Annotated in this window: 49 protein-coding genes and 1 riboswitch (2 of these 50 only partly in view); of the genes, 25 read left to right on the forward strand and 24 right to left on the reverse strand. The window is 68.3% G+C overall.

The genetic code is table 11. The features are described from left to right. On the reverse strand, positions 1 to 526 hold the 5' portion of the coding sequence (gene murJ, locus AB0I69_RS08040; RefSeq protein WP_363094719.1) for a murein biosynthesis integral membrane protein MurJ. Its footprint begins 1,727 nt before the window's first position; only the first 526 of its 2,253 coding nucleotides appear in the window; it begins with the start codon at positions 524 to 526; its stop codon lies off the left edge, out of view. Positions 527 to 572: 46 nt separating this feature from the next. After that, positions 573 to 2,975 carry a DUF6049 family protein gene (locus tag AB0I69_RS08045; RefSeq protein ID WP_363094720.1) on the reverse strand — a complete coding sequence of 801 codons (2,403 nt, stop codon included), beginning with the start codon at positions 2,973 to 2,975 and terminating at the stop codon, positions 573 to 575. Between the two features lie 258 nt (positions 2,976 to 3,233). Here AB0I69_RS08045 and AB0I69_RS08050 point away from each other — a divergent pair, with 258 nt between their 5' ends. After that, positions 3,234 to 4,700, forward strand: coding sequence for a CCA tRNA nucleotidyltransferase (locus tag AB0I69_RS08050; protein WP_363094721.1), 1,467 nt, complete (start codon positions 3,234 to 3,236; stop codon positions 4,698 to 4,700). Positions 4,701 to 4,794: 94 nt separating this feature from the next. On the opposite strand, the gene AB0I69_RS08055 is transcribed toward AB0I69_RS08050, so the two are convergent. The 4 genes from AB0I69_RS08055 to AB0I69_RS08070 form a co-directional block, all read right to left on the reverse strand. Continuing rightward, a complete protein-coding gene (locus AB0I69_RS08055) occupies positions 4,795 to 5,358 on the reverse strand; it encodes a hypothetical protein (protein WP_363094722.1) in 564 nt (187 codons plus the stop codon). A gap of 117 nt (positions 5,359 to 5,475) precedes the next feature. Continuing rightward, positions 5,476 to 6,753, reverse strand: coding sequence for an MFS transporter (locus AB0I69_RS08060; RefSeq protein ID WP_363094723.1), 1,278 nt, complete (start codon positions 6,751 to 6,753; stop codon positions 5,476 to 5,478). Between the two features lie 77 nt (positions 6,754 to 6,830). After that, entirely contained in the window at positions 6,831 to 7,913 is a 1,083-nt protein-coding gene (locus AB0I69_RS08065; RefSeq protein WP_200713261.1) for an inositol-3-phosphate synthase, read from the reverse strand. Between the two features lie 44 nt (positions 7,914 to 7,957). Beyond that, on the reverse strand, positions 7,958 to 8,644 hold the full coding sequence (locus tag AB0I69_RS08070) for a PadR family transcriptional regulator (protein WP_363094724.1): 687 nt from the start codon (positions 8,642 to 8,644) through the stop codon (positions 7,958 to 7,960). A 744-nt stretch (positions 8,645 to 9,388) separates the two neighbouring features. On the opposite strand from AB0I69_RS08070, the gene AB0I69_RS08075 reads away from it, so the two are divergent. Together AB0I69_RS08075 and AB0I69_RS08080 are read left to right on the forward strand one after the other, a co-directional pair. Next, a complete protein-coding gene (locus AB0I69_RS08075) occupies positions 9,389 to 11,632 on the forward strand; it encodes a transglycosylase domain-containing protein (RefSeq protein WP_363094725.1) in 2,244 nt (747 codons plus the stop codon). A 136-nt stretch (positions 11,633 to 11,768) separates the two neighbouring features. Next, the gene (locus AB0I69_RS08080; RefSeq protein ID WP_363094726.1) at positions 11,769 to 13,268 is read left to right on the forward strand and encodes a glycosyltransferase 87 family protein; all 1,500 of its coding nucleotides are present in this window, start codon (positions 11,769 to 11,771) and stop codon (positions 13,266 to 13,268) included. A gap of 81 nt (positions 13,269 to 13,349) precedes the next feature. On the opposite strand, the gene AB0I69_RS08085 is transcribed toward AB0I69_RS08080, so the two are convergent. From AB0I69_RS08085 to AB0I69_RS08095, 3 genes are all read right to left on the reverse strand, one after another. After that, the gene (locus AB0I69_RS08085) at positions 13,350 to 14,381 is read right to left on the reverse strand and encodes an alanine racemase (protein ID WP_019055132.1); all 1,032 of its coding nucleotides are present in this window, start codon (positions 14,379 to 14,381) and stop codon (positions 13,350 to 13,352) included. Between the two features lie 83 nt (positions 14,382 to 14,464). Further along, the gene (locus AB0I69_RS08090; protein ID WP_363094727.1) at positions 14,465 to 15,586 is read right to left on the reverse strand and encodes a peptidoglycan bridge formation glycyltransferase FemA/FemB family protein; all 1,122 of its coding nucleotides are present in this window, start codon (positions 15,584 to 15,586) and stop codon (positions 14,465 to 14,467) included. A 179-nt stretch (positions 15,587 to 15,765) separates the two neighbouring features. Next, positions 15,766 to 16,080 (reverse strand): hypothetical protein, encoded by a 315-nt coding sequence (locus AB0I69_RS08095; RefSeq protein WP_363094728.1) that lies wholly within the window; start codon positions 16,078 to 16,080, stop codon positions 15,766 to 15,768. 276 nt (positions 16,081 to 16,356) lie between these two features. Between AB0I69_RS08095 and rpsF the strand changes: the two genes are divergently transcribed. The 4 genes from rpsF to rplI all read left to right on the forward strand — a co-directional run bounded on the left by rpsF (position 16,357) and on the right by rplI (position 18,092). Beyond that, positions 16,357 to 16,647, forward strand: a complete 291-nt coding sequence (gene rpsF, locus AB0I69_RS08100) for a 30S ribosomal protein S6 (protein ID WP_006604399.1) — start codon at positions 16,357 to 16,359, stop codon at positions 16,645 to 16,647. Between the two features lie 77 nt (positions 16,648 to 16,724). Continuing rightward, complete coding sequence (locus tag AB0I69_RS08105) at positions 16,725 to 17,333, forward strand: single-stranded DNA-binding protein (protein ID WP_266859286.1); 609 nt, start codon at positions 16,725 to 16,727, stop codon at positions 17,331 to 17,333. A 57-nt stretch (positions 17,334 to 17,390) separates the two neighbouring features. Next, positions 17,391 to 17,627, forward strand: coding sequence for a 30S ribosomal protein S18 (rpsR, locus tag AB0I69_RS08110; protein ID WP_006381652.1), 237 nt, complete (start codon positions 17,391 to 17,393; stop codon positions 17,625 to 17,627). An 18-nt stretch (positions 17,628 to 17,645) separates the two neighbouring features. After that, positions 17,646 to 18,092: a 50S ribosomal protein L9 gene (gene rplI / locus AB0I69_RS08115; RefSeq protein WP_363094729.1), complete on the forward strand. Its 447-nt coding sequence runs from the start codon at positions 17,646 to 17,648 to the stop codon at positions 18,090 to 18,092. Positions 18,093 to 18,259: 167 nt separating this feature from the next. Here the strand turns inward: rplI and AB0I69_RS08120 are convergent, their stop codons facing one another. Then, entirely contained in the window at positions 18,260 to 19,597 is a 1,338-nt protein-coding gene (locus AB0I69_RS08120) for an MATE family efflux transporter (RefSeq protein WP_363094730.1), read from the reverse strand. A gap of 459 nt (positions 19,598 to 20,056) precedes the next feature. On the opposite strand from AB0I69_RS08120, the gene dnaB reads away from it, so the two are divergent. After that, positions 20,057 to 21,535: a replicative DNA helicase gene (gene dnaB / locus AB0I69_RS08125; RefSeq protein ID WP_363094731.1), complete on the forward strand. Its 1,479-nt coding sequence runs from the start codon at positions 20,057 to 20,059 to the stop codon at positions 21,533 to 21,535. A gap of 94 nt (positions 21,536 to 21,629) precedes the next feature. Continuing rightward, positions 21,630 to 23,015, forward strand: coding sequence for a serine hydrolase domain-containing protein (locus AB0I69_RS08130; protein WP_363094732.1), 1,386 nt, complete (start codon positions 21,630 to 21,632; stop codon positions 23,013 to 23,015). 78 nt (positions 23,016 to 23,093) lie between these two features. On the opposite strand, the gene AB0I69_RS08135 is transcribed toward AB0I69_RS08130, so the two are convergent. Further along, positions 23,094 to 23,546: a GNAT family N-acetyltransferase gene (locus AB0I69_RS08135; RefSeq protein ID WP_363094733.1), complete on the reverse strand. Its 453-nt coding sequence runs from the start codon at positions 23,544 to 23,546 to the stop codon at positions 23,094 to 23,096. Positions 23,547 to 23,585: 39 nt separating this feature from the next. Then, positions 23,586 to 24,044, reverse strand: coding sequence for a MarR family transcriptional regulator (locus tag AB0I69_RS08140; RefSeq protein ID WP_363094734.1), 459 nt, complete (start codon positions 24,042 to 24,044; stop codon positions 23,586 to 23,588). A gap of 141 nt (positions 24,045 to 24,185) precedes the next feature. On the opposite strand from AB0I69_RS08140, the gene AB0I69_RS08145 reads away from it, so the two are divergent. Together AB0I69_RS08145 and AB0I69_RS08150 are read left to right on the forward strand one after the other, a co-directional pair. Continuing rightward, positions 24,186 to 25,394: an MFS transporter gene (locus AB0I69_RS08145; protein ID WP_363094735.1), complete on the forward strand. Its 1,209-nt coding sequence runs from the start codon at positions 24,186 to 24,188 to the stop codon at positions 25,392 to 25,394. Between the two features lie 113 nt (positions 25,395 to 25,507). Further along, the gene (locus AB0I69_RS08150; RefSeq protein ID WP_363094736.1) at positions 25,508 to 25,930 is read left to right on the forward strand and encodes a heme-binding protein; all 423 of its coding nucleotides are present in this window, start codon (positions 25,508 to 25,510) and stop codon (positions 25,928 to 25,930) included. Between the two features lie 70 nt (positions 25,931 to 26,000). On the opposite strand, the gene AB0I69_RS08155 is transcribed toward AB0I69_RS08150, so the two are convergent. After that, positions 26,001 to 26,867 (reverse strand): GNAT family N-acetyltransferase, encoded by an 867-nt coding sequence (locus AB0I69_RS08155; RefSeq protein WP_363094737.1) that lies wholly within the window; start codon positions 26,865 to 26,867, stop codon positions 26,001 to 26,003. Between the two features lie 194 nt (positions 26,868 to 27,061). Between AB0I69_RS08155 and AB0I69_RS08160 the strand changes: the two genes are divergently transcribed. Further along, positions 27,062 to 27,697: an HAD-IB family phosphatase gene (locus AB0I69_RS08160; protein WP_363095031.1), complete on the forward strand. Its 636-nt coding sequence runs from the start codon at positions 27,062 to 27,064 to the stop codon at positions 27,695 to 27,697. Positions 27,698 to 27,982: 285 nt separating this feature from the next. After that, complete coding sequence (locus AB0I69_RS08165) at positions 27,983 to 29,587, forward strand: globin domain-containing protein (protein WP_363094738.1); 1,605 nt, start codon at positions 27,983 to 27,985, stop codon at positions 29,585 to 29,587. Between the two features lie 16 nt (positions 29,588 to 29,603). On the opposite strand, the gene AB0I69_RS08170 is transcribed toward AB0I69_RS08165, so the two are convergent. The 5 genes from AB0I69_RS08170 to AB0I69_RS08190 form a co-directional block, all read right to left on the reverse strand. After that, positions 29,604 to 30,086, reverse strand: a complete 483-nt coding sequence (locus tag AB0I69_RS08170; protein WP_363094739.1) for an NUDIX hydrolase — start codon at positions 30,084 to 30,086, stop codon at positions 29,604 to 29,606. A 111-nt stretch (positions 30,087 to 30,197) separates the two neighbouring features. Further along, entirely contained in the window at positions 30,198 to 31,103 is a 906-nt protein-coding gene (locus tag AB0I69_RS08175; protein WP_363094740.1) for a LysR family transcriptional regulator, read from the reverse strand. A 228-nt stretch (positions 31,104 to 31,331) separates the two neighbouring features. After that, complete coding sequence (locus tag AB0I69_RS08180; RefSeq protein WP_363094741.1) at positions 31,332 to 32,489, reverse strand: cystathionine gamma-lyase; 1,158 nt, start codon at positions 32,487 to 32,489, stop codon at positions 31,332 to 31,334. Continuing rightward, positions 32,486 to 32,977, reverse strand: a complete 492-nt coding sequence (locus tag AB0I69_RS08185) for a low molecular weight protein-tyrosine-phosphatase (RefSeq protein WP_363094742.1) — start codon at positions 32,975 to 32,977, stop codon at positions 32,486 to 32,488. Before AB0I69_RS08185 ends, AB0I69_RS08180 begins: the two co-directional genes overlap by 4 nt. Before the next feature lie 7 nt (positions 32,978 to 32,984). Then, on the reverse strand, positions 32,985 to 33,362 hold the full coding sequence (locus AB0I69_RS08190; RefSeq protein WP_363094743.1) for a phage holin family protein: 378 nt from the start codon (positions 33,360 to 33,362) through the stop codon (positions 32,985 to 32,987). 48 nt (positions 33,363 to 33,410) lie between these two features. On the opposite strand from AB0I69_RS08190, the gene AB0I69_RS08195 reads away from it, so the two are divergent. The 4 genes from AB0I69_RS08195 (at position 33,411) to AB0I69_RS08210 (ending at position 35,758) form a co-directional block, all read left to right on the forward strand. Further along, complete coding sequence (locus tag AB0I69_RS08195; RefSeq protein ID WP_363094744.1) at positions 33,411 to 33,728, forward strand: cupin domain-containing protein; 318 nt, start codon at positions 33,411 to 33,413, stop codon at positions 33,726 to 33,728. 177 nt (positions 33,729 to 33,905) lie between these two features. Further along, positions 33,906 to 34,118: a DUF5326 family protein gene (locus AB0I69_RS08200; RefSeq protein ID WP_019055111.1), complete on the forward strand. Its 213-nt coding sequence runs from the start codon at positions 33,906 to 33,908 to the stop codon at positions 34,116 to 34,118. 332 nt (positions 34,119 to 34,450) lie between these two features. Further along, positions 34,451 to 35,221 carry an IclR family transcriptional regulator C-terminal domain-containing protein gene (locus tag AB0I69_RS08205; protein WP_363095033.1) on the forward strand — a complete coding sequence of 257 codons (771 nt, stop codon included), beginning with the start codon at positions 34,451 to 34,453 and terminating at the stop codon, positions 35,219 to 35,221. Positions 35,222 to 35,320: 99 nt separating this feature from the next. Continuing rightward, complete coding sequence (locus tag AB0I69_RS08210; protein ID WP_363094745.1) at positions 35,321 to 35,758, forward strand: SsgA family sporulation/cell division regulator; 438 nt, start codon at positions 35,321 to 35,323, stop codon at positions 35,756 to 35,758. 155 nt (positions 35,759 to 35,913) lie between these two features. Here the strand turns inward: AB0I69_RS08210 and AB0I69_RS08215 are convergent, their stop codons facing one another. Next, positions 35,914 to 37,386 (reverse strand): YibE/F family protein, encoded by a 1,473-nt coding sequence (locus tag AB0I69_RS08215; RefSeq protein WP_363094746.1) that lies wholly within the window; start codon positions 37,384 to 37,386, stop codon positions 35,914 to 35,916. A 71-nt stretch (positions 37,387 to 37,457) separates the two neighbouring features. After that, a riboswitch (TPP riboswitch) is annotated at positions 37,458 to 37,647 on the forward strand. Between AB0I69_RS08215 and thiC the strand changes: the two genes are divergently transcribed. Continuing rightward, positions 37,640 to 39,424, forward strand: a complete 1,785-nt coding sequence (gene thiC / locus AB0I69_RS08220) for a phosphomethylpyrimidine synthase ThiC (RefSeq protein WP_363094747.1) — start codon at positions 37,640 to 37,642, stop codon at positions 39,422 to 39,424. Its footprint overlaps the riboswitch before it by 8 nt. 28 nt (positions 39,425 to 39,452) lie before the next feature. Here the strand turns inward: thiC and AB0I69_RS08225 are convergent, their stop codons facing one another. Beyond that, positions 39,453 to 40,700: a serine hydrolase domain-containing protein gene (locus tag AB0I69_RS08225; RefSeq protein WP_363094748.1), complete on the reverse strand. Its 1,248-nt coding sequence runs from the start codon at positions 40,698 to 40,700 to the stop codon at positions 39,453 to 39,455. A 198-nt stretch (positions 40,701 to 40,898) separates the two neighbouring features. On the opposite strand from AB0I69_RS08225, the gene AB0I69_RS08230 reads away from it, so the two are divergent. Continuing rightward, on the forward strand, positions 40,899 to 41,891 hold the full coding sequence (locus tag AB0I69_RS08230; protein WP_363094749.1) for a hypothetical protein: 993 nt from the start codon (positions 40,899 to 40,901) through the stop codon (positions 41,889 to 41,891). A gap of 39 nt (positions 41,892 to 41,930) precedes the next feature. Here AB0I69_RS08230 and AB0I69_RS08235 read toward each other — a convergent pair whose 3' ends face one another. Beyond that, entirely contained in the window at positions 41,931 to 42,869 is a 939-nt protein-coding gene (locus tag AB0I69_RS08235; protein ID WP_363094750.1) for an NADP-dependent oxidoreductase, read from the reverse strand. Between the two features lie 123 nt (positions 42,870 to 42,992). Between AB0I69_RS08235 and AB0I69_RS08240 the strand changes: the two genes are divergently transcribed. Beyond that, positions 42,993 to 43,397, forward strand: coding sequence for a helix-turn-helix domain-containing protein (locus AB0I69_RS08240; protein WP_363094751.1), 405 nt, complete (start codon positions 42,993 to 42,995; stop codon positions 43,395 to 43,397). A 56-nt stretch (positions 43,398 to 43,453) separates the two neighbouring features. Here the strand turns inward: AB0I69_RS08240 and AB0I69_RS08245 are convergent, their stop codons facing one another. The 3 genes from AB0I69_RS08245 to AB0I69_RS08255 form a co-directional block, all read right to left on the reverse strand. After that, complete coding sequence (locus AB0I69_RS08245; protein ID WP_363094752.1) at positions 43,454 to 44,314, reverse strand: hypothetical protein; 861 nt, start codon at positions 44,312 to 44,314, stop codon at positions 43,454 to 43,456. A 192-nt stretch (positions 44,315 to 44,506) separates the two neighbouring features. Beyond that, a complete protein-coding gene (locus tag AB0I69_RS08250; RefSeq protein ID WP_363094753.1) occupies positions 44,507 to 45,610 on the reverse strand; it encodes a metallophosphoesterase in 1,104 nt (367 codons plus the stop codon). 815 nt (positions 45,611 to 46,425) lie between these two features. Next, positions 46,426 to 47,538, reverse strand: a complete 1,113-nt coding sequence (locus tag AB0I69_RS08255; protein WP_363094754.1) for a LacI family DNA-binding transcriptional regulator — start codon at positions 47,536 to 47,538, stop codon at positions 46,426 to 46,428. A gap of 473 nt (positions 47,539 to 48,011) precedes the next feature. On the opposite strand from AB0I69_RS08255, the gene hisC reads away from it, so the two are divergent. From hisC to AB0I69_RS08280, 5 genes are all read left to right on the forward strand, one after another. Then, complete coding sequence (gene hisC / locus AB0I69_RS08260) at positions 48,012 to 49,091, forward strand: histidinol-phosphate transaminase (RefSeq protein ID WP_363094755.1); 1,080 nt, start codon at positions 48,012 to 48,014, stop codon at positions 49,089 to 49,091. A 276-nt stretch (positions 49,092 to 49,367) separates the two neighbouring features. Next, positions 49,368 to 50,876, forward strand: a complete 1,509-nt coding sequence (locus AB0I69_RS08265) for a cytochrome ubiquinol oxidase subunit I (protein WP_363094756.1) — start codon at positions 49,368 to 49,370, stop codon at positions 50,874 to 50,876. A gap of 20 nt (positions 50,877 to 50,896) precedes the next feature. Continuing rightward, complete coding sequence (cydB, locus tag AB0I69_RS08270; RefSeq protein WP_363094757.1) at positions 50,897 to 51,901, forward strand: cytochrome d ubiquinol oxidase subunit II; 1,005 nt, start codon at positions 50,897 to 50,899, stop codon at positions 51,899 to 51,901. A gap of 96 nt (positions 51,902 to 51,997) precedes the next feature. Further along, a complete protein-coding gene (gene cydD, locus AB0I69_RS08275) occupies positions 51,998 to 55,495 on the forward strand; it encodes a thiol reductant ABC exporter subunit CydD (protein WP_363094758.1) in 3,498 nt (1,165 codons plus the stop codon). Between the two features lie 61 nt (positions 55,496 to 55,556). Continuing rightward, a protein-coding gene (locus AB0I69_RS08280) for a GAF domain-containing protein (RefSeq protein WP_363094759.1) crosses the window boundary here: on the forward strand, positions 55,557 to 56,842 show its 5' portion. 400 nt of this gene lie beyond the right edge of the window; 1,286 of the gene's 1,686 nt are visible here — the first part of the coding sequence; the start codon lies at positions 55,557 to 55,559; its stop codon lies off the right edge, out of view.

The raw sequence follows: 56,842 nt of genomic DNA on the forward strand, positions 1-56,842 counted from the left end.
CCGAGGGCGGTGCCGGGGACGGGCCGGGTACCGCCGGGTACTCCATCGGCGGGCGTCCGCCGCCCTGGCCCTGGTCGCGGAAGAGGTGAGCGAAGGCGTCCGGCTCGTGGTGCTCCTCGCCGGCCCCTGTCACCAGGTCGTCCACGCCCACGAACTGGGTCGTCCGGGCGTCGTCGCCGTACGGCAGGTACTGGGTCGGGCCCTCCGGCTCCGGCGCGGGGGTCTGCGCCCACACACGGGGGTCGGGGGCGTACGGCGACTGGGGCGGCTGCGCGTAGAGCGGGGGCTGCGGCTGGTACGTGCCCGGAGGCGGCGGAGGGTGTGCGGCGCGGTCGTAGAGCGCCTCGGCGACCGGGTCCTGGGCGGAGAGGTCCTGCGCCCGGTAGGGGTCCTGGTCGTAGGCGTCCTGGAGGTACATGTCCGCGGGAGGCTGCGGCGGCACCTGGCCGTGTTCGGGCGGCGGACCCTCGGGGTGGCCCGAGTTGCCCGCGCCCTGACCGCGGTCACCGTCGTACGGCGCGTTCATGGTTACCCCACCTCATCGTCCCCGGGCCCACCGGCCACGACATCGCTCAACGGTCCACTCTCTCACCCGTGCCGGACGGGTCGGCGCTTTCCGGTGCGGTGTCCGGTGTCGGGTCACTCGGGTGCTCCGGGTCGTCTGCCCGGGACGGAGTGTCGGACTCCTCCTTGAGACGGTCTTGGGGGCCCTCGGGGTTCTCCGGGCCGTCGGCTGATTCGTCCGCCTCGTCGTCGGGTCCGTCGGGACCCTTCTCCTCGGCCTGGCGGGCGGCGGCGCGCTTGCGGTGCGTGTACATCCGGAAGCCGGCGAGGACGAGCAGCAGGACGCCGCCGCCGATGACCAGCATCACCGTGGCGGTGACCTCGGTGACCTTCACGTCGAACTTGACGGCCTGCCCGTACTGCTGGCCGTCCTCCGTGTACAGCTGGGCGACCACCTGCACCTTGCCGTTGGCGTTGGCCGACGTGGTGAACTTCACGGACTGGCTGTGGCCGCCGTTGACCGTGACCCGCTGCTCCGTGTAGGCCTCGCCGCCGATCTTGAGGCGTGTGGGGCTCGTCGAGGTGAGGCGCAGGACCAGGTGGTCGACGCCCTGCACCAGGTTGTTCTGCACGGTCACAGGGATCGTGGCGCTACGGCCCGAGAGCTTCGTCTCGGACTTGTCGATCAGCTTGACCTGGTCCGTGAGGTCTTCGAGATAACCCAGCACGCCCTGGCGGAAGTTCTCCGCCTCACCCGCCCGTCCGCGCCACGACGTGGACATCCCGCGGTTCATGGCCCGCCCGAAGGGGGTCACCACACGGGACTCGTCGGTGAGGATCACCCGGAAGTTGTCGAGCTTGTCCTGGGTGGTCGCGATCTCCTCGAAGGCCGACCTCGGCAGCTCCTGCTTGCGCAGCGAGGAGGGGTACCTGGAGGACGACGGGACCTTCGTGGTGGCGCCCGGGTCCGGCTTGGCCTTGGCCGCCGTGGTGAGTTCCTGCGACTCGGTCCAGGTGCTGCCCTGAAGGGACGTCAGCGCCTCCGCCATCGCCTGGGCCTGGCTCCCGGTCGGCATGCGCTGCGGGGCGACGACGATGCTGCGTTGCTTGTCGGTCTGCAGGTCGAGCGCCAGGCTCTGCGCGAGGAACTGCTGCTCGGCGAGCGTGGCCGCCCCGGCCTTCGTCAGATCCCCCTCGAACGCGGTCGAGAGCCGTGAGTCCGCGACCACCGCCGTCGTACCGCCGCCGATGGGGCGGGCGGCGGAGGGCGTGTACGGCAGGCCGCCGGTCTCCTGGAGGCTGTCGCTGCGGGCGATCACCTTGTCGGCGCCGGCCGAGGTGGCGACCTTGATGATCGACGGGTCCACGGCGCCGTTCACCGGCCACGCGAAGTCGGTGGTCGGTGTCACGTGAAGCACCGTCTCCACGGTGCTGGCGGCGACGTCAGTGGCGTCCTTGAGGTGGCTCAGCGAGCCGGTGACGCTGGTGCCGTTGTGGGCGAGGGACGCCAGGTCCGGGTCGGCGAAGGGGAGGGCGACGACCTCCTTGTCCGCCACCGCCGTCTGCAGCTCGGCCAGCCACGCCTTGGCGACCGCCTGGTGGGTGCCGGTCGTGGTGGTGTCGCCGGCACCCTGGATCTTGTAGCTGCGGGTCATCGCGTCGACAGAGGCCAGCAGATCCGGGTCGATCACCCATGTGACGTCGAGATCCCTGCCCAGCGACAGCATCTGGTCGAGGCGCCCGCCGGGGGAGATCTCCTTGGCGAGGTCGTCGTTGAGGAAGACCGGCGTCTGCTGTTCGTTGGAACCCGTCTGTGCCGTCATGTGGACGTCGGAGACGAGCGGCCACAGATACGTCGTCTTCGTCTTCGTGTCGGCCTCGTCGGGTTGCCACGGCAGGAACGTCCGCTGGATGCCCAGCACCTGCTCCCACGGCTGCGCGGAGGTCTCGCCGGAGAGAGACACACCGAGCGGGTAGACGCCATCGTCACCGAGGTCCAGCTTGTCGACCGGCACGGAGAGGGTGAAGGGCTCGGCGACGCCCGGAGTGAGCTTGGAGAACTTCTCGGTGTACTTGTCGCCGACCTCCGAGCCGTCGACGCCCTGGACGTAGTCGGTGCGCTTGGCGACGCTGTCGATCGCGGAGCGAGTGCTCAGCGGCTGTCCCAGGAACAGGCCCACATGGGCGTCGGTGACCGTCTGCTTGCCGTTGTTGGTCACCGTCCCGGAGATGGTCAGCGTGTCCCCGTCCGTGGGGATGCTGGGGCTGAGGGTGTCCACGGAGACGGACACCGTCTGCGAGCCGGAGGCGGCCTGCGCGGACGTCTGCTCGGCCGCACCGGCGGGCGCGGCGGCGGACATCTGGAGGAGGCCGGCCAGCAGAGGCGCCCCGGCGAGCAGTGCGCCGGTGCGCCGCAGCCACCGGCGGGCAGGTGAGGGAGTCATCCCCTGGAAGTCTGCCGCCTCGGCCACGCGCTCGCCCGTCCCTCGTCATTGTCAGTGGTCGTCGCAATGTGCGTCCACGCATGGTAACGATGCGCGCTGAGGGGAAGTGCCGCGGACTGCTCCACAAGATCGGAGAACCGTGCCGGACCACCCTGTATGCGCCCGTATAAAGAGGAGAGATCGGCTACGTCGCAAGCGCAGAGCTTGTGCTGGTATAGGGGGATCTGTCCGTGCACGTTTAATGGAGGCGCCCGCGGTCGCCCGGGCCACGTACCCTTTTCTGTTGTGCCGAACGCCAACGAAGACAACCTCAGTGCCCTGAGCCAGGTGCAGCACCGCGCGGTGAGCGAGTTGCTGCGGGTGGCTCCCGTCGCCGACGACCTCGCCCGCCGTTTCCAGGAGGCCGGGTTCTCTCTCGCCCTGGTCGGCGGCTCGGTCCGGGACGCGCTGCTCGGCCGGCTCGGCAACGACCTGGACTTCACGACGGACGCGCGGCCCGAGGACGTACTGAAGATCGTCCGGCCGTGGGCGGACGCCGTATGGGAGGTCGGGATCGCCTTCGGCACGGTGGGGGTGCAGAAGGACGCCCGCGTCGGAGATGTGGACCGACGTTTTCAGATCGAGGTGACCACCTACCGTTCGGAGGCGTACGACCGGACCTCGCGCAAACCCGAGGTGTCGTACGGCGACTCCATCGAGGAGGACCTCGTCCGGCGTGACTTCACGGTGAACGCGATGGCTGTCGCGCTCCCGGAGAAGGAGTTCATCGATCCGCACGGAGGCCTCGACGACCTCGCGGCCCGGGTGCTGCGTACCCCGGGCACTCCTGAGGCGTCCTTCTCCGACGATCCCCTGCGGATGATGCGAGCGGCACGCTTCGCCGCACAGCTCGACTTCGAGGTCGCTCCCGAGGTCGTCACGGCGATGAAGGAGATGTCCGGACGGATCGAGATCGTCTCGGCCGAGCGGGTACGGGACGAGCTGAACAAGCTGATCCTCTCCGCGAACCCCCGCAAGGGACTGACCCTGCTGGTCGATACCGGACTCGCCGACCACGTCCTGCCCGAGCTTCCCGCCCTGCGCCTGGAGAGCGACGAGCACCACCGGCACAAGGACGTCTACGAGCACACGCTGATCGTTCTGGAGCAGGCGATCGAACTGGAGGAGAACGGGCCCGACCTCGTCCTCCGACTGGCCGCCCTTCTGCACGACATCGGCAAGCCACGCACCCGACGTTTCGAGAATGACGGCCGGGTCTCGTTCCACCACCACGAGGTGGTCGGCGCGAAGATGACCAAGAAGCGCATGCTGGCGCTCAAGTACTCCAACGACCTGGTGAAGGACGTCTCACGTCTCGTCGAACTCCACCTGCGTTTCCACGGCTACGGCACCGGCGAGTGGACCGACTCGGCCGTCCGCCGCTACGTCCGTGACGCCGGTCCGCTCCTCGACCGCCTCCACAAGCTGACCCGTTCGGACTGCACCACACGGAACAAGCGCAGGGCTGCCGCTCTGTCCCGGGCGTACGACGGTCTGGAAGAGCGCATCACTCAACTGCAGGAGCGGGAGGAGCTGGACTCCATCCGGCCCGACCTCGACGGCAACCAGATCATGGAGATTCTGGGTGTCACGCCGGGGCCGGTCATCGGCCGCGCCTACAAGTTCCTGTTGGAACTGCGGCTGGAGAACGGCCCGATGGACCATGACGCGGCCGTGGCCGCGCTCAAGGAGTGGTGGGCCTCGGAAGGTTGAGGCCGTGAAACGGGGTCATGTTTCACGTGAAACATGACCCCGGACAGCACAGGGGCGGTGTTTCACGTGAAACACCGCCCCTCGCCGTATCTGCCTACTTCGAGTAGTCCTTCAGGCAGAGCAGGAAGTCGCCCTTACCGGTCTGGGTGTACGAGTACTGGAAGTCCTTCGCGGCCGTCGAGCACTTGGCGTCGGCCTCGGTCCGGGAGTAGTTGCCACTGATCTTGGCCAGCACGACGAACTGGGCCTTCGAGTCGCTGCACTTCACGACCTTGAGATCCGGATTGGTGTCGCTTGTGCTGCCACGGTGCATGCAGTCGCCGACCTTGGCCGTCTCGGGGTCGTGCTGCCCGGATATGTAGCTGAAGATGGCCGCCCCGACAGCGATGACGGCGATGACGGCGAACCGGATCATCTTGGGGCTGAACTTACGCTTCGGCTGCGGCGGGACCGGAGCGTACGGCGCCGCACCCTGAGGCGGGAAACCGGGCTGGCCGGGCTGCTGCGGGTAGCCACCCTGGGGCGGGTACGGCGCCTGAGCCTGAGGCGGATACGGCGCCTGAGCCTGGGGCGGATACGGCGCTTGCGACTGAGGCTGGCCGTAGGGCTGCTGGCCCTGTGCGTATGGGTTCGGGCTCTGAGGCGGCGGTGTAGTCACTTGGGTCCCCCTGGAACGGTGGCTGCATGACACGGGATGACGTGGCATGGCGCGAAATAAGACGGACGTAAGCTACCGGCCCCTACTGACACTGCTGTGGCCCAGAGCGGCTCCGTGTCATTGATGTGACACTTTCCGACGCTCAAATTGGGCCATAGCTCCAGCAACCGCTCCGTAGACGACGGCCACCGTGATCACCAGGACCGCTGAGCGGCCGTCAGGGGGAAGCATCAGCGCGGCCATTGCTGCCGCGCCGACAAAAGCGACATTGAACAGGACGTCGTAGACGGAGAAGATCCGGCCGCGGAAGCCGTCGTCGACCGAGAACTGCACGATCGTGTCCGTGGCGATCTTCGCGCCCTGAGTGGTCAGGCCCAGGACGAAGGCCGCGGCCAGCATCGGGGCGGTGGCGAACGGGAGGCCGAGAGCCGGCACCAGGACCGCGGCGCCTGCGGCACACACCGCGATCCAGCGACCCGGACCGAGCCGTCCCGCGGCCCAGGGCGTCACCACTGCCGCCACGAAGAAGCCGGCGCCGGACACCCCCAACGCCAGCCCCAGCAGGCGCAGTCCGTCGTCCGGGGTCGACGACAGGGCGTATCTGCAGAGCATCAGCAGCAGGACCGTCAGGGCGCCGTAGCAGAAGCGCATTAGCGTCATCGCGAGGAGAGCCCAGACCGCCTCCCGGCGCTGTGGCGCGGTGAGATGCCGCACGGCTGCCGTCAGGTCCCGGGCGGTGCCCGCGAGAGCCGTTGTCAACCGGGACTGTGTCAACGCGCGGTCGGGGCCGAGGAGTTCGGGGGCGATGCGCAACGACGTGAGGGCCGCGCACAGATACAGGGCGGATCCCAGCAGCACCACCGCGGCGTCGGTGTCCGCGACCAGCAGCCGTACGACGAAGGCGAGGCCGCCGCCGGCGGTCGCCGCCAGTGTTCCGGCCGTCGGGGAAAGGGAGTTGGCGACGACGAGCCGTTCGTCGTCGACCACGCGCGGGAGCGCGGCGGACAGGCCGGCGAGGACGAAGCGGTTGACGGCGGTGACGCACAGGGCGGAGACGTAGAAGAGCCAGTCCGGGACGTGGCTCAGCATCAGGACCGCCGTAGCCGCCGCCAGCAGGGCGCGCAGCAGGTTGCCGTACAGGAAGACCTGACGGCGGCGCCAGCGGTCCAGGAGGACGCCGGCGAAGGGGCCGATGAGGGAGTACGGGAGGAGCAGGACCGCCATCGCGGAGGCGATTGCGGCGGCCGAGGTCTGTTTCTCCGGGGAGAAGACGACGTAGGCGGCGAGTGCGACCTGGTAGACGCCGTCCGCGCCCTGGGAGAGGAGCCGTACGGCGAGCAGGCGCCGGAAGCCCTGGAAGCGCAGGAGGATGCGCAGGTCACGGACGACGGCCATGGGCACAGCCTCACATACGAGGAGGGTCCCCGGGCGGAATGCCCAGGGACCCTCGACGACCGAACCGGTGGCGGGTCCTAGCGCTCGACCTCGCCCTTGATGAACTTCTCGACGTTGGCGTAGGCCTCGTCGTCGAAGTACTGGACCGGCGGGGACTTCATGAAGTAGCTCGACGCGGAGAGGATCGGGCCGCCGATGCCGCGGTCCTTGGCGATCTTCGCGGCGCGCAGGGCGTCGATGATGACACCCGCGGAGTTCGGGGAGTCCCAGACCTCCAGCTTGTACTCCAGGTTCAGCGGGACGTCACCGAAGGCGCGGCCTTCGAGGCGGACGTAGGCCCACTTGCGGTCGTCGAGCCACTGGACGTAGTCCGACGGGCCGATGTGGACGTTCTTCTCGCCCAGGTCGCGGTCCGGGATCTGCGAGGTGACGGCCTGCGTCTTCGAGATCTTCTTGGACTCCAGGCGGTCGCGCTCCAGCATGTTCTTGAAGTCCATGTTGCCGCCGACGTTGAGCTGCATGGTGCGCTCAAGGCGGACACCGCGGTCCTCGAACAGCTTCGCCATCACACGGTGCGTGATGGTGGCGCCGACCTGCGACTTGATGTCGTCGCCGACGATCGGGACGCCGGCCTCGGTGAACTTGTCCGCCCACTCCTTGGTGCCGGCGATGAAGACCGGGAGGGCGTTGACGAAGGCGACCTTGGCGTCGATGGCGCACTGGGCGTAGAACTTCGCCGCGTCCTCGGAACCGACGGGCAGGTAGCAGATCAGGACGTCGACCTGCTTGTCCTTGAGGATCTGGACCACGTCGACCGGGGTCTCGTCGGACTCCTCGATCGTCATGCGGTAGTACTTGCCCAGGCCGTCGAGGGTGTGACCGCGCTGGACCGTGACGCCCTTGTTCGGGACGTCGCAGATCTTGATGGTGTTGTTCTCACTGGCACCGATGGCGTCGGAGAGGTCGAGGCCGACCTTCTTCGCGTCGACGTCGAACGCGGCGACGAACTCGACGTCACCGACGTGGTAGTCGCCGAACTGGACGTGCATCAGACCGGGCACCTTGGCCGCCGGATCGGCGTCCTTGTAGTACTCGACGCCCTGTACCAGTGAGGCGGCGCAGTTGCCCACGCCGACGATGGCTACGCGAACCGAACCCATTCCGGTTGCTCCCTGTGTGTGCGAGGTGAGGCCCTGACTGGACCTCATGTGGTGGTTTCGTCGGACGGATCCGGCCCGGGGGTGGCGCCCCCGAGCCGGGGCAGGCCGCCCGACTCCCCAGATGTGCTGTCCTGCTGAGCGGAGCCTCCGGAGGCGGGACCCTTCAGGTCCCGTCCGGCTCGCTCGCTCTCGATGAGCTCGTTCAGCCAGCGCACTTCGCGCTCCACGGACTCCATTCCGTGGCGCTGCAGCTCAAGCGTGTAGTCGTCGAGGCGCTCCCGGGTCCGCGCCAGGGAGGAACGCATCTTCTCCAGACGCTCCTCCAGCCGGCTGCGGCGACCCTCCAGTACGCGCATGCGTACGTCGCGTGACGTCTGCCCGAAGAAGGCGAAACGAGCGGCGAAGTGTTCGTCCTCGTACGCGTCGGGCCCCGTCTGCGAGAGCAGTTCCTCGAAGTGCTCCTTACCTTCCGCCGTCAACCGGTAGACGATCTTGGCGCGACGTCCGGCGAGGGTGGCGGTGAGGGCGTCCTCGGGGGTGTTCCCCGTTTCCTCGATCAACCAGCCGTTGGCGACCAGCGTCTTGAGGCAGGGGTAGAGCGTCCCGTAGCTGAAGGCACGGAACACACCCAATGACGTATTGAGTCGTTTGCGCAGCTCATAGCCGTGCATCGGGGATTCGCGGAGCAGGCCGAGGATGGCGAACTCAAGGATGCCGGAGCGTCGGCTCATCGTCGCCTCCTTCCTGTCCGTGGTCCGGCCGTGACGGTCTTTATGCCGAGCTGATGTATCGACTCGATACATCCAGACGATAGAACGACGTTCCGGATGCGACAAGTGGGGAGATGGTGAGCGGCGTCACATCACTGATTCGTTGGAAGCAAGTTGCCTGATTTGGGGTGAACTTCGGGGCTAAGCAGGTTTTGACGGTGCGTAGTCTGTGCGGCATGCACACCACCGGGAACCAAGTGACGCGTGGGGGCGTCGTCGTCCCTGGTGCAGTACGGATGAATGCAGAACCGACCACATCCGTACTTCGGGGGGACCGGAAACCAGCCGCCGTTTCCAGGCGCGCACGGGTGCGCCTGCCCGAGGAGTAATCGTTCGATGAGCGAGCACCGTCGCAAACCGCCGCAGCCGCAGGGAGGCGGACGTGCCGCGGACCGACGCGGCCAGTCCGGACCGACCTCCGGCCGCCGCGCGGCACCGCGAGGCGCCACCACCGGGTCTCCCTCCGACTTCTATGGATCTAACCCCGCTGAGCCGGGGGGTGATGAGCAGCGCCAGTACGGCAGCCGTGCCGAAGCCCGTCGGGCCGCCCAGAGAGGCGGCGGCCGTCGCAGAGGAGCCGAGCCGGCCGGCCGTGGTCCGGGCGGTCCCAACGGACCCGGTCGGGGCAGAGGACGCGCTCCCGCCCCCGGCAAGAAGCGGTTCATCGACTATCCGCGCTTCGACAAGTACGGATGGCGCCGCTGGATGCCCTCCTGGAAGCTTGTCTCCGGCCTCTGCCTGTTCTTCTTCGGCAGCCTCGTGGCGGCGGTCGGTGTCGGCTACGCGATGGTCAGCATCCCCAGCGAGAACACCGCGGCCAAGTCGCAGAACAACGTCTACTACTGGTCCGACGGCACCCAGATGGTCGCCACGGGCACCGGCGCCAACCGCCAGAACATCACCATCGCCGACATCCCGACGGCCATGCAGTGGTCGGTGATCTCGGCCGAGAACAAGAGCTTCTACACGGACTCGGGCGTCGACCCCATGGGTATCGCCCGGGCCCTGGCCAACATGGCCAAGGGCGGTCAGACGCAGGGTGGTTCGACGATCACCCAGCAGTTCGTCAAGAACACCTACCTCAACCAGGAACAGACGATCACCCGTAAGTTCAAGGAGATGTTCATCTCCATCAAGGTGGGGACGCAGCTCAGCAAGCAACAGGTGCTGCAGGGCTACCTGAACACCTCGTACTACGGCCGAGGCGCCTACGGGATACAGGCCGCCGCACAGACCTACTACGGCGTGGACGCGGTCAAGCTGACGCCGAGTCAGTGCGCCTTCCTGGCGGCCCTGTTGAAGGGTCCGACGTACTACGACCCGATCGGCGCCACGAACATCGATCCTGCGGCGGATGCCAAGTCCAACACTGCCCGCTCCAAGGCTCGTTGGGGCTGGATCCTTGAGCAGATGCACAACGACAAGCGCATCACGGACGCCGAGTACCAGACGGCCATCAAGAAGTACCCCCAGCCTCAGGGGCTCAAGGCGACCAAGGGCATGACCGGCCAGATCAGCTACCTGGTGGACACGGCCAAGAAGTACGTCCTGAACCACTCGAACATCTCGCAGACCGAGTTCGACCAGGGCGGCTACCAGATCTACACGACCTTCCAGAAGGACAAGGTCAACGAACTGAGCGCGGCCGTGAAGAAGGTCCAGAAGGACCGCATCGACCCGAAGAAGCGCAGCCTGGACAAGTACGTCCAGTTCGGCGCGGCGTCGGTGGTGCCCAAGGACGGAGCGATCGTCGCGCTCTACGGCGGCGACGGCTACGAGAACGGCCACTTCACGAACAACGCCGATACCTCGGGTGTCCCCGTGGGTTCGACCTGGAAGCCGTTCGTGCTCGCCGCGGCCATGGAGTACGGCACGTACAAGACCGACGGCGTTGGTATCTCGCCGCTCAGCAAGTACAACGGCAACGACCATCTGAAGGTCAGAAACCAGGACGGATCGTACGTCCTGAACAAGGACAACTCGATCTTCTACCAGAACAACGAGAGTGCCCACGCCTGGGGTTACATCACGCTGCGCAAGGCGATGGAGCAATCCATCAACACGCCGTTCGTGCAGTTGGGCATGGACGTGGGGAACTCGAAGGTGCGGGACGTGGCAAAGGCGTCCGGGATACTGGACGACAGTTTCGCCACGCTGAACCCGTCCTTCGCCATCGGTACCTCGACCCCCAGCGCGATCCGGATGGCTGACGCGTACGCGACGTTCGCTGCCTCGGGCAAGCAGGCGGACCCGTATTCGGTGACCGCGGTCAAGCACGACGGCCAGCCGGTGTCCGGCTTCACCAAGCCGGCGGTGAAGGAGGCGATCCCGGAGAACGTGGCGAACAACGTCACGGACACCCTGGAGAACGTCATCCAGAACGGTACGGCCGAGAACGCGAAGGCTCTGGGTCGTACGGCGGCCGGCAAGACCGGTACCACCGACAGCAACAAGTCGGCCTGGTTCGTCGGTTACACCCAGCAGCTCTCGACGTCGATCGCGATGTTCAGGGAGAACCCCAAGGACGCCGAGCTGCTCTCCATGAACGGCACGGCGGGAGTCGCCTCCATCCACGGTGGTGACATTCCGACGTCGATCTGGACCGAGTACATGGAGTCCGCGCTGAAGGGCAAGTCCGACCTGGGCTTCCCGGACGCGACCAAGATCGACAAGGTGTCGAACGAAGACGGCGCTCCGTCTCCGTCTCCGTCGGTCATAGTGACGCCGAGTGAGACACCCAGTGAGACCCCGAGCGCAACGCCCAGCGAGACGCCTAGCGCGACACCTTCGGCGACCGAGTCCTGCCAGTTCAGCTGGCAGTGCAGCGACAACGGTGGCACCGATGGAGGTACGACGTCCTCGCCAACGGCCTCGGCCACTGCTACGGACACCAGCGGCACCACTAGAGGCAACGCCAATGGCGGCATCTTCGGAGGCGCAACCGGTTAGCCGCCATATCATCCGTGAAGGGTGTTTCACGTGAAACACCCTTCACGCGATGTTTCACGTGAAACGGGGGCCGCCGCATCCACGAGGTGCGGCGGCCCCCGGCGTATTCCTAGGTGTGTACGGCAGGATGTGCCCCATGCCCAGTGCAGAACTGACGCCCACGAGCGTGCACGAGCCGGATCCGGTACGGCCGACCAAGGATGACCAGGTCGCCGCCGCCGGAAGTGAACTGATCGGTGGCCCTGTCGGCCGGCGCGCCCTCCTCGGGACGTCCTGGTGGACTCCCGTACGGGTCGTCGCGCTGGTGGCGATCGGCATCTTCGCCCTCGGCCTGGTCCAGAAGGCGCCCTGCTACAACAGCGGGTGGTTCTTCGGCGCCAGCTCGCAGTACACGCACGCGTGCTACTCGGACATCCCGCACCTCTACCAGGGTCGTGGTTTTGCCGACGGGCTCGTCCCGTACTTCGACAAGCTCCCCGGCGACATGCAGTACCTCGAATACCCGGTGCTGACCGGTGTGTTCATGGAGGTGGCCGCCTGGCTCACGCCGGGCAGCGGCAGCATCCAGCACCAGGAACAGTGGTACTGGATGGTCAACGCCGGGATGCTGATGGTCTGTGCGGCCGTCATCGTCGTATGCGTCAGCCGCACGCACGCCCGCCGCCCCTGGGACGGACTGCTGGTCGCCCTGGCACCCGCCTTCGCGCTGACCGCCACCATCAACTGGGACCTGCTGGCGGTCGCTCTCACGGCCTCGGCGATGCTGATGTGGTCGAGGGGCCGTTCCCTCGCTTTCGGCGTCCTGTTGGGGCTTGCAACGGCCGCCAAGCTGTATCCCGTCTTCCTGCTCGGCCCGTTGTTCCTGCTGTGCTGGCGCGCGGGCAAATGGCGGGACTTCGGGGCGGCGCTGGGAGGAACTGTCGTCGCCTGGCTGGCGGTGAACCTGCCGGTGATGCTCTTCGCCTTCGACGGCTGGTCGAAGTTCTATACGTTCAGCCAGGAACGGGGCGTCGACTTCGGGTCCTTCTGGCTGATCCTGGCCCAGAACTCCTCCGACCCGCTCAGCACCGACACCGTCAACACATTCGCCACGCTGCTGATGCTGCTGTGCTGTGCAGGCATCGCGGCGCTCACGATGACCGCTCCGCGCCGGCCGCGCTTCGCTCAACTGGCCTTCCTGATCGTCGCGGCGTTCATCGTGACCAACAAGGTCTACTCGCCGCAGTACGTGCTGTGGCTGGTCCCCCTGGCGGTGCTGGCCCGGCCGAAGTGGCGGGACTTCCTGATCTGGCAGGCGTGCGAGGTGGCGTACTTCCTGGGGATCTGGATGTACCTCGCCTACACGACCAGCGGAAACGCCCACAAGGGCCTGCCGGCCGAGGGCTACTGGTGGGCCATCGGCCTGCACCTGCTGGGCACGCTCTACCTGTGCGCCGTGATTGTGCGCGACATCCTCATGCCGGAGCGGGACGTGGTGCGCCTGGCGGGCGACGACGACCCCTCGGGCGGGGTGCTCGACAGGGCCGAGGACGTGTTCGTGTTCGGGGCCGCGGCCCATCCCGGGCGGCACGCGGCCCCCTTCGACGGACCGCAGGTGGAGTGGGGCAGCGAGGAGCCGACCAACCGTTCGCTCTGAGCGAACAGGGTGCGGGGAGACCACGCGAAAGGCCGTACACGGAACCTTCCGTGTACGGCCTTTCGGCTGTTCAAGAGAGGGTCAGCGGTCCACGATGCGGTCGAACTGCGTGGTGGTGTGCCGCAGATGGGCCACCAGCTCCTCGCCGACCTTCGGCTCGGCCGCCTCGGCCGGCACGAACAGGATCGAGACCTGCATGTGCGGGGGCTCGGCGAACCAGCGCTGCTTGCCGTCCCAGACGAAAGGAGAAAGGTTCCGGTTGACCGTGGCGAGGCCGGCGCGGGCGACGCCCTTGGCGCGTGGCATGACGCCGTGCAGCGCCTTGGGGGCCTCCAGGCCCACCCCGTGCGACGTACCGCCCGCCACGACCACCAGATAGCCGTCGGAGGCCGCCTTCTGCTGCCGGTAGCCGAAGCGGTCGCCCTTGGAGACCCGGGTGACGTCCAGGACCGCGCCGCGGTACTCGGTGGCCTCGTGGTCCCCCAGCCACAGCCGGGTGCCGATACGGGCGCGGAAGCGGGTCTGCGGGAACTGCTGCTGCAGCCGGGCCAGTTCCTCGGCCTTGAGGTGGCTGACGAACATCGTGTGCAGCGGCAGCCGGGCGGCCCGCAGGCGGTCCATCCAGCCGATGACCTCCTCGACGGCGTCCGAGCCGTCGGTGCGGTCCAGCGGGAGGTGGATGGCGAAGCCCTCCAGGCGCACGTTCTCTATGGCGGAGTGCAGCTGAGGCAGTTCCTGCTCGCTGACGCCGTGACGCTTCATCGAGGACATCACCTCGATGACCACACGAGCGCCCACGAGGCCGTACACGCCGTCGATGGACGACACCGAGCGGATGACCCGGTCCGGCAGCGGAACGGGCTCCTCGCCGCGGCGGTACGGCGTCAGCACCAGCAGGTCACCGCCGAACCAGTCCTTGATCCTGGCGGCCTCGTACGTCGTCCCGACGGCGAGGACGTCCGCGCCGAGCCGCGTCGCCTCCTCCGCCAGCCGCTCGTGCCCGAAGCCGTAGCCGTTGCCCTTGCAGACCGGGACGAGCCCGGGGAACTGCTCGGCGACGTGCTTGTGATGCGCCCGCCAGCGCGCGGTGTCGACGGAGAGCGTGAGCGCCATGGCCGGACCTGGAACCTTTCGGGTGGCTGCGGTGTATCAGAAGTATGGGAGCTGTCGACGTTATCGAAGCGAGAACCGTTGGGTCAGCGGCGCGACATGTAGATGTCGAGCGCCTTGTGAAGCAGCTTGTTGAGCGGGAAGTCCCACTCGCCGAGGTATTCGGCGGCCTGCCCGCCGGTGCCGACCTTGAACTGGATCAGACCGAAGAGGTGGTCGGTCTCGTCCAGCGAGTCGGAGATGCCGCGCAGGTCGTAGACGGTGGCGCCGAGAGCGTAGGCGTCGCGCAGCATCCGCCACTGCATCGCGTTCGAGGGCCGGACCTCACGGCCGATGTTGTCGGAGGCGCCGTAGGAGTACCAGACGTGTCCGCCGACCACGAGCATCGTCGCCGCCGACAGGTTCACCCCGTCGTGCCGGGCGAAGTACAGCCGCATCCGGTTGGGGTCCTCGGTGTTGAGGGCCGTCCACATCCGCTGGAAGTACGACAGCGGGCGGGGCCGGAAGTGGTCGCGCACGGCCGTGATCTCGTACAGCCGCTGCCATTCCTCAAGGTCCTGGTAACCGCCCTGGACGACCTCGACACCGGCCTTCTCGGCCTTCTTGATGTTGCGGCGCCACAGCTGGTTGAAGTTCTTGTGGACCTCTTCGAGAGAGCGGTTTGCCAGCGGCACCTGGTACACGTAGCGGGGCTGTACGTCGCCGAAGCCGGCGCCGCCGTCCTCACCCTGCTGCCAGCCCATACGGCGCAGTTTGTCGGCCACTTCGAAGGCGCGCGGTTCGATGAAGTCGGCCTCGATGTCCCGCAGTCGCTTCACGTCCGGGTTCTGGATGCCCGCCTTGATGGACGTGGCCTCCCAGCGCCGGATGATGACCGGCGGGCCCATCTTCACCGAGAAGGCGCCCTGGTGCTTGAGGTGGGCCAGCATCGGCTGGAGCCAGTCGTCCAGATTCGGCGCGAACCAGTTGATGACCGGGCCCTCGGGCAGATAGGCCAAGTAGCGCTTGATCTTGGGGAGTTGCCGGTAGAGGACCAGCCCAACGCCGACCAGCTCGCCGGTCTTCTCGTCGATCCAGCCGAGGCTCTCGGAGCGCCACTCCGCCTTCACATCAGCCCATGCCGGGACCTGCATGTGGCTAGCCGACGGCAGGCTCTGGATGAATGCCAGATGCTGCTCTCGGCTGATGGTCCTCAGGGTCAGGCTCATTCGGGGCGCTCCTCGGGCTGGTGTGTCCCCATGGGTACAGGGGCTCCGGCTCTCGCGCCGAAGCCTACTGCGCCTTGCGAGCGCCCCGACTGGGCGTATGCAACCTTCGCCTCGGCCTGTGGGCCGCCGAGGCGTTCCGTGGTGTTTTACGCGGTGTTCGGAGTACGGCGTCCGGGCCGTCAGCTGATGACGCCGCCGAACAGGCCGCCGTGCGCCATGCCGAGGAAGAATCCGACACCCGCGGCACCGAGACCCAGGATCAGGCCGAAGCGCTCCCTCGTCGTCTCGGAGATCCACTGCCCGTACGCGCCGGTGAGGATCCCCAGCAGGCCGGTCCATGAGCTGAGCAGATGCAGGCTGTGGAAGAACCCGGTGATGAACGCGGTCAGCCCGAGCACCAGGGTCACCGCGAGCAGCGTGTCCTGGAGCGGATGGGACTTGCCGTCTGTGGCGAAAAGGGAACCGGCGGTATTGGGTCGCAATGCCTGTGCCATGTGGCACCTCCTGCGGAAGGCGGCGCATCGTCGCGCCGGACACACCCGATGTGTACAGATTGACGCTCTCCGCCACCGGATTTCAACCGGAAGCCGGTGTGCGGGTACTCTGTACCCTCTGCACTGGTGTCTGCCCATGCCACGGCCCGGAATCCCCACAAGGGGCATCCGATGTCAGTGGCGACTGTTTTACTGGCACACACTGTTGCTTACGCATCACAACCCTCCTGCCACGGATCGACCGTGGCCGCTGAGTCCAAAGGAGGTGGGTTCCACATGCGTCACTACGAGGTGATGGTCATCCTCGACCCCGATCTGGAGGAGCGCGCTGTCTCCCCCCTGATCGAGAACTTCCTCTCCGTCGTCCGTGAGGGCAACGGAAAGGTCGAGAAGGTCGACACCTGGGGCCGTCGTCGTCTCTCGTACGAGATCAAGAAGAAGCCCGAGGGCATCTACTCGGTCATCGACCTGCAGGCCGAGCCTGCGGTCGTCAAGGAGCTCGACCGCCAGATGAACCTGAACGAGTCGGTCCTCCGGACCAAGGTCCTCCGCCCCGAGACCCACTGAGCATCCTGCTCAGCTGATCTCGGGATTCGAGTAGCAGCACCAAGCAGCCAGCAGCAAACCCGCCGAGAGGTTCCCCCATGGCAGGCGAGACCGTCATCACGGTCGTCGGCAATCTTGTCGACGACCCCGAGCTGCGCTTCACCCCTTCCGGTGCGGCGGTCGCGAAGTTCCGTGTCGCGTCCACTCCCCGCACCTTCGACCGCCAGACGAACGAGTGGAAGGACGGCGAAAGCCTCTTCCTCACCTGCTCGGTCTGGCGTCAGGCGGCGGAGAACGTCGCCGAATCGCTCCAGCGAGGCATGCGCGTCATCGTGCAGGGCCGGCTGAAGCAGCGGTCCTACGAGGACCGTGAGGGCGTCAAGCGCACGGTCTACGAACTGGACGTCGAAGAAGTCGGCGCCAGCCTGCGCAGTGCCACGGCCAAGGTCACCAAGACCGCCGGTGGCGCTCGCGGTGGCCAGGGCGGCGGTTTCGGCGGCGGTGGTGGCGGTGGCCAGGGTGGCGGCAGCTGGGGTGGAAACTCCGGCGGCGGTCAGCCGGCCGGCGGCGCTCCCGCCGACGACCCGTGGGCCACCGGCGCTCCTGCCGGTGGAAACCAGGGCGGCGGCGGTGGCGGCTGGGGTGGAAACTCCGGCGGCGCCAGCGGTGGCGGTGGCGGCGGCTACTCGGACGAACCCCCCTTCTAGGCCTTCGGGCCGAGGGTGGGTCGTACCCACACTTCTTGATCACACAGGAGATACACCATGGCGAAGCCGCCTGTGCGCAAGCCGAAGAAGAAGGTCTGCGCATTCTGCAAGGACAAGGTCCAGTACGTGGACTACAAGGACACGAACATGCTGCGGAAGTTCATTTCCGACCGCGGCAAGATCCGTGCCCGCCGCGTGACCGGCAACTGCACGCAGCACCAGCGTGACGTCGCCACGGCTGTGAAGAACAGCCGTGAGATGGCGCTGCTGCCCTACACCTCCACCGCGCGATAAGGGAAGGGTGACCGACTAATGAAGATCATCCTCACCCACGAGGTCTCCGGCCTCGGTGCCGCGGGCGACGTCGTCGACGTCAAGGACGGTTACGCTCGCAGCTACCTGATCCCGCGGAAGTTCGCTATCCGCTGGACCAAGGGTGGCGAGAAGGACGTCGAGCAGATCCGTCGTGCTCGCAAGATCCACGAGATCCAGACCATCGAGCAGGCCAACTCTGTGAAGGCCCAGCTTGAGGGCGTCAAGGTTCGTCTGGCCGTTCGCTCCGGCGACGCCGGTCGGCTCTTCGGTTCCGTCACCCCGGCCGACATCGCTTCTGCGATCAAGGCTTCCGGTGGCCCCGAGGTCGACAAGCGTCGTATCGAGCTGTCTGCCCCGATCAAGACCCTGGGCGCCCACGAGACGTCCGTGCGTCTGCACCCCGAGGTTGCCGCCAAGGTCAACATCGAGGTCATCGCGGCCTGACCGCTGCGCTCGGCATAGCTGAGAGAGGGGCCGTACCCGTTGGGGTGCGGCCCCTCTGCTGTGTTCAGGACGGGACATGCATGGCCTGTGCGTTGCGTTCGGTGCGGCGCTACGGCGCTCATGTTTCACGTGAAACGTGGCTGCCCGCGGTGTTTCACGTGAAACGGTCAGCGGGTCGCGCCCGTGACGAGCCAGCGGCCCGAGCGGGCGCGCAGCAGGAGCGTCAGCATTCGCACCGTCATCATCAGGGTCATCGCTCCCCAGAGCGCGGTCAGTCCGGCGCCGAAGGTCGGTACGAGCAGGGCCAGCGGGGCGAAGACCGCCAGGGTCACCAACATCGCTCCTGCGAGATACGGGCCGTCTCCCGCACCCATCAGCACTCCGTCCAGGACGAAGACGACACCGCAGATGGGCTGGGAGAGCGCGACCATGATCAAGGCGGGCAGGGCGGTGTCCTTGACGGTGGAGTCGCTGGTGAACAGGGGGAGGAACAGTGGGCGGGACACGATCACCAGGAGGCCGAGCACCACTCCGACGGCAATGCCCCACTGCACCATGCGACGGCAGGCGGCTCGGGCGCCTTGCGGGTCGTCTGCCCCGAGGTAGCGGCCGATGATGGCCTGGCCCGCGATGGCGATGGCGTCGAGCGCCATGGCGAGCAGAGACCACAGGGACAGGATGATCTGGTGGGCGGCGATGTCGGCATCCCCGAGGCGGGCCGCGACGGCCGTGGCGATCAGGAGGATCGCTCTCAGGGAGAGGGTGCGCACGAGGAGAGGTGCGCCTGCCTGTGCCGAGGCCCTGATCCCTGCGGTGTCGGGCCGGAGGGAGGCACCATGTCGGCGGGCTCCGCGGACGACCACGACGAGATACACGGCAGCCATGCCCCACTGGGCGATGACGGTGCCCCAGGCGGAGCCGGCGATGCCGAGGTCGGCGCCGTAGACGAGTCCGACGTTGAGGGCGCCGTTGGCGACGAAGCCTGAGATGGCGACGTACAGGGGTGTCTTTGTGTTCTGCAGTCCGCGCAGAACACCGGTGGCGGCGAGTACGACCAGCATGGCCGGGATGCCTATCGAGGAGATCCGTAGATAGGTCGTCGCGTAGGGCGCTGCTGTGTCCGAGGTGCCGAAGAGGTCGACGAGGGCCGGTGCCGAAGGGAGGACGACGGCGATGACGGTGGCACCGATCAGCAGGGCGAGCCAGATGCCGTCCATGCCCTGGCGGATGGCGGCCTGGAGATCACCCGCGCCGACGCGTCGGGCGACTGCCGCGGTGGTGGCGTAGGCGAGGAAGACGAAGACGCTCACAGCTGTCGTCAGGAGGGCGGAGGCTACGCCGAGTCCGGCCAGTTGAGCCGTGCCGAGATGGCCGACGATCGCGCTGTCGGCCATGACGAAAAGGGGCTCGGCGACGAGTGCGCCGAAGGCCGGGACGGCCAGCATGACGATCTCTCGGTCGTGCTGTCGTCTGGCGGCCCTGGTGGTCGCGGGAGCCTGTGTCATGAGCACTAATCTAATCGTCCACAGGTAAGAGATGCAATTGCTATGTGACCCTTACCTCCGATCTCGCCTCGTGTCCTCTCGCGCACTGTTCGAAGCGATCTTGGTCCGATGTGGAAAGTTTTTCTTCTGCACAGCCGGTGGATGGGAAAGGTGCAGGTCAGATCGGTTGCGATGGAAGTGGCGAGGTCTTGTTCACAGGGCTGTCCACCGGCTCGTGCACAGGTTTTGCCGGGTTCTCCACAGCATCAGGGCCGTCGTCCACATGGCCTGTGGATAACCAGATTGGCTGACGGTGCCCGCGGGCCTACGGTGGACCGGCGCCCGCTCCGTCCGTCGGCCTGAGAACCATCACAAAACCGACGCGCCCGTACCGGAGTTGGGCGCTTCATTTGTCAGTGCCGTGCCGTAGAAATGAGGGGCACGGCGAGGTCCGCTCGACGGACGGGAGGAGGTGGCTCGGTGAGTATTTCCGAGCCCTTGGACGACCCGTGGGCCGAGAGCGGTCCAAGTGATCGTCTCCCTGCTTCCCGACGGCGCGGTGAAGGAGGCCGCGGCCGCGACGAGCAGCACGACCGCGGCAGGGAGGGCGGCGAGTGGGAGGGCGCGGGTTCGGCCTTCGAACGCGTGCCGCCGCAGGACCTCGACGCCGAGCAGTCCGTTCTCGGCGGCATGCTCCTGTCCAAGGACGCCATCGCCGACGTCGTCGAGGTCCTCAAGGGCCACGACTTCTACAAGCCCGCGCACGAGACGATCTACCAGGCGATCCTCGACGTCTACGCCAAGGGCGAGCCGGCCGACCCGATCACCATCGCCGCCGAGCTCACCAAGCGCGGAGAGATCAACAAGGTCGGCGGCGCATCGTATCTGCACACGCTCGTCCAGACCGTGCCGACGGCAGCGAACGCGGAGTACTACGCGGAGATCGTCCACGAGCGCGCCGTCCTGCGCCGCCTGGTCGAGGCCGGCACGCGCATCACCCAGATGGGATACGCGGCCGACGACGACGTCGACGAGATCGTCAACCGGGCCCAGGCCGAGATCTACGCGGTCACCGAGCAGCGGACCAGCGAGGACTACCTTCCGCTCGGCGACATCATGGAGGGCGCGCTCGACGAGATCGAGGCGATCGGCTCCCGCAGCGGCGAGATGACCGGCGTGCCCACCGGATTCACCGACCTCGACTCGCTCACCAACGGTCTGCACCCGGGCCAGATGATCGTCATCGCGGCCCGTCCCGCCATGGGTAAGTCCACACTCGCGCTCGACTTCGCCCGAGCGGCGTCGATCAAGAACAACCTCCCGAGCGTCATCTTCTCCCTCGAAATGGGGCGCAACGAGATCGCGATGCGCCTGCTGTCCGCCGAGGCCCGCGTCGCCCTGCACCACATGCGTTCCGGCACCATGACTGACGAGGACTGGACCCGGCTGGCGCGCCGGATGCCCGAGGTGTCGTCCGCGCCGCTCTACATCGACGACTCCCCGAACCTGTCGATGATGGAGATCCGCGCGAAGTGCCGTCGGCTCAAGCAGCGCAGCGACATCAAGCTGGTGATCATCGACTATCTGCAGCTGATGCAGGCCGGTGGCTCCAAGCGCCAAGAGAGCCGTCAGCAGGAGGTCTCGGACATGTCCCGAAACCTCAAGCTCCTGGCGAAGGAGCTGGAGGTCCCGGTGATCGCGCTCTCGCAGCTGAACCGTGGTCCCGAACAGCGCACGGACAAGAAGCCGATGGTGTCCGACCTGCGTGAGTCCGGCTCCATCGAGCAGGACGCCGACATGGTGATCCTGCTGCACCGTGAGGACGCGTACGAGAAGGAGTCGCCGCGCGCGGGCGAGGCGGACATCATCGTGGGCAAGCACCGTAACGGCCCGACGGCGACGATCACCGTCGCCTTCCAGGGCCACTACTCGCGCTTCGTGGACATGGCGCAGACGTGACCTGACGGCCCGAACTCCGTCGGGGCGGCACAGGCCTGCAAGATCCCGGGAAATGTCCTCGACGTGCGGCCGTCCTGCCGGATGGACTGGGGGCATGACGACATCTCAGGACGACTTGCTTCCCGGTACGCGCCGGGCGTTGCTGCATCGGATCGCCGTGGCCCAGGCCGAGGGGCGGGCGCCCTCGTTGGTCGCGACGGTGGTGCGGGACGGCCGAGCCGTCTGGCACGGCGCGCGGACCTCGGTGGACGGGCACGGGCCGGACGAGAACGTGCAGTACAGGATCGGGTCGATCACCAAGACGTTCACCGCTGTCTTGGTGCTGCGGCTTCGTGACGAGGGCGTCCTCGATCTTGGTGACCCTCTGGAGAAGCATCTGCCGGGCACCGGCGCGGGGGAGGCCACCGTCGCCCAACTGCTCGCGCACACGGGCGGGTTGGCGGCCGAGTCGCCGGCTCCCTGGTGGGAGCGGACGCCGGGTTCTCTGCGTCCGGAGCTCCGCGATGTGCTGGGCGAGCATCCCCGGCTGCATCCGGTCGGCCGTCGGTTCCACTATTCGAACCCTGGCTACGCGGTGTTGGGCGCGCTCGTCGAGGAACTGCGTGGCGCCTCGTGGAAGGACGTACTTCGGCGGGAAGTGCTCGAACCTCTGGGCCTCGACCGCACCAGTGCTCAGCCGCAGGCACCGCACGCGGGTGGCTGGGCGGTGCATCCGTGGGCCGACGTGCTGTTGCCGGAACCCTCCGAGGACCTCGGTCTTATGGCGCCGGCCGGTCAACTCTGGTCCACCACAGGCGACTTGGCGCGGTTCGCCGTGTTCCTGGCCGCTGGAGACGATCGCGTACTGAGTGCGGAGTCCGTGCGGGAGATGCGGACCCCCGCGGCACCGCCGGAGGCCTCCGACGTTCTGGACGGCTCCGCATACGGTCTCGGCCTGCAGGTCCAGCGCCGCGACGGCCGACTGCTCATCGGCCACGGCGGGTCGCTGCCCGGCTTCCTGGCGAGCCTCACCATCAGCCTCACGGACGACGTCTCGGCGGTGGTACTGGCCAACTGCACCTCCGGGCCCCCGCTGTCATCGGTGGCAGCCGATCTCGTCCGTATCGTCGCCGAGGCCGAGCCGAGGATTCCCGAGCCGTGGCGCCCTATGCCCGAAGTCGACGCGGCCGTACTGGAGTTGGCGGGGCAGTGGTACTGGGGTACCTACGGTTTCGCCCTGCGGCTGACAGTTGACGGAGGGGCCTTGTTGGAGCCGTTGGCCGGCAACGGCCGCCGTTCGCGTTTCCGGGCCAACGGCGACGGCACCTGGACCGGGCTGGAGGGGTATTACGCCGGAGAGCTCCTGCGGCCCGTACGGCGCCCGGACGGGTCCGTGAGCCACCTGGACCTTGGATCGTTCGTTTTCACGCGTCAGCCGTACGACGAGAGCGCTTCTGTGCCGGGTGGGGTGGACCCGGAGGGGTGGCGGGGGATTCGTTAGCCGTCGTAGTCGGGGAGACGTCGTGTTTCACGTGAAACACGACGCCTCCTGCTGTCGGCAGGAGGCGTCGCTCTCTCGTCAGAGCGGGAGCTTGAAGCCCACGTGTGAGGCGGTGAAGCCGAGCCGCTCGTAGAACCGGTGGGCGTCGGTGCGTGTCACATCTGAGGTCAGCTGGACCAGTTGGCAGCCCTGGCGGCGCGACTCGGCAATCGCCCACTCGATGAGCTGTGTGCCCAGGCCGCTGCCTCGCTCGTCCGCGTGGATGCGTACGGCCTCGATGATCGAGCGCGTGGCACCTTTGCGGGACAGCCCCGGGACGACCGTGAGCTGGAGGGTGCCGACGACGCGGCTCTCGCGCACGGCGACGACCAGGTGCTGGTTCGGGTCGAGGGTCAGGCGTTCCAGCGCGGCCAGGTAGGGCGTCAGGTCGTCCGGTGACTCGCGCTGGGAGCCCAGGGGGTCGTCGGCGAGCATGCCGACGATGGCGGGGACGTCTTCGGTGACCGCGGCTCGTATTTCAAGATCTCCCATGGTCACACCATATGCAGCGGTGTGAGGTGGGGGACGGGGCTAGGCAGGCACGTTCATCGACTCGACGACCCGGACCAGTGGCGCCAGCTCGGGGTTCCTGGCCGCTTCGTCGAGTGCCTCGCGCAGGGCGGTGTCATTGGTCGGACGGGCCTCTTCGAGCAGGGTGAGGCCGGACTCGGAGACGTTCGTGTAGATGCCCCGTCGGTCGGTCGGGCACAGGTAGCGCGCGAGCAGGCCGCGGTCCTCCAGCCGTGTGACCAGCCGGGTGGTGGCGCTCTGGCTGAGGACGACCGCGTCGGCGACCTGCCGCATCTGCAGATGACCCCCGTCACCGTCGTGCTGTCGGCTGAGCACGTCGAGCAGGGAGTACTCCCGCATGCTCAGATCGTGCTTGGCCTGCAGGGCGCGCTCGATGTGCGCCTCGATCCTCCCGTGGAGCAAGGAGAGAGCGCACCAGCCCTGGGCGAGGGCGGTGAGTGCGGGGTCTGTCGCTGTCATTGGCGTTTCCTCCGTCCCGGAGCGGCTGAACCCAGGATAGAGCACAGGTGAAATAGTCCGCGCTTGCATATAGCCCGCGTATGCAACTATTGTGAACGCACGCAAAGCGCTCCTGCAATCTTCTGGGAAGGGTACCTCCACATGCCTCTCGCGCTTCTGGCCCTCGCGATCGGGGCCTTCGGAATCGGAACGACCGAGTTCGTGATCATGGGCTTGCTGCCCCAGGTCGCGGATGACTTCGGGGTCTCCATCCCCACCGCGGGACTGCTGGTCACCGGCTACGCGCTGGGCGTGGTGATCGGCGCCCCGCTGATGACCGTGCTCGGCACCAAGATCCCTCGCAAGCGGATGCTGATGCTGCTGATGGGCCTCTTCATCGTCGGCAACCTGCTCTCCGCCGTCGCTCCTTCCTTCTCGGTGATGTTGATCGGCCGCGTGGTCGCCTCACTCGCCCATGGCGCCTTCTTCGGCATCGGCTCGGTCGTCGCGGCCGAACTGGTCGCCCCGGACAAGAAAGCCGGAGCCATCGCGATGATGTTCACCGGCCTGACCGTCGCCAACGTCGTGGGCGTCCCGCTGGGCACCCTCGTCGGGCAGTCCGTCGGCTGGCGTGTCACCTTCGCCATCGTCGCGGGCCTCGGCGTGATCGGCCTGGTGGGTATCGCCAAGCTGGTGCCCGACCTGCCCAAGCAGGAGGGCGTACAACTGCGGCACGAACTGGCCGCCTTCAAGAACACCCAGGTCCTGCTCGCCATGGCGATGACCGTCCTCGGCTTCGGCGGTGTATTCGCGGCCATCACCTACATCGCGCCGATGATGACCCACGTCGCCGGCTTCGCAGACGGCTCCGTCACCTGGCTGCTCGTTCTCTTCGGCCTCGGCATGGTCGGCGGCAACCTCATCGGCGGCAGGTTCGCCGACCGCGCCCTGATGCCCATGCTGTACGTCTCGCTGGGCGCCCTGGCCGTCGTGCTCGCGCTCTTCACGGTCACCGCGCACAACAAGATCGCGGCAGCCGTCACCATCGCCCTCATCGGCGCCCTGGGCTTCGCCACCGTGCCGCCGCTGCAGAAGCGGGTCCTCGACCAGGCACACGGCGCCCCGACGCTGGCCTCCGCCGTGAACATCGGCGCCTTCAACCTGGGCAACGCACTGTCCGCCTGGCTCGGCGGCCTCGTCATCGCGGCCGGCTTCGGCTACACCGCCCCCAACTGGGTCGGCGCCGTCCTCGCCGCGGCCGCTCTGGTCCTCGCGATCCTCTCGGCCGCCCTGGAGCGCCGTACCAATGCCCACGGCGCGGTCGTGGCGGGCGGCGTGCCGAGCGGGCAGCGGACCGCAGTCCACCACTGATCCACCGGGCCGCGGCAGGCAGGCACGGGGCCAGGGTCGTCCGCGTGCCTCCCGGCCGCACCCGGCCGTCCTACCGACACGCGAAACAGCAACACCCGCAAGGAGAAACCCTGATGAGCACCACCACCGCCGTAGCCCCGTTGACCATCCAGGACGCCGAACTCCTCGTCACCCATGCCCGTCGAGCCGCGGAGGCCGCCGGAGTCACGGTCAGCATCACCGTGCTGGACGCCGGCGGTCATCTGCTCGCCTTCCGGCGGGACGACCGGGCTGTGCTGATCTCCGGAGAGACCAGCACCCGCAAGGCGTACACCGCCCTCCAGCTGAACGCACCCACTGCCGACCTCGTCGACGCCGTCCAGCCCGGAGGCCTCTTCCACACCCTGCCCACCGCGCTCGACCGGCCGCTGCTGTTCATCGCGGGCGGCATCCCCGTGCACCGTGACGGCCGGCTGATCGGAGCGATCGGGGTCGGTGGCGGCGCGCCGACGCAGGACCACGGCTTCGCCCAGGCCGCCGTGGAGGCACTCGTCTGACGTCTGAAGATGGCGGAAACGCCGGTTCCCGATCATGTCGGGAGCCGGCGTTCTCCGTGTCCGGAAGCCGTCAGCCGGCCGCGACCGTCAGGGGAGCGAACCGTCGGGTCCAGTCACCGGGCAACTCCGCGATTCCGTACGTCATGACGGCGTTGAAGGCGGAGGACACCAGCCCGCGTTCCTTCACCCAGGACAGCAGGTCTTCGTGGCGTACGTCGATGTCGGTACGCAGGGGACGGTCGGTGCGCGCGGCGAGTGAGGCGAGGAGGGCCTTCGCCGTCTCCGAGTCCTGTGCGATCAGTGGGCCCACGACCTGGGTGCCCATGTTCGGCCAGGCAGCCGCGTACCCGATGATCCGGCCGTTCTCCTCAGCCACCCGCAACTGGTCGGCGAAGGCGGGCAGTCGCGTGATGATGGGCGTGCGGTCGGTGCCGAACACCGCCTCATCCAGGCGCAGGATGCGGGTGAGGTCCTCGGCCGTGGCCGCACGGGTGGAGATCCGGGACTCAGGTCCATCCGGTGCGAGGTGGCCGCGCAGTGTCTCGGCCCGGCCTGTCGCCTTGAAGCCGAGTTCTTCGTAGAGCGGGCGGCCGTTCGGAGTCGCGTGCAGGGTCAGTGGCGTGGTGCCCATTGCCGAAAGCAGGTGGCGCATCAGTCGGCGTCCCACGCCCTGGCGCGCATACCGTTCGGCGACCAGAACCATGCCGATGGCGCCCAGATCCGGGCGGCCCTGCGGTCCGTACTCCGTGACGACACATGCCGCGATGAGGCCGCCCTCGGCATCGTCGATGCCGTAGCCCTTCCCGGCGCTGAGGAGGAAGCCCCACTTGTGTTCCTCGCGTGGCCACCCCCGGTTCTCGGACAAGTCGGCGCAGGCGATGCGATCACGGAGCGTCAGCCGGCGGATGGGCAGAGCGGCGAGGGAAGGAGTCGGCACGCAGGTCAGGCTGTCTGACCGCGTTGTCGGCGTCCACCTGTTTCCGGTGAGACGTACTCGCTTTTGGCCATGTCATGGCCTACGACACAACGCACCGACAGAAGCCGGATGTTTCACGTGAAACACCGGCGAACGGCGAGCGTCCGGGAGGCTCGCGGAAGGTGCCACAGTTCCTCCCACTAACCTCATGGTTCATGGCGAGACTTCATCTCTTCGACCTCGACGGCACTCTGCTGCACGGATCCAGTGCGCCCCTGGAGATCTCCCGTCAACTCGGTCTGGAAGCCGAGACGATGGCGCTCGAACAGGCCATCTCGGCCGGGCTCATAGCGCCGCCGGAGTATGCGACTCGCGTGTACACGCTGTGGGCGGATCTCACCGAGGCACATGTGACGGCGGCCTTCGAAGGGGCCCCTTGGCTGGCACGGATCCGTGAGGTCTGGGCCGAGATCAGGAGCGCCGGCGAATACTGCGCCGTCGTATCGCTCTCGCCTTCCTTCTTTGTGGAGCGGCTCACGGGCTGGGGCGCGCATGCGGCACACGGATCGCTTTTCCCCGCTGTGCCCTTCACCGAGCCTTCCATGGACCTGACCGGAGTCCTCAGTGCCGCTGCCAAGGTGGTGATCGCGGATCGGCTGTGTGAGGAGTTCGGGGTGACGAGGGCGGACTGCGTCGCCTACGGCGACTCGATGTCGGACAAGGATCTGTTCAGTGCCGTGCCCGTCTCCGTCGCGGTCAACGCTGACCAGCATCTGTCGGGCCTTGCGTCCCACTCCTATGCGGGGCGGGATCTGTGGGATGCCTACGAATTGGTGCGCGGCGCCCGGTAATTGAGGGAATTGATGGTTCGCCCCTCCCCCTGTGCGTGGGGGAGCAAGGCCGGACTTGTGTGCGCAGCGCGGGCCGGTATGGTCGACTCCGGTTCTTGTCCGGGGCAGGGCGTCGCGTGAGAGTACTGCGGGCAATGTCACACTCTCGCCTTACTTGTCCGTACGCAGTGGGAATGTGGGTTGGATATGGCTGTATTGGCCGCTTGACCGAACGGGGAAAAGACAAGCCGTCCGCGCGGAAAGCAGGCAGCTTCCGACTGAGGGAGCACGCCGTCCGACCGAAAGATGTTCGAGGCGAGGCACACCATGGACGCTCCGACCACCGCGTCGGCCGACAACGGCACGTCCGGCGGCAGCGGCTGGTTCACGCCGCGTAAGCAGCCGGAAGTGCCTCCGGGCGGTGGACGTGAGACGACGGAGGGGCGACGTCCGGCCGTGCTGCGACCGGTCCGCAGAGGCGCGGCGGGGAGCAACGAGCGCCCACCCACGGAGAGTTCGGTGCGATCTGCTCCGAGCCGCGACGGTGCCGTGCGGGATCCGGACGGGCACATTGCTCAGAGGGACGTCCCACCCGGCCAGGAACGAATACCACCGGCCTTGACCGCCCCGCAGCCCGCCACGCCTGTCCAGGTCCTGCCTCCCGCACCCGAGCGGACTGCACCGGCGCCGACCTCACCCCCGCCCGCCGCGCCCGCTCCGGCCGTCGCGGAGGCAGCCCCGGCCGTCGCCGTGCGCGTGCCTGCCCAGCGTTCTTCCGGCCCCGTCACCGAGAAGGCCTCCCCGGACGCCGTACTCATCCGCCGGACCATGGCCGAAGTCGCTCCCGTCGCCGACAAGGTCACCTCGTACTTCTACGCGTTGCTCTTCGTACGGCACCCCGATCTGCGGTCGCTGTTCCCGGCGGCGATGGACACCCAGCGGGACCGGTTGCTGAAGGCGCTGCTCACCGCGGCCGAGCACATCGACAACACCGAGGTCCTCGTCGCCTATCTGCAGAACCTCGGCCGTGGGCACCGCAAGTACGGCACCCGGGCCGAGCACTACCCGGCCGTCGGCGAGTGCCTCATCGGCGCGCTGAACAAGTACGCCTCCGCCGTCTGGGACGCGGAGATGGAGGCGGCCTGGGTCCGGGCGTACACGACGATCTCGCAGGTGATGATCGACGCGGCGGCAGCGGACGAACTGCGCGCCCCTGCCTGGTGGCACGCGGAGGTCGTCACCCACGATCTCAGGACCCAGGACATCGCGGTCGTCACCATTCGCCCCGACCAGCCCTACCCCTTCCTCGCCGGGCAGTACACGAGCGTGGAGACGCCGTGGTGGCCGCGGATCTGGCGGCACTACTCCTTCGCCTCCGCGCCCCGCTCGGACGGACTTCTGACCTTCCACGTGAAGGCCGTCCCGGCGGGCTGGGTCTCGAACGCGCTGGTGCACCGCGCCCGGCCCGGTGACGTCATCAGGCTCGGCCCGCCCGCCGGTTCGATGACCGTGGACCACACGACCGACAGTGGCCTGCTCTGCCTCGGCGGCGGCACCGGCATAGCGCCGATCAAGGCACTGGTCGAGGACATCGCCGAGCACGGTGAGCGGCGGCCGGTGGAGGTGTTCTACGGAGCCCGCACGGACCACGACCTCTACGACATCGACACGATGCTCCGGCTTCAGCAGTCCCATCCATGGCTTGAGGTCCGGCCGATCGTCGACCAGCAGGGGCACCTCCAACTCCCGGACGCCATACGCGCGTACGGGCCGTGGAACGCGTACGACGCCTATCTCTCGGGCCCGCCCGGAATGATCCGCAGCAGTGTCCATGCCCTGAGGGACGTCGGTATCCCGTCGGAACGCATACGGCACGACTCGGTCGAGGAACTGGTGGCCACCGGGAGCTGACCCGGCGCCGGCGGTGTCAGCCCAGATCGGGAGCGTGCATCGCGCGGACCCCTTCGATGTTGCCGTCCAGATAGTGCCGTAGAGACAGGGGCACGAGATGGACGGACGCGATGCCGACCCTGGTGAAGGGCACTCGTACGATCTCGTACTCACCGAGGGGATCGTCCACTTCGGGGCCGTGGCGTAGCGCCGGGTCCATGGACTCCAGGTGGCAGACGAAGAAGTGCTGCACCTTCACGCCGGTCGTGCTGCTGTTCTCGCCGATGTGCTCGACGGTGTCCACGAAGCAGGGCACCACGTCGGTGATCTTGGCGCCGAGCTCCTCGTGCACCTCGCGGTGCAGGGCGTCGACGACGGTTGTGTCCTCGGGCTCGACCCCGCCACCGGGCGTGACCCAGTAGGGATCTACACCGGGCTTGGTGCGCTTGATCAGGATCAGGTCGTCGCCGTCGAGGAGAACGGCGCGTGCGGTGCGCTTGACCACGGGTCGGACGGTCATGGGAGAAATGTGGCCCGGCTGGTTCCACGTGAAACATCGCAAGACGTCACCTTGACGGTTCAGAGCGTGACATTTGGCGGGGTCGGCGTGAACCGCTGACGAAGTGCCTGGTCAGCCCCAGTCGGTGGCCGCGCGGTGCAGCCACTCGTGGGCCCGGGCGATGTGCGGCATCGCAAGAGTTCCGGTGCGCACGACCAGGAAATACGTCCGCAGCGGCGGGACCGCGGGTTCGTGGAGCGGGACGACCTCGCCGCGCTTCAGCGCCAGGGCGCACAGATAGCGGGGCAGTACCGCGAGCCCGGCGCCCGCGATCACACAGGCGAGGACCGCACGGAGGTCCGGCACGATCACGGTGCCCGGGGCGGCCGGGCGGGAGTCGAAGACGGAGGCCCAGTATCGGGAGACGAAGGGCAGCGACTCGTGGACCTCGACGACGGGGAGGTCGTCCAGGACGGGTGCGTCCTTGCGGTCGAGCTTCGCGGAGCCGATCTGCTCGGCCCGGTGCGGGGCGGCGACCAGGACGTGCTCCTCGTCGCAGAGCGTTGTCGCGGTGAGCAGAGCGCCTCGCGGACGGGCCGTGCTGATGGCCAGATCATGATGTCCGGCGGCCAGTCCCTCCAGGGTCTCCTCGGCGTTCCCGAAGGACGCACGCAGCGCGAAGCCCTGGCTGTCGTCGCCGGTCAGCTTCGTGAGCGCGGGCAGCGCCCGCTCGGCGGTGAACTCGGGAGGACCGGCCAGATGCAGGGTGCGCAGCGAGGAGTCGTTGTCGGGCCCCGTCTCGGCGATCTCAACGAGAGCGTCGAGATGCGGAGCGGCCTTGTGCGCGAGTTCGTCGCCCATGGTCGTGGGGGTGACTCCACGGGCCTGGCGCAGGAACAAGGGGCGGCCCAACTGCCGTTCCAGGGTGCGGATCTGGGACGTCACCGCCGGCTGCGAGAGACCGAGCAGGGCTGCGGCACGGGTGAAGGAACCAGCCCGGTGCACGGTCACGAAGGTGCGCAGCAAGGCCAGATCCATGGCACGCACTCCCCTTTCCCCACCCTTCCTCCGGCCCCGGGCAGGGCCCAACTATAAATAAGTCGATAGGTCTCTGTCGCTACTGTGATTGGACACTGACACAGAGTCAACTAGCCTTGTGCGCGCGGTTCTTCGCGCGCAGAACCGGGGACGGTCCGAGCCACGAGGGGGGAGGCTCGGACCGTCCGTTGTACGTAGCCGGACACCGGCCGGCGGTACGTAAAGCGCTCACCGCGCCGACTCGTCCAGCGCACGCAGCACATCGGCCACCAGGTCCTCGGGATCCTCGGCACCGACCGAGAGCCGAACGAAACCCTCCGGTACCGCGTCGCCTCCCCAGCGTCCCCGGCGTTCGGCCGTGGACCGCACCCCGCCGAAGCTCGTCGCGTCGTCCACGAGCCGCAGCGCGTCGAGAAAACGCTCGGCACGCGTGCGCGTGGGCAGCGTGAACGAAACCACACACCCGTAGCGCCGCATTTGCTGCGAGGCGATCTTGTACGAGGGGTCGTCGGGCAGCCCCGGGTAGCGCAGGCCCGTCACGTCGGCCCGTTCGCGCAGGACCTGCGCGAGGGTCAGCGCGGTGGCGTTCTGCCGGTCGACACGCAACTGGAGCGTGGCGATCGAACGGTGCGCGAGCCAGGCCTCCATGGGCCCGGGAATCGCGCCGACGACCTTGCGCCAACGGCGTACGGCGGCCATCGCGGAGGCGTCGGACCCGGCGACGTATCCGAGAAGGACGTCCCCGTGCCCGGTGAGCTGCTTGGTGCCGCTGGCCACGGAGAAGTCGGCGCCGAGTTCCAGCGGGCGCTGCCCCAGGGGCGAGGCGAGGGTGTTGTCCACCGCCACCAGGGCGCCACGCGTGTGTGCCGCCTCGGCGAGCCGTCGTACGTCACACACGTCGAGCCCGGGGTTCGAGGGGGTCTCGATCCACAGCAGCTTCGCGCCGTCGAGGAGGTCGAGCTGGGCGTCCCCGCCGGTCGGCGCGGTACGCACCTCGATGCCGTACGCCTCCAGCTGCTCGCGCACCAGGGGCAGCACCTGGTAGCCGTCGTCGGGCAGTACGACCGTGTCGCCGGCGCGCAGTTGGGAGAAGAGCACCGAGGAGATGGCGGCCATGCCGGAGGCGAACACGAGCGTCTCGACGTCGTCCCGCCCGGGCGCCTCCAGCTCGCCGATGGCGCGCTCCAGATGGGTCCAGGTCGGGTTCTCGTCCCGGCCGTACTTGTACGGGCCCGTCGCCTCGCCCGGGAGATGGAAGTGCGCCGCGAACACCGGTCCGGGGAGCGTCGGTTCGTACTTGACCGGCTCGGGAAGACCGGCCCGCACCGCGCGCGTGCCGTCCCCGGCGCCGCTCCCGATACCTCCGTCTGCAGCGGAATCACTCATATCGCTCGTCCCTCCACTTCCTCACGTACCGCGGCGAGCAGTCCCGTGCTCGCCGCCTCCACCATCTCAAGACACTCCTTGAAGCCGTCCAGGCCTCCGTAGTACGGGTCCGGTACGTCGAGGTCGTCGGCGACCTCAGGGTCGTAGGAGCGGAGCAGGTGGACCTTCTGGGTGTCCTCCTCGGTCGGTGCGAGGCGGCGCAGGGCCTTGCGGTGGCCGGAGTCGAGGGCGATGACGAGGTCCAGGCGGGAGAACCAGGAGGCCTGGAACCGGCGGGCGACATGGTCGGTCCCGTAGCCGTGCTCCTCCAGGACGGCCACGGTGCGCGGGTCCGCGCCGTCGCCCTCGTGCCAGCCGTCCGTGCCCGCGCTGTCGACCTCGACCAGGCCGCCGAGCCCGGCCTCCTCCACCCGCGCGCGGAAGACCGATTCGGCCATCGGGGAGCGGCAGATGTTGCCGGTGCAGACGAAACTGACGCGGTAGGTCATCGCGCGCTCAGTCCCCTTCGGGCAGGACGACGTTGAGCGCCCAGGAGACGACCGAGATGATCAGGCCGCCCAGGACGGCGGTCCAGAAGCCCTCGACGTGGAAACTCAGGTCGAGCTTGTCCGCCAGCCACGAGGTGAGCATCAGCATCAGCGCGTTGACCACCAGGGTGATCAGACCGAGCGTCAGGATGAACAGCGGGAAGGTCAGCACCTTGACGATGGGCTTGACCAGGAAGTTCACCAGGCCGAAGACCAGGGCGACGAGGATCAGGGTCCAGACCTTCTTGAAGGTGCTGTCACCGGTCAGGGTGATCTTGTCGAGCAGCCATACGGCGACCGCCAGGGCACCCGCGTTGGCGATCGTCTTGACTAGGAAATTCTTCATGTGTCTGATCGTGACAGAAGAGATCGACTCCGAGCGTGGACGAGGGCGATGAAGGCATTCCGGTTGGATGAACTGGAGGCGGAGCGTGCCGCCAACGACGGGGCATACCTGCAGTTCCTGCGTGAGAAGAACATGTCGGTCGGCCTGTACGCACTGGACGCCGGTGAGTACGACCGGCAGCAGCCGCACAACCAGGACGAGGTGTACTTCGTGGTGAGCGGCCGTGCCGCGATCACCGTCGGCATGGAGACCACCCAGGTGGCGCGCGGCAGTGTGGTCTACGTGCCGGCCGGGGTGGCCCACAAGTTCCACCACATCAGCGAGGACCTGCGGGTGATGGTGGTGTTCTCTCCACCCGAAGCCTGACCCGCGTCTCAGGGTTCCCTAGGGGAACGGTCAGGGGAGGACAAGGGATACGAGGCCCCCGTTCGGCTCTCGACCGCCCTAGCATCGAGTGCAGGACATCAGAGATCCGGCACAGGAGTGCCGGACACCGACAGGACCCGGTTCGAGCGACGGGCGGAGAGGTACAGGACGAGGACAATGCGAGAGATCTTCGCGGGACTGCCGTGGTGGGTGAAGTGGGTCGCGGTGCCGGTCATCGCCCTGGTCGTGTTCGGCGGGCTGATAGCGACCGTTGTGAGCATCGTGATCGGACTGCTCTTCAAGCTGCTGGTCTTCGTGGCGCTGGTCGGTGGAGTGATCTACGTCGTGCGGAAGTTCACGTCGAGTTCCTCCTCACGCGGCGACTGGTGAGGTCCCTGCTGGGCAACCGGTGATCGGTAACAGGAATCACCGGTTCCCTCGGGCGAGGGAAGTTTTCCGGACAGGCCGTCTGCGGGTGGCGGTAGGCGGTTAAAGTCCGGAATTCGACGCGGGGACGAAACCCCGCGGGCGGCGCACCCCCTCCCCGTGTTCCCCGCACGGGCTGCCCCCTCGCGCTTCGGGAGTGACCCTTGGCCACGGTTGACACCGCACCCGTAGTACCGCACGCACCTCCCACCCCGCCCGTACCGCATATTCAGCCGCGCTCGGTGGCGGTCCCCACGCGGCTGCGCCCAGTGGCGGCCCCGCCGCAACAGCGCTCCGTGACGGTCGCCGACCAGCAGCAGTCCGCCACCCTCATCGGTTCCGTCCAGCGGGCGATGCGCTTGTTGGAGTCCGTCGCCGCGCACCAGTACGGCGCCCCCGCCAAGCAACTGGCCCGCGAGACCGGCCTCGCCCTCCCTACGGCATACCACCTGCTGCGGACCCTCGTGCACGAGGGCTATCTCCGCCGTGACAAAGGGCTGTTCTTCCTCGGGGAGGCAGCCGAGCGGTTGAGCAGCAGCGGAGCACAGGAGAAACGTCGCAGCACGATCGTCGACGCGCTGGCCGCCTGGCGGGATTCGATCGGCGTACCGGTCTACTACGCGATGTACCGCGAGGGTGAGATCGAGGTCATGTGCGTCGCCGACACCCCCGGCAACCCGGCGGTCGAGGAGTGGGCCGACTTCCGTGAGACGGGGCACGCGCACGCGATCGGGCAGTGTCTGCTGGCCCAGTTGGACGAGGACGCCCGCCGCGACCACCTCGACCGTTACCCCGCGCAGTCCCTCACCCCGTACACCGTGCGGGACGGCCACTCCCTGTTGCGGCGCCTGGAACGGATGCGCCGGATGGAGCTGGTGGTGGAGCGTCAGGAGTACGCACTGGGGACGGTCTGCGCGGCGATTCCGATCACGCTCGGCGCCACGGCGGCCACGATGGCGATTTCCCTGCCGTCGCATCAGGCCGATCGCCTGTTGGCCGCGGCTCGGCAGTTGCAGAGCGAGGTCGGGAGGCTGCTGGGGTCGCTCGCGCTCTCTATCAGTATCTGAAAACTTACTCCTTGTGATCTAACGTGTACGTTCAGCAATATTCCTTCAGTGTCACGGGGATCATTCCCGGCCAGGCAACGGCAGTTGACGGGATAGGCGATGCGCGAGTCCGTACAGGCAGAGGTCATGATGAGCTTTCTCGTCTCCGAGGAGCTCTCCTTCCGTATCCCGGTTGAACTGGGTTACGAGACATGCGATCCGTACGCCGTACGGCTGACCTTCCATTTGCCGGGCGACGCCCCGGTGACCTGGACCTTCGGCCGGGAGCTGCTGATCGACGGCCTGGGCAGGCCGTGCGGGGAAGGCGATGTGCGGATCGAGCCCGTCGATCCCGAGATGCTGGGCGAGGTGCTGATCCGGCTTCAGGTCGGCAGCGACCAGGCGCTGTTCCGCACCGGCACGGCTCCCCTCGTGGCGTTCCTCGACCGCACGGACCGGCTGGTTCCGCTCGGCCAGGAGGGCGCCCTCGCGGACTTCGACGCCCATCTCGACGAGGCGCTCGACCGCATCCTGGCGGAGGAGCAGAGCGCCGGCTGAAGCGTTGTTACGGCGGCCGGGGTGGCGTAACGCTTCGCCACGATTCCTGGAGTTCCATGAGCCTCCTGGGGGCGCCCGAGCCCTGACTGGTCCTCCGGGGCCCAGAGTCCGCAGTAACGCTTCTGCTCGGCTCTGTGCGGCGGTTCCCGCCGTCCTCAGTGCTTGCGGCGCCGGCCCTTGCCGCCGCGCGCCGCCGCGGGCTTGGCACTCGGCGCGGCCGTGGCCGCAGCGGGCGCTCCCGCCGGAGCCGTGTCGGATCCCGGTCGGTCCGCGGAGACCACCAGGGCCGCGAGGGCCGTGGTGACCGGTACCGACGCGACCAGGCCGATCGAGCCCACCAGCGTGCGCACGATCTCCTCGGCGACCAACTCGCTGTTGGCGACGGCCCCGACGCTGCTCTGCGCGATGGAGAAGAGCAGCAGCAGCGGCAGGGCGGCGCCCGCGTAGGCGAGGACGAGCGTGTTGACCACGGACGCGATGTGGTCGCGGCCGATCCGGATACCGGCGCGGTACAACCCCCGCCAGCCCATCGACGGGTTGGCCTCGTGCAGCTCCCAGACCGCCGACGTCTGCGTGACCGTCACATCGTCGAGCACGCCGAGCGAACCGATGATGACGCCGGCGAGCAGCAGACCGCTCATGTCGATCGACGGGTACAGGCCGTGGATCAGGCCCGTGTTGTCGTCCGTGTTGCCGGTGAGCGCGGCCCAGCCGATGAACACCGAACCCAGGACGCCGATCAGCACCAGCGACATCAGCGTCCCGAGCACCGCCACCGACGTACGGGCCGACAGGCCGTGGCACATGTAGAGGGCGATCAGCATGATGGCGCTCGACCCGACCACCGCCACGATCAGCGGGTTCGAGCCGTGCAGGATCGCGGGCAGGATGAAGAAGTTGAGGATCATGAAGCTGATGGCCAGCGCCACCAGCGCCATGACACCGCGCAGTCGGCCCACCACCACGACGGCCAGGGCGAAGATCCCGGCGAGCAGCGCCATCGGGAACTTACGGTTCACATCGGTGACCGAGTACTGCAGATCCCTGGGCGCGGAGGGCTCGTACGCGACCACGACCTTCTCGCCCTGATGCAACTGCCGTGACTGGTCAGGCTGCACGATCTCCGTGAACGTACGGCCCTTGTCCTTGCCGGTGCCGACCGTGACCGTCGCCTTCTTGCAGGTACCGGCCGCCTCCTGTGCCGCCGAGGAGCCCTCGGCGGTGGAGGTGTCGCCGGTCGAGCCCCCGCCCGAGGCGTTCACCGACGCGCAGCTCACGCTGACGACCTTGGTGACCGTCGCCTGCTGTGTCTGCCGGTCGAAGCCGACGCCGGTGCGCTTGTGCGAGGGAGCGCCGCCGGGCCACAGCACGACCATCCCGACAACGACCGCCACCGTGAAGGGGATCAGGATCGCCGCGATGACCTTTCGCAGGTGCCGGGAGACGGGAGCGGCGGGGCCATGGCTGTGCGAATGACCGTGCCCACCGCTGGCGCCGGAACCGTGCCCGCTGTCCCCGCCCGATCCGTGATCGTGCCCGGAACCGGAACCGTGGTCGTCGCCGGATCCGTGGTCGTGGCCATGGGGCGGCCCGGTCGGCGGGTACGGGGGCTGCTGCGTCGTGGTCACCGCCCGATCATCGCAAGAACGCCGGGGGCCCACTGTTCACCGCGCCACTTATGACGCTAGCGTGGAGGCACCTTTGCACACGCGGGAGCTCGGAGCACCGGGCTGAGAGGGCGCTGACCTTCGTCTCTGCGATGTTTCACGGGAAACGTCACCTGAATCGAGTGATGTTTCACATGAAACATCGGCTGACGGAAGCCGCTGCGTCGACCGCTGAACCTGTTACCGGGTAATGCCGGCGTAGGGAGTAGGTCTCATGACCAACAAGGACGTACGCACGCCTGCCTCCAGCCAGGACGAACAGCCCACGGAGGCCGGGAAGTCCATCGGCTGGCACAAGGGGTACGTCGAGGGCTCACGCCCCGATCTGCGAGTGCCGGTCCGTCAGGTGCACCTCACCAACGGGCAGTCCGTGACGCTGTACGACACCTCCGGCCCGTACACCGATCCACTCGTCGACACCGACGTCCGCAGGGGGCTGGCGCCGCTGCGGGAGAACTGGATCATCGCTCGCGGTGACACCGAGGAGTACGCGGGCCGTCCCGTCCGCCTAGAGGACGACGGAATCAAGCACACATCACCGCGCGGTGGACTGCGCAATTTGGACGCGGTGTTCCCCGGCCGACCGCGTCAGCCGCGGCGCGGGCGGGGTGGCGAGGCGGTCACTCAACTCGCCTATGCGCGACGGGGTGAGATCACGCCCGAGATGGAGTTCGTGGCCGTACGGGAGAACGTTGCGCCCGAGGTGGTCCGGGAGGAGATCGCCGCGGGGCGTGCGGTGTTGCCGGCCAACGTCAACCACCCCGAGATCGAACCGATGATCATAGGTAAGCGGTTCCTGGTGAAGGTCAACGCCAACATCGGCAACTCCGCGGTCACTTCCTCCATCGAGGAGGAGGTCGAGAAGATGACCTGGGCGACCCGTTGGGGCGCTGACACGGTCATGGACCTGTCCACCGGCCGCAATATCCACACCACTCGCGAGTGGGTGCTGCGCAACTCCCCCGTCCCCATCGGCACGGTGCCGCTCTACCAGGCGCTCGAAAAGGTCGACGGCCGAGCGGAGGAGCTGACCTGGGAGATCTACAAGGACACGGTCGTCGAACAGGCCGAACAGGGCGTGGACTACATGACGGTCCACGCGGGCGTGCGGCTGCCGTTCGTGCCGCTGACAGCCAACCGTAAGACGGGCATCGTCTCGCGGGGCGGTTCGATCATGGCGGCCTGGTGCCTGGCGCACCACAAGGAATCGTTCCTGTACGAGAACTTCGAGGAACTGTGCGAGATCCTCGCCGCCTACGACGTCACGTACTCGCTGGGCGACGGTCTGCGGCCGGGTTCGATCGCGGACGCCAACGACGAGGCGCAGTTCGCGGAGTTGCGCACGCTCGGGGAACTCAACACGATCGCCAAGCGTTTCAACGTACAGACCATGATCGAGGGCCCGGGACATGTCCCGATGCACAAGATCAAGGAGAACATCGACCTTCAGCAGGAGATCTGTGATGAAGCTCCGTTCTATACGCTCGGCCCGCTGACGACGGACGTCGCGCCTGCGTACGACCACATCACTTCTGGCATCGGTGCCGCGATGATCGCCTGGTGGGGCACGGCCATGCTCTGCTATGTCACGCCCAAGGAGCACTTGGGTCTGCCCAATCGTGACGACGTCAAGACCGGCGTCATCACCTACAAGATCGCCGCCCACGCAGCCGACCTCGCCAAGGGGCACCCAGGTGCACAGGAGTGGGATGACGCGCTGTCCGACGCCCGCTTCGAGTTCCGCTGGGAGGACCAGTTCAACCTGGCCCTCGACCCGGACACGGCACGGGAGTTCCACGACGAGACGCTTCCGGCGGAGCCGGCCAAGACGGCGCACTTCTGCTCGATGTGCGGGCCGAAGTTCTGCTCGATGAAGATCTCCCAGGACATCCGCCGTGAGCACGGTGGCACAAAGTCGGAGGTCGAAGAGGGCATGGCTCGGAAGTCGAAGGAGTTCGCGGCGGCGGGCAACCGGGTGTATCTGCCGATCGCCGACTGACGGAGACCGGCCCGGCTCTTCGGTCAGGTCAGTGCTTGGCGGGTTTCTTGCACAGGGCATGGTCGACAAGGGTGCCTGTCGCGCGGTTGAGGGCGGCCAGGTCCGGCGGTGCGGTGGTGGTCGTGATGGAGACCGTCACCGCGCGGCTGCCGTCCGCGCTCACCGCGGGGCGGGTGTTGACGCCCGCGCCGTCGCCCTCGTGCATGTAGGAGAAACCGCCGCAGGAGAGCGGGATCTTGCGGAGTCCCAGGCCGTAGGTTCCCTCGGGCATCTCGGCCACGTCCTCCGGGTCGTCGGTCCGCTCGACGGTCTGCCGCATCTCGCGCCACTGCTCGGCGGGGAGCAACCTGCCGTCGGCCAGGGCACGGAAGAAGGTGTTCAGGTCGGCGGTGGTGCTCACCACGCCGGAGTCCGCGGTGTGCTGGAAGCTGTGGTCGGTGACGTCGAGACGCCTGCCGTCGGCGGTCGTCAGGTACGCGTTCACGTGCGGGTCGGGCAGGAAGGGGTTCAGCCCGGGGACGGAGGTGTTGCGCAGTCCCAGTTTCGCGATCACCCGGTGCTCGACCAGGTCCTGCCAGCTCGCGCCACTGGCCTTCTCCGCGATCATCCCGGCCAACAGGTAGTTGGTGTTGGAGTACGCCCAGCGGGTGGCGCCGCCCGGCTGGGGGACGAACACCGGCCGGTGCTTCATCGCCACCGCGACCAGGTCGGCCGTGGGGGTGGCGTCGTAGCGGTTCTCGTCGAAGTGGTTGATCAGCCGGTCCTGGATCTCCGGGTCGTCGATGTAGTCGTACAGGCCGCTGGTCTGGCGGAGCAGGTCGCGGACGGTGATGCGGGTGCCGTCGTTGCCGTTGCCCGTGACGACTCCCGGCAGCCAGTGCTCGACGATGTCGTCGAGCGACAGCCGCTTCTCCGCGACGAGTTGGAGGACGACGGTCGCCACGAAGGTCTTCGTCGTGCTCGCCACGCGGAAGTGCGCGTTCCAGGGGATCGGGGCCGTGGAGTCGACCGTGCGGGTGCCGATGCGTGCCATGAGCGGCGGGCCGTTCGGTCCGTCGACCCTGGCCAGCACGTTCACATCACCGCCGCCGGCCTTTCGTACGGCTGCGAGGTCCTGTTGGAGTGTGTGCTCGGTGTAGGACGACGGCCTCGGCGCCGTGTGCGTGGCGGTGGCGGTGGATGTGGTGGCGGCGGTCGCTGCCAGGGGTGAGGCCAGTGCGAGCAGTGCTGCTGCCAGTGCGGCGGCGCCGGCCTTTTTCGACGACGGCATCTGCATGTTCGTATCCCCCGGTGCTCCGGTTTCCGGTCGGTGACGATCACCAGCCAACCGGATCTGCCGACGTGAGGGGATGGGACTGCCCTCCGAATGTGGGGTGCACCTGGCCCCCGTACGAACTACGGGTTCACCCCCGGATGTACCGCGTAGATTGGCGCTGCTTCAGGGGGGCGTTGTGAGTTGGGGGACTAGAGGGCGATGGAGACCGTGAACCTTCTGCAGGTGACGGACGAGGCACAGTCGCTGGGGTGGGACGGCGATGATCTGGTCGATGTCGTGGGTGGTCGGCGGTGGGGTCCTGATGGTGTGGAGCATGTTGCCTCGGTCGTTCATGAGTTTCCCTTCGACCGGAGCGTCAGCTCTCCGTCCGGCCGCTTCACCGTGGTCTACGCCGAGCGGGGCACCGAGGCACTGTTGATCGAGGGCGATCGGCTGGTCCGTGAGCTGGACCGCAGCGACGAGCACGCCGAGGACTTCGACTATCCGGTCGCACTCGGGGTGCTGCGGGACGGCCGTGAGGTACTGGTCCACTGCCCGGACCGGTACGACGTCCTTGAGATCGAGGACGCGGAATCGGGGGAACGGCTCACCGTCGGCGACCGTAGTCCGAGGGACGTTTTCCATTCGCGCCTGGCGGTGTCTCCGGGTGGGACCCATCTGCTGTCGGCGGGTTGGGTGTGGCATCCGTACGGGATCGTCGAAGTCTTCGACCTGGACGATGCGTTGACGGACCCCGCTGTGCTCGACGGCCGTGGCGTACTGCCCTTGGACCCGGGTACCGATGCCGAGGTGGTTTCAGCCTGCTGGCTCGACGGTGACCGCCTGGCCGTGGCGACCGGGGAGGAGTTCCTCGACGACGAGGAGACTCCTGCCCTGGGCCCGCAGGAGTTGGGCGTGTGGTCGCTCTCCGAAAAGCGGTGGGTTCATCGCAACAGGGTCGACTTCAGCATCGGCACGCTGATCCCGTGGGGTGACACGGTCGTCTCGCTGTACGGGCACCCGCGGCTGATCGATGTCACGACGGGGGCGTCGATGGCGGAGTGGCCGGCCGTGGAGGTGTCTCTCAGAGACGGCAGTTACGGGGTCACTCACATACCGACGCCCGTTGCGGCCCTGCATCTGGACGGCACGCGACTGGCTGTCGCGCAGCCGGAGGGCATCGCGATCATCGACCTTCCTCGTCACGGGTGACAGATCACAGGGCATGGGTCGTGGGTCATGGAGTACGGGTCACGGCACGAGGACGAGCTTGCCGGTGGTGCGCTTGCCCTCGATCGTGCGGTGGGCCTCGGCGGCTTCGGCCAGTGGGTAGGTGCGCTGGACGGAGACCCGTAGCCGACCCGCCTCGATGCGTTCCGTGACCTGCTTCAGCAGGGCGCCGGAGGGCTCGGCCGTGACCCATGTGTAGCGCAGGCCACGGGCGGCGGCCTGCTGCTCGTCCGTGCCGGGGTCGATCGACGCGCCGATGAGCAGACCGTCCGGCCGGAGCACTTCGAGGGACCGCGGGCCGTAGGAACCGCCGACCAGGTCCAGGACCGTGTCCACCGGGGTGACGACGGTCCGGAAGTCGGTGGTGGTGTGGTCGATCAGTTCGTCGGCGCCCAGCCCGCGCAGGAACTCGTGGTTGGCCGTGCGGGCGGTGCCGATGACGTACGCCCCGAGTTCCCTGGCCAGTTGGACGGCGACGTGACCGACGCCGCCCGCCGCCGCGTGGATCAGCACCCGGTCGCCGGGCCGGACGCGCGCCAGCACGGCCAGTGCCTGCCAGGCGGTGACGGCGACCAGGGGGACGGCTCCGGCGTGCACGAGGTCGAGGTTCTTGGGTGCGGGCGTCAGCGCGTCGGCCGGTGCGGCGGTGAACTCGGCGTACGCGCCGCGCCCGGTGACGGGAAGCATGCCGTACACCTCGTCGCCCGGCGCGAACCGCGTCACGCCCTCGCCGACCCGCTCGACGACACCGGCCACGTCGTTGCCCGGCGTCCACGGCAGGCGGACCAGCTCCGGCACCCGGCCGGACCGGAGCACCGCGTCGCCCGGGTTGACTCCGGCGCCGGCGACGCGCAGCAGTACCTCGCCGGGGCCGGGCTCGGGTAGGTCGGTCTCGACGTAGGTGAGCGTCTCGGGGCCGCCGAACGCGGTTTGGACGATGGCATGCATGCGGGCGGACATCCGGACTCCTCGTCAGCGGGAAGCGGTGCGTGGTGCGCGGTGGCGTGGCGCGTGGCGCGTTCCATGGTCGGCCCGGGCGATCACCCTGCGGAAGAAGGCACTTGTCTGATATCGAAGTTCCTCATGGATACCGGCTTCGACCTGAGGAAACACGGTGGCGTGGAGGTCTTCCTGCGCGACTGCCCCACCCGTGCCGTACTGGAACTGATCGCCGGCAAGTGGACCATGCTGGTGCTGGTCGCACTGGAGAACGGCCGGCCCATGCGGTTCACCGAACTGCGGCGACGGCTGGACGGCGTGACGGCGAAGGTGCTGACGCAGACGCTGCGTGCGCTGGAGCGGGAGGGGTTGCTGATCCGCACGGTGTATCCGACCGTGCCGCCGCGTGTGGAGTACCGGCTGACCGAACTGGGCCAGGAGGTGGGCGGGTTGGTGCGGAGCATCACCGACTGGTCGCAGGCGAACATCTCCGCCATCCACGCGGCACGGGAGGAGTTCGACGAGCGCACGACTCGTCCGCCCCTGTGACGCCGTGACCGGGTGTTCGGCTTGCGCTCCCCTGGGTGGGGGCGCAAGCCGAGGGGCTACTCCGGCTGGTGCTCGGGCCCCCCGAAGTCCGGGCTGCTGAAGTCCGGGCTGCTGAAGCTCGGCCGGTGACCCGGCGCGGGGCCGTCGTCAGGGCTGGAGAAGCCCGGGCGGTCGTAGCCGAGGTGCGGCATCCGACTCGGTCCCGGTGGTGTCGTACGGCGCAGTGCCGCCGTGCCCGGAGCCGCGAGCGCCTCCTGGAGGAACGGCAGGATGCCGCGTTCCAGAAGGGCGTCGTGCCAGGCCTCCCTGGCCCGGGCCACTTCACCGCCCGACTCGCCGTAGGGGCCGGTGTCGAGCGAGGGCCTGTTGCGCAGGGCGGTGAGCAGCAGCCCGACTGCGGCGACGAGGATCGCCGCGGCGGTCATGGCGCCGAACGCCCATCCGGCGGTGATCATGGTCTTGGCGAACGTCGGCTCGGGGGTGAGCATCTTGAGGATGTAGCCCACGAGCAGGAAGATCGCCGCGGCCGTGCCGGCGAGGACGGGGGTGAGGACGGCGGCGACGGCGACGGCACCCGCACCCTCGGCAGCCTCCCCCAGGGTGGTGGCGAGCCCCATCGCGCCCGCGCCGCCCGGCTCCGTGGAGCCGGTCTCGCTGACGGACGACGGGGTGGACGACGCCGGCTGGCGCAGTTCCTCGCGGACCTTCACGTAGTGCTGGTACTCGGTCGCCGCGGCCGCCGTGATGAGTGCGGTGGCGTTCAGCGCCATGGTGCGCAGCTGTTCGGGGTTGAGCCGCTGTCCGACAGCGGCCAGTTCCGGGCGTTGTGGTGCGGAGCGCAGCGCCTCGTCGAGGATCCGCTCGTACTCCTGGCGGTCCTCGCTGTGCAGGTGCTGCGGAACGCTGTTCATGTGCATCCCCCGATGCTCCGTAGGGCTTGGGGCTCGCATGCCAACGAGCCGTCGGGCAGAAACGGAGGGGAGCCTGCTACGGATAAGCCGATGGTAGAGCGGCGACGGCACACGGTGACAGGGGGTTTCCAGAAATTGGCCCCTGGCCAGCGCTGTCGTCCGCCGGTCCTCCGAGGGGGACGCCTGCCCGATAAACGCTCAGATATCCAACGGCAGTTGCTGGACCAGCAGTTTTCCGGCCATGGTCACTCCACCGTCCATCGCGATGGCGAGTCCCTCGGCGTAGACATGTGGTCCCTCGACCACGGGGCCCGCGGTGTCCTCGCCGTCCTCGGAGCCGACGTCGCCCAGCAGGTAGGGAATCGGGCTGTGGCCGTGCACGATCCGGGTCCCGCCGTACATGTCGAGCAATGAGCGGACATGTTCGGCGCCGCCCTCGTCGCGGAAGGAGAAGCGCTTGGTGAACTTGCGGAACACGTCCCACACCTCGTCCGCGTCGTTGCGCGTGAGGGTCTCGCGGACGTTGTCGTTGACCGCCTCGATCGAGTCGCCGTAGTCGAGGTAGGCGGTGGTGTCGGAGTGGACGAGCAGATGGCCGTCGACCGCCTCCATGGCGTCCAGCCGGGCCATCCACTGCAGGTGGACGTCCTGGAGGCGGTCCATGTCGGTCTTCTGGCCGCCGTTGAGCAGCCAGGCCGCCTGGAAGGTGGCGGTGCCCGCGCCGGAGTTGACGGGGGTGTCGCCGAACCGCTTGGCGCCGAGCAGCAGCAGCTCGTGGTTGCCCATCAGGGCCTTGCAGTAGCCGCCTGCCGCGGCGGCCTCGGCGGACAGCCGCATCACCAGGTCGATGACGCCGATGCCGTCGGGCCCGCGGTCGGTGAAGTCGCCGAGGAACCACAGCCGGGCGGTGCCCGCGCACCAGCTGCCGGCGGCGTCGATCAGGCCCTTCTCCCGCAGTGCGGCCACCAGTTCGTCGAGGTAGCCGTGCACGTCCCCTACGACGAACAGCGGACCGGGGCCCTCCGTCTGCCGTGGGACGGCCACCGACGCCGGGTCCACGGCGACCTGAACCGTGTCACCCCTATTGATGACGGGCAGGTCGCGCCGAGTCGGTGTGTAGCCCTCCGGAAAGGCCTCGTCGTAGGCCTCCTCGGTGGGTCGGACGGCCTCGCCGGGCTGCGCGCTGTCGGCGTACGGACCGGTCTCGTGGACGTACGCCGGTACCCGGAAGTCGCGCAACGTCGCCGTCCGCTCCACCTCGGGTCCCTGACCGGCCCCCTGAGTCATCGACCCCTCCACCATCGCGCCGCATCTGCACCGCATCGGACTGCCTGGTCGCAGCGGCCCCGCGGTGTCGTGGGCCCATCATAGGAATGCGGATCGCGCCATGTGATGACCCAGGGGTGGTGAATCAGAGCAGGACTCCGGTTCACCGTGGCTTTCGCCCCGATTGGGCAGGGCTTCGACCAGTCGATCATTGCTCGGCGGGCGATCGGTTCCCGCCTGAAGAGCGGCTGGATTTCGCCGGTGCGGATGCCGGCACCGGCGCGGGTGCCGGTGTCGTCGCCTGCGCCGGGCGCCTGCCGCCCGGCCTGTTCCAGTTCCGGCCGTCCGACCCGACCCCGGGTCCGACCCCGGGTCCGCTCCGGTGCGGGCCGCTCGTCGGGCTTGCTTCGGGCTCGCGACGGCGCCAGGAGGGCGGTACGGGCCGGGTCGGCACCGGGTGGGAGTCCCGGCACCGTTCGGCCCGTACCGGCGCCCGAGGGGAGTCCAGGTGCCCCAAGGCGCCGACGCCCGGCACCCGTCCGTCCCGGGTGCCTTGCCTCCGCCCGCTCGCGGCACCGGGTGGGAGTCCCGGCACCACGCCCGAGGCGGGCCCGGGACCACACCGGCCGGCCCCACGGCGTCGGGCGCGAACCCGGGCACCTCCGGCCCGTCCGTGGCGCTGGGTGAGAGTCCGGTGGGAGTCCGGGCACGCCCCGCCCGACACAGTGTCCGAGGGGAGCCCCCTACGGGCACCGAGAGGACCTCCGCCGCAACCCCCGCCCCCGTCCGTCCCCGGCACCCGACAGGAGCCCGGCACCGTACCCAGCCCCCCACCAGCCCGGCCGGACGTCCTACTTCCCCTCCGGCGACCGGGGCGGGCTGACAGTCGTTCGTGGTGGCCGTCGCTGGGACGAGGTACGGATGATCAGTTCGGTCGGTATCACCTGCTCGATCGGCAGGTCCGAATCGACCCCCTCGATGGCGTCGATGAGCAGCTGCACCACCGCCGTACCGATGCGGCGCGGCTTCAGCGAGAGCGTGGTGACGGGCGGCTCGGTGTTGGCGTACACCGTGGACTCGCTGCAGCACACGAGCAGCAGGTCCTCCGGCACCCGCATCCCGTAACGGCGGGCGGCGGCCAGCAGATCCGTGCCGTTCGGGTCGAACAGGCCGTAGACCGCGTCGGGTCGGTCCGGGCGGGCGAGCAGCCGGTCGGCGGCGACGGCTCCCGCGCACGGATCGTGCGCTGGATAGGCCTCGTACACCGGATCCTGGCCCACCCGCTCGCACCAACGCAGGTATGCGGTGGTCGACAGGTGGGTGTACGTGTCCGTGGTGGTGCCCGTGAGGAGGCCGATCCGGCGGGCGCCGGCGTCGGCCAGGTGGTCGAGGATGCCCAGTACGGCGGCCTCGTGGTCGTTGTCGACCCAGGCGGTCACCGGGAGCGAGCCGGCCGGGCGGCCGTCGGAGACGACCGGTAAACCCTGCCGGACCAGTTCGCTGACCACCGGGTCGTGGTCGGACGGGTCGATGACCACGGTGCCGTCCAGGGCGACGTTCGACCACACGTCGTGGCGCGAGGTCGCCGGGAGGATGACCAGGGCGTAGCCCCGGGCGAGTGCGGCCGAGGTGGCGGCGCGCGCCATCTCGGCGAAGTACGCGAATTCGGTGAAGGTGAAAGGTTCATCCCCGTACGTCGTCACGGTCAGGCCGATGAGGCCCGATTTCCCGGTACGGAGCGTGCGAGCAGCCGCGGAGGGCCGATAGCCCAGCCGGTCGGCCACTTCGCGGACATGGCGTCGGGTGGCGTCCGGGAGCCGGCCCTTGCCGTTGAGGGCGTCGGAGACGGTCGTGATGGAGACTCCGGCCGCGGCGGCCACGTCTCTGATTCCCGCCCGGCCCGGCCGGCTTCCTCGACGAGAGGTTTCCGCGCGGCTCACCTGGTGCTTCCCTGCTGCTGTCATGGCGAGCCGATAGTAGGGCTCATGCGGTGGGGTAGTGCGGACGCATATGCACGCGTTGACAGGCACGTTTCTGCAAGGTCAGAAGGGGTCAACTACCTTAGAAACAAAGTCAGTTAAACGATGCAATGGCATTACGTGACTTGTCGGCGCGCATGGGCCTGCCAAGTCCCCGATGTTTCGAAGAGGTCTCAACTCACCTGCACGAGGGATGCGCGCCACGGCGCGAGCTACCGGCGCATAGATATATGTACAGCGCGCCCCCGGTTCGTGCGCCTTCGTGCGCTGTTGCCCCTGATGCGGATGTGACGTGTGAGGCGATCCCGAAGGACGCCCGACGGACTCCCGACAGGCACCCGACGGACTCCCGGAGGCCGCTCGCGTGGACGGGATCTGTACGCGCCGGCGTCGAATCCTCATAAGGTGAGCAGTATTGGTAGCCGGTGGTGCCGGTGGTGGTCACAAGGAGGACTGCGGTGAGCGAGACGAGCCCCAAGCTGCGCGCCGAGCTGGCGGGTATCCCCACCTACAAGCCGGGCAAGCCCGCCGCGGCCGACGGTCCGGTGGCCTACAAGCTGTCCTCCAACGAGAACCCGTACCCCCCGCTCCCCGGCGTGATGGAGAGCGTCACCGCGGCGGCCCTGAACTTCAACCGGTACCCCGACATGGCGTGCACCGGCCTGATGAACGAGCTGGCGGAACGGTTCGGCGTCCCGGTCTCCCACCTGGCCACCGGCACCGGTTCGGTCGGTGTCGCCCAGCAGCTGATCCAGGCGACCAGCGGTCCCGGCGACGAGGTCATCTACGCCTGGCGCTCCTTCGAGGCGTACCCGATCATCACGCGGATCAGCGGCGCCACGGCCGTGCAGGTGCCGCTGACCCCGGGCGACGTGCACGACCTGGACGCGATGGCGGACGCCATCACCGACCGGACCCGGCTGATCTTCGTCTGCAACCCCAACAACCCGACGGGCACGGTCGTACGGCGGGCCGAGCTGGAGCGCTTCCTGGACCGGGTGCCCGGCGATGTGCTCGTCGTACTGGACGAGGCGTACCGGGAGTTCATCCGGGACCTGGAGGTGCCGGACGGCGTTCAGCTCTACCGCGACCGGCCGAACGTCTGCGTCCTGCGGACCTTCTCCAAGGCGTACGGCCTCGCCGGGCTGCGGGTCGGTTTCGCGATCGCCCACGAGCCGGTGGCGGCGGCGCTGCGCAAGACGGCCGTTCCCTTCGGGGTGAGCCAGCTCGCGCAGGACGCGGCCATCGCCTCGCTGCGCGCGGAGGACGAACTGCTCGGCCGCGTCGGCTCGTTGGTGTCCGAGCGCACCCGCGTGGTCGACACACTGCGCGCCCAGGGCTGGACGGTCCCGGAGACCCAGGCCAACTTCGTGTGGCTACGGCTGGGGGAGCGCACGTCGGACTTCGCGGCGGCCTGCGACCAGGCGGGCGTGGTGGTGCGGCCGTTCGCGGGCGAGGGCGTGCGGGTCACGGTCGGGGAGACCGAAGGCAACGACATCTTCCTGAAGGTGGCCGAGGGCTTCCGCAAGGAGCTGTGAACGACAAGGAGTTGTGAACGACTGTCGCGAGTCTGCGGGGCGTCTTGGTTCCACGTGAAACCGAGGCGCCCCGCACCATAGGCCGACCGGCTCTGTCCGATGTGACGTACGGGACCTCCTTAGGGACCCCCCGCCCATCACGCATCGAACGGCCATGCGTCATAATTCCTTGTGAATGTGAACGCGTTCACAAGCGTGTCCTGCTTGTCCAGTGATGCGTGTGACATAAGGGGCAAACTGCCGCTGTGACCACGGCGACATAAGGAGACTGACGACGTGGATTTGGCTCTGGCGCCGGAGACACTGGCGCGATGGCAGTTCGGCATCACCACCGTCTACCACTTCCTGTTCGTCCCCCTGACGATCTCGCTCGCCGCTCTCACGGCCGGGCTGCAGACCGCGTGGGTGCGCACGGAGAAGGAGAAGTACCTCAGGGCCACCAAGTTCTGGGGCAAGCTCTTCCTGATCAACATCGCCATGGGTGTCGTCACGGGCATCGTCCAGGAGTTCCAGTTCGGCATGAACTGGTCCGCCTACTCGCGGTTCGTCGGCGACATCTTCGGTGCCCCGCTCGCCTTCGAGGCGCTGATCGCGTTCTTCTTCGAGTCCACCTTCATCGGGCTGTGGATCTTCGGCTGGGACAAGCTGCCCAAGCGGATCCACCTGGCCTGCATCTGGATGGTCTCGATCGGCACGATCCTGTCGGCGTACTTCATCCTCGCGGCCAACTCGTGGATGCAGCACCCCGTCGGCTATCGGATCAACAAGGCGAAGGGCCGTGCCGAACTCACCGACTTCTGGCACGTGTTGACCCAGAACACCGCGCTCGCGCAGGCGTTCCACACGCTCTCCGCGTCCTTCCTGACCGGCGGCGCGTTCATGGTCGGTATCGCGGCCTTCCACCTGTTCCGCAAGAAGCACATCGCCGTGATGAAGAGCTCGCTGCGGCTGGGCCTGATCACCGTCGCCATCGCCGGCCTGCTCACCGCCGTCAGCGGTGACACCCTCGGCAAGGTCATGTTCAAGCAGCAGCCGATGAAGATGGCCGCCGCCGAGGCCCTGTGGGACGGTCAGAACTCCGCGCCGTTCTCGATCTTCGCCTACGGCGACGTCAGCAAGGGCCACAACTCCGTCGAGCTGTCGATCCCCGGGATACTGTCCTTCCTCGCCGACGACGACTTCAGCTCCTACGTCCCCGGCATCAACGACACCAACAAGGCCGAGCAGGCCAAGTACGGTCCCGGCGACTACCGGCCCATCATCCCCGTCACCTTCTGGGCGTTCCGCTGGATGATCGGCTTCGGCATGGCATCCTTCGCCATCGGCGTGGCCGGACTCTGGCTGACCCGCAAGAAGTTCATGCTGCCCCAGCATCTGCGGGTCGGTGAGGACGAGGTGCCGAACGTGGTCCTCTTCAAGAAGAAGGCCCTCGGCCCGAAACTCACCAAGCTCTACTGGCTGGTCTCGATCTGGACCCTCGGCTTCCCCCTCATCGCCAACTCCTGGGGCTGGATCTTCACCGAGATGGGCCGCCAGCCCTGGGTCGTCTACGGCCTCTTCCAGACCCGCGACGCGGTCTCCCCCAGCGTCTCCCAGGGCGAGGTCCTCACCTCGATGATCGTCTTCACCTCGCTCTACGCGATCCTCGCCGTCATCGAGGTCAAGCTGCTCGCGAAGTACGTCAAGGCCGGCCCGCCCGAACTCACCGAGGCCGACCTCAACCCGCCCACGAAGATCGGCGGCGACTCCCGTGACGCCGACAAGCCGATGGCCTTCTCCTACTAGGCCGAGGGAGCTGCACAGTCATGGAACTGCACGACGTCTGGTTCGTCCTCATCGCCGTCCTGTGGACCGGCTACTTCTTCCTGGAGGGCTTCGACTTCGGGGTCGGCATCCTCACCAAGCTGCTCGCCCGGGACCGCACCGAGAAGCGGGTGCTGATCAACACGATCGGCCCGGTCTGGGACGGCAACGAGGTCTGGCTGCTCACCGCCGGCGGCGCGACCTTCGCTGCCTTCCCCGAGTGGTACGCCACCCTCTTCTCCGGCTTCTACCTCGCCCTGCTGATCATCCTGGTCTGCCTGATCGTCCGGGGCGTCGCCTTCGAGTACCGGGCGAAGCGGCCCGAGGAGAACTGGCAGCGCAACTGGGAGACGGCGATCTTCTGGACCTCACTGCTCCCCGCGTTCCTGTGGGGTGTGGCCTTCGGCAACATCGTGCGGGGCGTGAAGATCGACAAGAACTTCGAGTACGTGGGCACCTTCTGGGACCTGCTCAACCCGTACGCGATCCTCGGCGGCCTGGTCACGCTGACGCTCTTCACCTTCCATGGGGCGGTGTTCACGGCCCTCAAGACCGTCGGGGACATCCGGGTGCGGGCGCGGAAGCTGGCCCTGCAAGTCGGCCTCGTCACCGCTCTGTTGGCGCTGGCCTTCCTGATCTGGACCCAGGTCGACAGCGGTGACGGCAAGAGCCTGGTGGCGCTGATCGTGGCCGTCGTCGCGCTGGTCGCGGCACTGGGGGCCATCCAACTCGGGCGTGAGGGCTGGTCGTTCGCGTTCTCCGGCCTCACCATCGTGGCGGCCGTCGCGATGCTCTTCCTGTCGCTCTTCCCGAACGTCATGCCGTCCTCGCTCAACCCGGACTGGAACCTCACGGTCACCAACGCCTCGTCGAGCCCGTACACCCTGAAGATCATGACCTGGTGCGCGGGGATCGCCACGCCGATCGTGCTGCTCTACCAGAGCTGGACGTACTGGGTGTTCCGCAAGCGGATCGGCACGCAGCACATCGCAGAGGCAGCGCACTGAGTCCGAGTGTCGAGTCCGAGCACTGAGTCCGGCTTGGGGCATGTTTCACGTGAAACATGCCCGGTTGGGACCTCCTGAGAAGAGGGTGTGTTTCACGTGAAACCGATCGACCCACGTCTGCTCCGCTACGCCCGCGCCACCCGCCTCTTCCTGATGGCGGTCGTCGGTCTGGGTGCCGTCGGTGCGGTGCTGGTCATCGCTCAGGCGATGCTCATCGCCGAGGTCGTGGTCGGTGCCTTCCAGCACCGGATGTCCGTCGGTGAACTCGACACTCCCCTGCTGCTGTTGGCGGCGGTCGCCGTCGGCCGTGCCCTGATCTCCTGGCTCACCGAACTCGCCGCCCACCGCGCCAGCGCCGCCGTGAAGTCGGAGCTGCGGGGGCGGCTGCTGGAGCGTTCCGTGGAGCTGGGCCCCGGCTGGCTGAGTGGGCAGCGGACCGGTTCGCTGGTCGCCCTCGCCACCCGGGGCGTCGACGCCCTCGACGACTACTTCTCGCGCTATCTCCCGCAGTTGGGGCTCGCGGTGGTCGTCCCAGTGGCGGTGCTGGCGCGGATCGTCACCGAGGACTGGGTGTCGGCGGCGATCATCGTCGGCACGCTGCCGCTCATCCCGCTCTTCATGGTGATGATCGGCTGGGCCACGCAGTCCCGGATGGACCGTCAGTGGCAGTTGCTCTCCCGGCTCTCCGGGCACTTCCTGGACGTGGTCGCGGGGTTGCCGACCCTGAAGGTGTTCGGTCGGGCCAAGGCGCAGGCCGACTCGATCCGGCGCATCACCGGCGAGTACCGGCAGGCGACCATGCGGACCCTGCGCATCGCCTTCGTCTCCTCCTTCGCCCTGGAACTGCTCGCCACGCTCTCCGTGGCCCTGGTCGCCGTGACGATCGGCATGCGGCTCGTCCACGGAGACATGGACCTCTACGTCGGTCTCGTCGTCCTCGTCCTGGCGCCCGAGGCGTACTTGCCGCTGCGTCAGGTGGGTGCGCAGTACCACGCGGCGGCGGAGGGTCTCGCGGCGGCCGAGGAGATCTTCTCGGTACTGGAGACACCGGTACCGGCCTCGGGCACCACTGAAGTGCCGTCGGACGCCCTGACCTTCGAGGGCGTGACGGTCCGGTACCCCGGGCGGTCCGTGTACGCCGTGTCGGACGCGTCCTTCGCCGTGGACCCTGGCGAGACGGTCGCCCTCGTCGGCCCGAGCGGCTCGGGCAAGTCCACTTTGCTGAACGCCCTGTTGGGATTCGTGCGGCCCGCCGAGGGCCGGGTGCGCGTCGGGGGAGTCGATCTCACCGACGTCGACCTGGAGCAGTGGCGGTCGAGGATCGCCTGGGTGCCGCAACGCCCGCAGTTGTACGCCGGGACGATCGCCGAGAACGTACGGCTCGCCCGACCCGACGCCGACGACACGGCCGTACGGCGGGCGTTGGCCGATGCGGGCGCCCTGGACTTCGTGGACGCGTTGCCCGAGGGCATCGGGAGTGTGCTCGGTGAGGACGGGGCCGGGCTGTCGGCCGGGCAGCGGCAGCGGCTCGCGCTTGCCCGTGCCTTCCTCGCCGACCGGCCCGTCCTGCTCCTCGACGAGCCGACGGCCGCGCTGGACGGAGCGACCGAGGCCGAAGTGGTCGAGGCGGTGCGGCGGTTGGCGGTCGGACGGACGGTGCTGCTCGTGGTGCACCGGCCGGCCCTGCTGGCGGTGGCGGACCGGGTGGTGCGGGTGACGGAGGGCGAGGCCGCGGTTCGCGCGGAGATCGTGCCGGCGGCCACCGATACGAACCCGGGCTCGTCGGAGACAGTGGTGACTCCCGTAGCCCTCGACGAGCCCGAGACGCGGCTCGCGGTGCACGCGGGTGGTGTCCTCGCCCGGGTCCGTGCCATGTCCGGTGCCCGGCGAGGGCGTCTTGCCCTCGCGCTGCTGCTCGGAAGTCTCGCGCTCGGCAGTGCTGTTGGGCTCATGGGTACCTCGGGGTGGTTGATCTCGCGGGCCTCGCAGCAGCCGCCCGTGCTGTACCTGATGGTGGCCGTGACGGCGACCCGGACCTTCGGCATCGGGCGGGCCGTGTTCCGGTACGCGGAGCGGCTCGTGTCGCATGACGCGGTGCTGCGGATGCTGGCCGACACCCGGGTCGCCGTCTACCGGCGCCTTGAGCGGCTGGCGCCCGCCGGACTGCGCGACACCCGGCGCGGCGATCTGCTGTCCCGGCTCGTCGCCGACGTGGACGCGCTCCAGGACTACTGGCTGCGCTGGCTGCTGCCCGCCGGAGTCGCGGTCGCCGTCTCCGCCGCGACGGTCGGTTTCACGGCATGGCTGCTGCCCGAGGCCGGTGCCGTGCTCACGGTCGGTCTCCTCGCGGCCGGCGTCGGCGTCCCGCTCGTGACCGGTGCCGTGGCCCGGCGCGCCGAACGGCGACTGGCCCCCGCCCGCGGGGTACTCGCCACCCGAGTGACCGAACTGCTCACCGGCACCGCGGAGTTGACGGTCGCCGGTGCGCTGCCCGCCCGCACGGCAGAGGCCCAGCGGGCCGACAGCACACTCACCCGGATCGCCTCCCGAGCCGCCACCGCCACCGCCCTCGGCGACGGCTTCACCGCGCTGATCTCCGGCCTGACCGTCGCCGCCACCGCACTCGTTGCCGCCCAGGCCGTCGCCGCGGGACGGCTCAGCGGTGTCCTGACGGCCGTCGTCGTCCTCACCCCGCTCGCCGCCTTCGAGGCCGTCCTCGGACTGCCCCTTGCTGTGCAGTACCGCCAGCGGGTCCGTAAGAGCGCCGAGCGCGTGTACGAGGTCCTGGACGCCCCCGAGCCCGTACGGGAACCGGAGCGACCCCGCCAGGCACCCGCGACACCCTTCCCCCTCGTCGTGCAGGGACTGGCCGCCCGGCACACCGGACAGGACCGGGACGCGCTCGCCGGGCTCGACCTGACGCTGGAGAAGGGGCGCCGGGTCGCCGTGGTCGGCACCTCCGGGTCCGGCAAGACGACGCTGGCGCAGGTGCTGCTGCGCTTCCTCGATGCCGACGCCGGTTCGTACACGCTGGCCGGAGTGGACGCGTACGCCCTGGACGGCGACGACGTACGGCGGCTCGTCGGGCTGTGTGCGCAGGACGCGCACCTCTTCGACAGCTCGGTGCGCGAGAACCTGCTCCTCGCGAAGAAGGACGCGACCGAGGACGAACTGCGGGCCGCGCTGGAGCGTGCCCGGCTGCTCGACTGGGCCGACGGGCTGCCCGACGGCCTCGACACACTCGTCGGTGAGTACGGCGCGCGGCTGTCCGGCGGGCAGCGGCAGCGGCTGGCGCTCGCCCGCGCGCTGCTCGCCGACTTCCCGGTTCTCGTGCTCGACGAACCCGCCGAACACCTGGACCTGGCGACCGCCGACGCGCTCACCGCCGACCTGCTGGCCGCCACGGAAGGCCGTACGACACTGCTCATCACGCACCGGCTGGCGGGCCTGGAGGACGTGGACGAGGTGATCGTGCTGGACGAGGGGCGCGTGGTGCAGCGGGGGCCGTACGCCGGACTGGCCTCGGTGGCGGGGCCGTTGCGGGGGATGGCGGAGCGGGAGGCGGAGTCGGAACTGCTCGTGGCGGCCGGATAGGGAGGCTTGCGGCCGACTCGTTCGACTTTCGGTAACAAATGGGACTAATTAGGCTCGGGGTATGTCAGCAGCCCCGCGCCCCGGTCCCCCGCCGCACTCCCCGGGACGCTCGGCCGAACCGGCCGTACGGGTGCCGCAGTTGCTGGAGGCGATGCGGTCCGTGGGGAGCGGGCTCGAACTGCACTCCACGCTGGAGCGGATCTGCGAGGCGGCGGCCACCCTGACGGACGCCCGGTACGCGGGGATCGGCGTCATCGACGAGGACGGCAACGCGCTCGCCGACTTCGTCTTCCACGGGGTCGACGCGGGTACCGCGCGGCGCATCGGGCGGTTTCCCGACGGGCACAAGGGGCTGCTCGGCGCGCTCATCCGGGAGTCGGAGCCGGTGCGGTTGGCGGATGTGACCGAGGATCCGCGGTCCTGGGGTTTCCCCGAGCACCATCCGCGGATGCGTGGCTTTCTCGGAGTTCCCATTCGCGTCTCGGGGGAGGTCTTCGGCAACCTCTATCTGGGCGAGAAGCGCGACGGGGACCCCTTCAACGACTACGACGTCAACATGGTCCGGGTGCTGGCGACCGAGGCCGGTATCGCCATCGGCAACGCCCGGTTGTACGAGGCCGCCAAGCAGCGCGAGCGGTGGATCGACGGCTCGGTGGCCGTCACGACAGCCCTGTTGTCCGGCGGAGACGCCGAGGAGGCGCTGCAGGTCGTCGCGGAACGGGCCCGCCGGCTCTCCGGTTCGGCCGCCGGGATCGTCCTGCTGCCCACCGACCAGGGCGGCATGGAGATCGTCGCCGTGGCCTCGGAACAGCCGTCGGACCAACTCGGCAGGGCCGTCCCGCCGGAGAGCGAGATCGTCGCCCAACTCCTCGACGGACAGCCGGTGTTCGTGGCGGACGCGGCCACCGATCCCCGTATGCTCAGCGCCCTCGCGCGCGGGTACGGACCGATCATGGCGCTGCCCCTGCAGAGCGGAGGACGCGTCCTGGGGGCCCTGGTCACGCCCCGCGCGCAGGGCGAGCGGCCGTTCACGGAGGCCGAGCGCACCCTCGCGATCCAGTTCGCCTCGCAGGCCGCGCTCGCGCTGATGATGGCCGAGGCGCAGCGCGACCGGGAGCGGCTCGCGGTGTACGAGGACCGCGACCGGATCGCCCGCGACCTCCACGACCTGGTCATCCAGCGGTTGTTCGCCACCGGGATGATGCTGGAGAGCGCCCAGCGCGGGTCGCTCGTCCCCGAGGTGCGGCACGGTGTGGGCAACGCGGTCGACGAACTGGACATCACCATCCAGGAGATCCGCACCGCGATCTTCGCGCTCCAGCAGGGTCCGACCGAGGCGCCCTCCGG

Origin of the sequence: Streptomyces sp. NPDC050508, from assembly GCF_040655155.1 — a bacterium.
Taxonomy (GTDB): Bacteria; Actinomycetota; Actinomycetes; order Streptomycetales; family Streptomycetaceae; genus Streptomyces.

What these genes read in the sequence shown, in the direction of transcription:
- AB0I69_RS08060 (WP_363094723.1), bottom strand. Translation starts at nt 6,753, where the DNA reads ATGGCCGTCGTCCGTGACCTGCGCATCCTCCTGCGCTTCCAGGGCTTC.
- AB0I69_RS08065 (WP_200713261.1), bottom strand. Translation starts at nt 7,913, where the DNA reads ATGGGTTCGGTTCGCGTAGCCATCGTCGGCGTGGGCAACTGCGCCGCC.
- AB0I69_RS08070 (WP_363094724.1), bottom strand. Translation starts at nt 8,644, where the DNA reads ATGAGCCGACGCTCCGGCATCCTTGAGTTCGCCATCCTCGGCCTGCTC.
- AB0I69_RS08075 (WP_363094725.1), top strand. Translation starts at nt 9,389, where the DNA reads ATGCCCTCCTGGAAGCTTGTCTCCGGCCTCTGCCTGTTCTTCTTCGGC.
- AB0I69_RS08080 (WP_363094726.1), top strand. Translation starts at nt 11,769, where the DNA reads ATGCCCAGTGCAGAACTGACGCCCACGAGCGTGCACGAGCCGGATCCG.
- AB0I69_RS08085 (WP_019055132.1), bottom strand. Translation starts at nt 14,381, where the DNA reads ATGGCGCTCACGCTCTCCGTCGACACCGCGCGCTGGCGGGCGCATCAC.
- AB0I69_RS08090 (WP_363094727.1), bottom strand. Translation starts at nt 15,586, where the DNA reads ATGAGCCTGACCCTGAGGACCATCAGCCGAGAGCAGCATCTGGCATTC.
- AB0I69_RS08095 (WP_363094728.1), bottom strand. Translation starts at nt 16,080, where the DNA reads ATGGCACAGGCATTGCGACCCAATACCGCCGGTTCCCTTTTCGCCACA.
- rpsF (WP_006604399.1), top strand. Translation starts at nt 16,357, where the DNA reads ATGCGTCACTACGAGGTGATGGTCATCCTCGACCCCGATCTGGAGGAG.
- AB0I69_RS08105 (WP_266859286.1), top strand. Translation starts at nt 16,725, where the DNA reads ATGGCAGGCGAGACCGTCATCACGGTCGTCGGCAATCTTGTCGACGAC.
- rpsR (WP_006381652.1), top strand. Translation starts at nt 17,391, where the DNA reads ATGGCGAAGCCGCCTGTGCGCAAGCCGAAGAAGAAGGTCTGCGCATTC.
- rplI (WP_363094729.1), top strand. Translation starts at nt 17,646, where the DNA reads ATGAAGATCATCCTCACCCACGAGGTCTCCGGCCTCGGTGCCGCGGGC.
- AB0I69_RS08120 (WP_363094730.1), bottom strand. Translation starts at nt 19,597, where the DNA reads ATGACACAGGCTCCCGCGACCACCAGGGCCGCCAGACGACAGCACGAC.
- AB0I69_RS08130 (WP_363094732.1), top strand. Translation starts at nt 21,630, where the DNA reads ATGACGACATCTCAGGACGACTTGCTTCCCGGTACGCGCCGGGCGTTG.
- AB0I69_RS08135 (WP_363094733.1), bottom strand. Translation starts at nt 23,546, where the DNA reads ATGGGAGATCTTGAAATACGAGCCGCGGTCACCGAAGACGTCCCCGCC.
- AB0I69_RS08140 (WP_363094734.1), bottom strand. Translation starts at nt 24,044, where the DNA reads ATGACAGCGACAGACCCCGCACTCACCGCCCTCGCCCAGGGCTGGTGC.
- AB0I69_RS08145 (WP_363094735.1), top strand. Translation starts at nt 24,186, where the DNA reads ATGCCTCTCGCGCTTCTGGCCCTCGCGATCGGGGCCTTCGGAATCGGA.
- AB0I69_RS08150 (WP_363094736.1), top strand. Translation starts at nt 25,508, where the DNA reads ATGAGCACCACCACCGCCGTAGCCCCGTTGACCATCCAGGACGCCGAA.
- AB0I69_RS08160 (WP_363095031.1), top strand. Translation starts at nt 27,062, where the DNA reads ATGGCGAGACTTCATCTCTTCGACCTCGACGGCACTCTGCTGCACGGA.
- AB0I69_RS08165 (WP_363094738.1), top strand. Translation starts at nt 27,983, where the DNA reads ATGTTCGAGGCGAGGCACACCATGGACGCTCCGACCACCGCGTCGGCC.
- AB0I69_RS08170 (WP_363094739.1), bottom strand. Translation starts at nt 30,086, where the DNA reads ATGACCGTCCGACCCGTGGTCAAGCGCACCGCACGCGCCGTTCTCCTC.
- AB0I69_RS08175 (WP_363094740.1), bottom strand. Translation starts at nt 31,103, where the DNA reads ATGGATCTGGCCTTGCTGCGCACCTTCGTGACCGTGCACCGGGCTGGT.
- AB0I69_RS08180 (WP_363094741.1), bottom strand. Translation starts at nt 32,489, where the DNA reads ATGAGTGATTCCGCTGCAGACGGAGGTATCGGGAGCGGCGCCGGGGAC.
- AB0I69_RS08185 (WP_363094742.1), bottom strand. Translation starts at nt 32,977, where the DNA reads ATGACCTACCGCGTCAGTTTCGTCTGCACCGGCAACATCTGCCGCTCC.
- AB0I69_RS08190 (WP_363094743.1), bottom strand. Translation starts at nt 33,362, where the DNA reads ATGAAGAATTTCCTAGTCAAGACGATCGCCAACGCGGGTGCCCTGGCG.
- AB0I69_RS08195 (WP_363094744.1), top strand. Translation starts at nt 33,411, where the DNA reads ATGAAGGCATTCCGGTTGGATGAACTGGAGGCGGAGCGTGCCGCCAAC.
- AB0I69_RS08200 (WP_019055111.1), top strand. Translation starts at nt 33,906, where the DNA reads ATGCGAGAGATCTTCGCGGGACTGCCGTGGTGGGTGAAGTGGGTCGCG.
- AB0I69_RS08210 (WP_363094745.1), top strand. Translation starts at nt 35,321, where the DNA reads ATGCGCGAGTCCGTACAGGCAGAGGTCATGATGAGCTTTCTCGTCTCC.
- thiC (WP_363094747.1), top strand. Translation starts at nt 37,640, where the DNA reads ATGACCAACAAGGACGTACGCACGCCTGCCTCCAGCCAGGACGAACAG.
- AB0I69_RS08225 (WP_363094748.1), bottom strand. Translation starts at nt 40,700, where the DNA reads ATGCAGATGCCGTCGTCGAAAAAGGCCGGCGCCGCCGCACTGGCAGCA.
- AB0I69_RS08230 (WP_363094749.1), top strand. Translation starts at nt 40,899, where the DNA reads ATGGAGACCGTGAACCTTCTGCAGGTGACGGACGAGGCACAGTCGCTG.
- AB0I69_RS08235 (WP_363094750.1), bottom strand. Translation starts at nt 42,869, where the DNA reads ATGTCCGCCCGCATGCATGCCATCGTCCAAACCGCGTTCGGCGGCCCC.
- AB0I69_RS08240 (WP_363094751.1), top strand. Translation starts at nt 42,993, where the DNA reads ATGGATACCGGCTTCGACCTGAGGAAACACGGTGGCGTGGAGGTCTTC.
- AB0I69_RS08245 (WP_363094752.1), bottom strand. Translation starts at nt 44,314, where the DNA reads ATGCACATGAACAGCGTTCCGCAGCACCTGCACAGCGAGGACCGCCAG.
- AB0I69_RS08250 (WP_363094753.1), bottom strand. Translation starts at nt 45,610, where the DNA reads ATGGTGGAGGGGTCGATGACTCAGGGGGCCGGTCAGGGACCCGAGGTG.
- AB0I69_RS08255 (WP_363094754.1), bottom strand. Translation starts at nt 47,538, where the DNA reads ATGACAGCAGCAGGGAAGCACCAGGTGAGCCGCGCGGAAACCTCTCGT.
- cydB (WP_363094757.1), top strand. Translation starts at nt 50,897, where the DNA reads ATGGAACTGCACGACGTCTGGTTCGTCCTCATCGCCGTCCTGTGGACC.